Source organism: Streptosporangium pseudovulgare (assembly GCF_014648055.1).
Taxonomy (GTDB): domain Bacteria; phylum Actinomycetota; class Actinomycetes; order Streptosporangiales; family Streptosporangiaceae; genus Streptosporangium; species Streptosporangium pseudovulgare.
Map to the genome: position 1 here is coordinate 1 of NZ_BMQJ01000023.1, position 55011 is coordinate 55011.

Annotated in this window: 59 protein-coding genes, 2 tRNA genes and 1 pseudogene (1 of these 62 only partly in view); 30 read left to right on the forward strand and 32 right to left on the reverse strand. The window is 70.1% G+C overall.

The annotated features are described in order from the left end of the window. The 5 genes from IEZ10_RS32705 to IEZ10_RS40135 all read right to left on the reverse strand — a co-directional run. A partial coding sequence (locus IEZ10_RS32705; protein ID WP_189250387.1) for a tetratricopeptide repeat protein occupies positions 1-1755 on the reverse strand: 1755 nt, incomplete at its 3' end. A 626-nt stretch (positions 1756-2381) separates the two neighbouring features. Beyond that, positions 2382-3020, reverse strand: coding sequence for a GrpB family protein (locus tag IEZ10_RS32710; protein WP_229811879.1), 639 nt, complete (start codon positions 3018-3020; stop codon positions 2382-2384). Positions 3021-3420: 400 nt separating this feature from the next. Then, positions 3421-4134: a hypothetical protein gene (locus tag IEZ10_RS32715; RefSeq protein WP_189250388.1), complete on the reverse strand. Its 714-nt coding sequence runs from the start codon at positions 4132-4134 to the stop codon at positions 3421-3423. A 384-nt stretch (positions 4135-4518) separates the two neighbouring features. Then, complete coding sequence (locus IEZ10_RS32720) at positions 4519-5745, reverse strand: FAD-dependent monooxygenase (protein ID WP_189250389.1); 1227 nt, start codon at positions 5743-5745, stop codon at positions 4519-4521. A gap of 93 nt (positions 5746-5838) precedes the next feature. Further along, entirely contained in the window at positions 5839-5961 is a 123-nt protein-coding gene (locus tag IEZ10_RS40135) for a hypothetical protein (RefSeq protein WP_268246399.1), read from the reverse strand. A 403-nt stretch (positions 5962-6364) separates the two neighbouring features. Between IEZ10_RS40135 and IEZ10_RS32725 the strand changes: the two genes are divergently transcribed. After that, on the forward strand, positions 6365-6508 hold the full coding sequence (locus tag IEZ10_RS32725; protein ID WP_189250390.1) for a hypothetical protein: 144 nt from the start codon (positions 6365-6367) through the stop codon (positions 6506-6508). Positions 6509-6886: 378 nt separating this feature from the next. On the opposite strand, the gene IEZ10_RS32730 is transcribed toward IEZ10_RS32725, so the two are convergent. The 3 genes from IEZ10_RS32730 to IEZ10_RS32740 all read right to left on the reverse strand — a co-directional run bounded on the left by IEZ10_RS32730 (position 6887) and on the right by IEZ10_RS32740 (position 9975). Then, positions 6887-8473, reverse strand: coding sequence for a serine hydrolase domain-containing protein (locus IEZ10_RS32730; protein ID WP_189250391.1), 1587 nt, complete (start codon positions 8471-8473; stop codon positions 6887-6889). 245 nt (positions 8474-8718) lie between these two features. Next, on the reverse strand, positions 8719-9456 hold the full coding sequence (locus IEZ10_RS32735) for an NIPSNAP family protein (RefSeq protein ID WP_189250392.1): 738 nt from the start codon (positions 9454-9456) through the stop codon (positions 8719-8721). Positions 9457-9546: 90 nt separating this feature from the next. Further along, positions 9547-9975, reverse strand: a complete 429-nt coding sequence (locus IEZ10_RS32740; protein ID WP_189250393.1) for an Rrf2 family transcriptional regulator — start codon at positions 9973-9975, stop codon at positions 9547-9549. 350 nt (positions 9976-10325) lie between these two features. On the opposite strand from IEZ10_RS32740, the gene IEZ10_RS32745 reads away from it, so the two are divergent. Beyond that, positions 10326-10652 (forward strand): hypothetical protein, encoded by a 327-nt coding sequence (locus IEZ10_RS32745; protein ID WP_189250394.1) that lies wholly within the window; start codon positions 10326-10328, stop codon positions 10650-10652. A 313-nt stretch (positions 10653-10965) separates the two neighbouring features. Here IEZ10_RS32745 and IEZ10_RS32750 read toward each other — a convergent pair whose 3' ends face one another. Next, the gene (locus tag IEZ10_RS32750; RefSeq protein ID WP_189250395.1) at positions 10966-11496 is read right to left on the reverse strand and encodes a ricin-type beta-trefoil lectin domain protein; all 531 of its coding nucleotides are present in this window, start codon (positions 11494-11496) and stop codon (positions 10966-10968) included. 472 nt (positions 11497-11968) lie between these two features. Between IEZ10_RS32750 and IEZ10_RS32755 the strand changes: the two genes are divergently transcribed. Both IEZ10_RS32755 and IEZ10_RS32760 read left to right on the forward strand, forming a co-directional pair. Continuing rightward, the gene (locus IEZ10_RS32755) at positions 11969-12628 is read left to right on the forward strand and encodes a class I SAM-dependent methyltransferase (RefSeq protein WP_189250396.1); all 660 of its coding nucleotides are present in this window, start codon (positions 11969-11971) and stop codon (positions 12626-12628) included. A gap of 85 nt (positions 12629-12713) precedes the next feature. After that, positions 12714-12941, forward strand: coding sequence for a hypothetical protein (locus IEZ10_RS32760; protein ID WP_189250397.1), 228 nt, complete (start codon positions 12714-12716; stop codon positions 12939-12941). Positions 12942-12985: 44 nt separating this feature from the next. On the opposite strand, the gene IEZ10_RS32765 is transcribed toward IEZ10_RS32760, so the two are convergent. Then, entirely contained in the window at positions 12986-14632 is a 1647-nt protein-coding gene (locus IEZ10_RS32765) for a translocation/assembly module TamB domain-containing protein (RefSeq protein ID WP_189250398.1), read from the reverse strand. Positions 14633-15262: 630 nt separating this feature from the next. On the opposite strand from IEZ10_RS32765, the gene IEZ10_RS40140 reads away from it, so the two are divergent. From IEZ10_RS40140 to ptsP, 9 genes are all read left to right on the forward strand, one after another. Beyond that, positions 15263-15610, forward strand: a complete 348-nt coding sequence (locus tag IEZ10_RS40140; protein ID WP_268246401.1) for an OmpA family protein — start codon at positions 15263-15265, stop codon at positions 15608-15610. Positions 15611-16110: 500 nt separating this feature from the next. Further along, positions 16111-16872 carry a DeoR/GlpR family DNA-binding transcription regulator gene (locus IEZ10_RS32775; RefSeq protein WP_189250399.1) on the forward strand — a complete coding sequence of 254 codons (762 nt, stop codon included), beginning with the start codon at positions 16111-16113 and terminating at the stop codon, positions 16870-16872. Beyond that, positions 16869-17810 (forward strand): 1-phosphofructokinase, encoded by a 942-nt coding sequence (pfkB, locus tag IEZ10_RS32780; RefSeq protein ID WP_189250400.1) that lies wholly within the window; start codon positions 16869-16871, stop codon positions 17808-17810. The genes IEZ10_RS32775 and pfkB overlap by 4 nt, the downstream gene beginning before the upstream one ends. 113 nt (positions 17811-17923) lie before the next feature. Beyond that, positions 17924-19129, forward strand: coding sequence for a mannitol-specific PTS transporter subunit IIC (gene mtlA / locus IEZ10_RS32785; protein WP_189250401.1), 1206 nt, complete (start codon positions 17924-17926; stop codon positions 19127-19129). A gap of 3 nt (positions 19130-19132) precedes the next feature. After that, entirely contained in the window at positions 19133-19441 is a 309-nt protein-coding gene (locus tag IEZ10_RS32790; RefSeq protein WP_189250402.1) for a PTS sugar transporter subunit IIBC family protein, read from the forward strand. Continuing rightward, a complete protein-coding gene (locus IEZ10_RS32795) occupies positions 19434-19886 on the forward strand; it encodes a PTS mannitol transporter subunit IIA (RefSeq protein ID WP_179821208.1) in 453 nt (150 codons plus the stop codon). The genes IEZ10_RS32790 and IEZ10_RS32795 overlap by 8 nt, the downstream gene beginning before the upstream one ends. After that, positions 19883-20920 carry a zinc-dependent dehydrogenase gene (locus tag IEZ10_RS32800; RefSeq protein ID WP_189250403.1) on the forward strand — a complete coding sequence of 346 codons (1038 nt, stop codon included), beginning with the start codon at positions 19883-19885 and terminating at the stop codon, positions 20918-20920. Before IEZ10_RS32795 ends, IEZ10_RS32800 begins: the two co-directional genes overlap by 4 nt. A 110-nt stretch (positions 20921-21030) precedes the next feature. Next, positions 21031-21315 carry an HPr family phosphocarrier protein gene (locus IEZ10_RS32805; protein ID WP_189250404.1) on the forward strand — a complete coding sequence of 95 codons (285 nt, stop codon included), beginning with the start codon at positions 21031-21033 and terminating at the stop codon, positions 21313-21315. A 151-nt stretch (positions 21316-21466) separates the two neighbouring features. After that, positions 21467-23134 carry a phosphoenolpyruvate--protein phosphotransferase gene (ptsP, locus tag IEZ10_RS32810; RefSeq protein WP_229811880.1) on the forward strand — a complete coding sequence of 556 codons (1668 nt, stop codon included), beginning with the start codon at positions 21467-21469 and terminating at the stop codon, positions 23132-23134. A gap of 86 nt (positions 23135-23220) precedes the next feature. Here ptsP and IEZ10_RS32815 read toward each other — a convergent pair whose 3' ends face one another. Both IEZ10_RS32815 and IEZ10_RS32820 read right to left on the reverse strand, forming a co-directional pair. Further along, positions 23221-23538, reverse strand: a complete 318-nt coding sequence (locus tag IEZ10_RS32815; RefSeq protein WP_189250406.1) for a hypothetical protein — start codon at positions 23536-23538, stop codon at positions 23221-23223. A 178-nt stretch (positions 23539-23716) separates the two neighbouring features. After that, a complete protein-coding gene (locus IEZ10_RS32820; RefSeq protein WP_189250407.1) occupies positions 23717-24295 on the reverse strand; it encodes a hypothetical protein in 579 nt (192 codons plus the stop codon). A 411-nt stretch (positions 24296-24706) separates the two neighbouring features. On the opposite strand from IEZ10_RS32820, the gene IEZ10_RS32825 reads away from it, so the two are divergent. Beyond that, a complete protein-coding gene (locus IEZ10_RS32825) occupies positions 24707-25657 on the forward strand; it encodes a hypothetical protein (protein ID WP_189250408.1) in 951 nt (316 codons plus the stop codon). 84 nt (positions 25658-25741) lie between these two features. Here the strand turns inward: IEZ10_RS32825 and IEZ10_RS32830 are convergent, their stop codons facing one another. Further along, entirely contained in the window at positions 25742-26224 is a 483-nt protein-coding gene (locus IEZ10_RS32830) for a hypothetical protein (RefSeq protein ID WP_229811881.1), read from the reverse strand. 807 nt (positions 26225-27031) lie between these two features. On the opposite strand from IEZ10_RS32830, the gene IEZ10_RS32835 reads away from it, so the two are divergent. Then, a complete protein-coding gene (locus IEZ10_RS32835) occupies positions 27032-28423 on the forward strand; it encodes a hypothetical protein (RefSeq protein WP_189250409.1) in 1392 nt (463 codons plus the stop codon). A 101-nt stretch (positions 28424-28524) separates the two neighbouring features. Here IEZ10_RS32835 and IEZ10_RS32840 read toward each other — a convergent pair whose 3' ends face one another. The 3 genes from IEZ10_RS32840 to IEZ10_RS32850 all read right to left on the reverse strand — a co-directional run bounded on the left by IEZ10_RS32840 (position 28525) and on the right by IEZ10_RS32850 (position 30455). Next, on the reverse strand, positions 28525-28911 hold the full coding sequence (locus tag IEZ10_RS32840; protein WP_179821193.1) for a hypothetical protein: 387 nt from the start codon (positions 28909-28911) through the stop codon (positions 28525-28527). Positions 28912-28913: 2 nt separating this feature from the next. After that, on the reverse strand, positions 28914-29336 hold the full coding sequence (locus IEZ10_RS32845; protein WP_189250410.1) for a hypothetical protein: 423 nt from the start codon (positions 29334-29336) through the stop codon (positions 28914-28916). A gap of 105 nt (positions 29337-29441) precedes the next feature. After that, on the reverse strand, positions 29442-30455 hold the full coding sequence (locus tag IEZ10_RS32850) for a hypothetical protein (RefSeq protein WP_189250411.1): 1014 nt from the start codon (positions 30453-30455) through the stop codon (positions 29442-29444). 205 nt (positions 30456-30660) lie between these two features. Here IEZ10_RS32850 and IEZ10_RS32855 point away from each other — a divergent pair, with 205 nt between their 5' ends. Together IEZ10_RS32855 and IEZ10_RS32860 are read left to right on the forward strand one after the other, a co-directional pair. Beyond that, a complete protein-coding gene (locus IEZ10_RS32855; protein WP_189250412.1) occupies positions 30661-31242 on the forward strand; it encodes a cadmium resistance transporter in 582 nt (193 codons plus the stop codon). A 52-nt stretch (positions 31243-31294) separates the two neighbouring features. Continuing rightward, entirely contained in the window at positions 31295-32164 is an 870-nt protein-coding gene (locus IEZ10_RS32860) for a PrsW family glutamic-type intramembrane protease (RefSeq protein WP_189250413.1), read from the forward strand. Positions 32165-32323: 159 nt separating this feature from the next. Here the strand turns inward: IEZ10_RS32860 and IEZ10_RS32865 are convergent, their stop codons facing one another. The 3 genes from IEZ10_RS32865 to IEZ10_RS32875 form a co-directional block, all read right to left on the reverse strand. After that, complete coding sequence (locus tag IEZ10_RS32865; RefSeq protein WP_189250414.1) at positions 32324-33187, reverse strand: NUDIX hydrolase; 864 nt, start codon at positions 33185-33187, stop codon at positions 32324-32326. Positions 33188-33322: 135 nt separating this feature from the next. After that, the gene (locus tag IEZ10_RS32870) at positions 33323-33745 is read right to left on the reverse strand and encodes a MarR family winged helix-turn-helix transcriptional regulator (RefSeq protein WP_229811882.1); all 423 of its coding nucleotides are present in this window, start codon (positions 33743-33745) and stop codon (positions 33323-33325) included. Positions 33746-33931: 186 nt separating this feature from the next. Beyond that, a complete protein-coding gene (locus IEZ10_RS32875; protein ID WP_229811883.1) occupies positions 33932-34765 on the reverse strand; it encodes a M15 family metallopeptidase in 834 nt (277 codons plus the stop codon). Between the two features lie 430 nt (positions 34766-35195). On the opposite strand from IEZ10_RS32875, the gene IEZ10_RS32880 reads away from it, so the two are divergent. After that, positions 35196-36377 (forward strand): ATP-binding protein, encoded by a 1182-nt coding sequence (locus IEZ10_RS32880; protein ID WP_189250415.1) that lies wholly within the window; start codon positions 35196-35198, stop codon positions 36375-36377. 115 nt (positions 36378-36492) lie between these two features. Here IEZ10_RS32880 and IEZ10_RS32885 read toward each other — a convergent pair whose 3' ends face one another. Both IEZ10_RS32885 and IEZ10_RS32890 read right to left on the reverse strand, forming a co-directional pair. Then, positions 36493-37347: a MauE/DoxX family redox-associated membrane protein gene (locus tag IEZ10_RS32885; protein WP_189250416.1), complete on the reverse strand. Its 855-nt coding sequence runs from the start codon at positions 37345-37347 to the stop codon at positions 36493-36495. Positions 37348-37354: 7 nt separating this feature from the next. Continuing rightward, positions 37355-38317, reverse strand: a complete 963-nt coding sequence (locus IEZ10_RS32890; protein WP_229811884.1) for a hypothetical protein — start codon at positions 38315-38317, stop codon at positions 37355-37357. Between the two features lie 285 nt (positions 38318-38602). Here IEZ10_RS32890 and IEZ10_RS32895 point away from each other — a divergent pair, with 285 nt between their 5' ends. Next, on the forward strand, positions 38603-39121 hold the full coding sequence (locus tag IEZ10_RS32895) for a SigE family RNA polymerase sigma factor (protein WP_229811885.1): 519 nt from the start codon (positions 38603-38605) through the stop codon (positions 39119-39121). Between the two features lie 100 nt (positions 39122-39221). Here IEZ10_RS32895 and IEZ10_RS32900 read toward each other — a convergent pair whose 3' ends face one another. Further along, positions 39222-39698, reverse strand: a complete 477-nt coding sequence (locus tag IEZ10_RS32900) for a MarR family winged helix-turn-helix transcriptional regulator (protein WP_229811886.1) — start codon at positions 39696-39698, stop codon at positions 39222-39224. Positions 39699-39799: 101 nt separating this feature from the next. On the opposite strand from IEZ10_RS32900, the gene IEZ10_RS32905 reads away from it, so the two are divergent. Both IEZ10_RS32905 and IEZ10_RS32910 read left to right on the forward strand, forming a co-directional pair. Beyond that, positions 39800-40360, forward strand: a complete 561-nt coding sequence (locus IEZ10_RS32905; RefSeq protein WP_189250417.1) for a YceI family protein — start codon at positions 39800-39802, stop codon at positions 40358-40360. Between the two features lie 381 nt (positions 40361-40741). Next, positions 40742-40831, forward strand: a tRNA-Ser gene (locus IEZ10_RS32910). 208 nt (positions 40832-41039) lie between these two features. On the opposite strand, the gene IEZ10_RS32915 is transcribed toward IEZ10_RS32910, so the two are convergent. Then, the gene (locus IEZ10_RS32915; RefSeq protein ID WP_189250418.1) at positions 41040-41918 is read right to left on the reverse strand and encodes a sigma-70 family RNA polymerase sigma factor; all 879 of its coding nucleotides are present in this window, start codon (positions 41916-41918) and stop codon (positions 41040-41042) included. An 83-nt stretch (positions 41919-42001) separates the two neighbouring features. On the opposite strand from IEZ10_RS32915, the gene IEZ10_RS32920 reads away from it, so the two are divergent. After that, entirely contained in the window at positions 42002-42451 is a 450-nt protein-coding gene (locus tag IEZ10_RS32920) for a carboxymuconolactone decarboxylase family protein (RefSeq protein WP_189250419.1), read from the forward strand. 13 nt (positions 42452-42464) lie between these two features. Here IEZ10_RS32920 and IEZ10_RS32925 read toward each other — a convergent pair whose 3' ends face one another. The 3 genes from IEZ10_RS32925 to IEZ10_RS32935 all read right to left on the reverse strand — a co-directional run bounded on the left by IEZ10_RS32925 (position 42465) and on the right by IEZ10_RS32935 (position 45827). Continuing rightward, the gene (locus tag IEZ10_RS32925) at positions 42465-42761 is read right to left on the reverse strand and encodes a hypothetical protein (RefSeq protein ID WP_189250420.1); all 297 of its coding nucleotides are present in this window, start codon (positions 42759-42761) and stop codon (positions 42465-42467) included. A 158-nt stretch (positions 42762-42919) separates the two neighbouring features. Then, complete coding sequence (locus IEZ10_RS32930; RefSeq protein WP_189250421.1) at positions 42920-43273, reverse strand: hypothetical protein; 354 nt, start codon at positions 43271-43273, stop codon at positions 42920-42922. Positions 43274-44747: 1474 nt separating this feature from the next. Then, the gene (locus tag IEZ10_RS32935) at positions 44748-45827 is read right to left on the reverse strand and encodes a hypothetical protein (RefSeq protein WP_189250422.1); all 1080 of its coding nucleotides are present in this window, start codon (positions 45825-45827) and stop codon (positions 44748-44750) included. A gap of 522 nt (positions 45828-46349) precedes the next feature. On the opposite strand from IEZ10_RS32935, the gene IEZ10_RS32940 reads away from it, so the two are divergent. The 3 genes from IEZ10_RS32940 to IEZ10_RS32950 are packed head-to-tail and all read left to right on the forward strand — an operon-like array spanning position 46350 to position 48776. Next, a complete protein-coding gene (locus IEZ10_RS32940; RefSeq protein ID WP_189250423.1) occupies positions 46350-46859 on the forward strand; it encodes a SigE family RNA polymerase sigma factor in 510 nt (169 codons plus the stop codon). Beyond that, on the forward strand, positions 46859-48301 hold the full coding sequence (locus IEZ10_RS32945) for a hypothetical protein (protein WP_189250424.1): 1443 nt from the start codon (positions 46859-46861) through the stop codon (positions 48299-48301). Before IEZ10_RS32940 ends, IEZ10_RS32945 begins: the two co-directional genes overlap by 1 nt. Before the next feature lie 10 nt (positions 48302-48311). Next, positions 48312-48776, forward strand: a complete 465-nt coding sequence (locus IEZ10_RS32950) for a MaoC family dehydratase (protein ID WP_189250425.1) — start codon at positions 48312-48314, stop codon at positions 48774-48776. A gap of 86 nt (positions 48777-48862) precedes the next feature. On the opposite strand, the gene IEZ10_RS32955 is transcribed toward IEZ10_RS32950, so the two are convergent. Together IEZ10_RS32955 and IEZ10_RS32960 are read right to left on the reverse strand one after the other, a co-directional pair. After that, positions 48863-49498 (reverse strand): response regulator, encoded by a 636-nt coding sequence (locus tag IEZ10_RS32955; RefSeq protein WP_189250426.1) that lies wholly within the window; start codon positions 49496-49498, stop codon positions 48863-48865. A gap of 127 nt (positions 49499-49625) precedes the next feature. Continuing rightward, positions 49626-50810: a sensor histidine kinase gene (locus tag IEZ10_RS32960; RefSeq protein ID WP_189250427.1), complete on the reverse strand. Its 1185-nt coding sequence runs from the start codon at positions 50808-50810 to the stop codon at positions 49626-49628. A gap of 132 nt (positions 50811-50942) precedes the next feature. On the opposite strand from IEZ10_RS32960, the gene IEZ10_RS32965 reads away from it, so the two are divergent. Then, entirely contained in the window at positions 50943-51701 is a 759-nt protein-coding gene (locus tag IEZ10_RS32965) for a hypothetical protein (RefSeq protein WP_229811887.1), read from the forward strand. Next, positions 51692-51764 (forward strand) — tRNA-Arg (locus IEZ10_RS32970). Before IEZ10_RS32965 ends, IEZ10_RS32970 begins: the two co-directional genes overlap by 10 nt. 103 nt (positions 51765-51867) lie before the next feature. On the opposite strand, the gene IEZ10_RS32975 is transcribed toward IEZ10_RS32970, so the two are convergent. Together IEZ10_RS32975 and IEZ10_RS32980 are read right to left on the reverse strand one after the other, a co-directional pair. Next, a complete protein-coding gene (locus tag IEZ10_RS32975) occupies positions 51868-52305 on the reverse strand; it encodes a tyrosine-type recombinase/integrase (RefSeq protein WP_189250428.1) in 438 nt (145 codons plus the stop codon). Positions 52306-52380: 75 nt separating this feature from the next. Then, on the reverse strand, positions 52381-52596 hold the full coding sequence (locus IEZ10_RS32980; protein WP_189250429.1) for a hypothetical protein: 216 nt from the start codon (positions 52594-52596) through the stop codon (positions 52381-52383). A 153-nt stretch (positions 52597-52749) separates the two neighbouring features. On the opposite strand from IEZ10_RS32980, the gene IEZ10_RS32985 reads away from it, so the two are divergent. The 3 genes and pseudogenes from IEZ10_RS32985 (at position 52750) to IEZ10_RS32995 (ending at position 54444) form a co-directional block, all read left to right on the forward strand. Further along, positions 52750-53490, forward strand: a complete 741-nt coding sequence (locus IEZ10_RS32985) for a phospholipase D-like domain-containing protein (RefSeq protein WP_189250430.1) — start codon at positions 52750-52752, stop codon at positions 53488-53490. 3 nt (positions 53491-53493) lie between these two features. Then, positions 53494-53969 (forward strand): annotated as a pseudogene (locus tag IEZ10_RS32990) (NUDIX hydrolase). Positions 53970-54057: 88 nt separating this feature from the next. Then, positions 54058-54444: a nuclear transport factor 2 family protein gene (locus tag IEZ10_RS32995; RefSeq protein WP_189250431.1), complete on the forward strand. Its 387-nt coding sequence runs from the start codon at positions 54058-54060 to the stop codon at positions 54442-54444. A gap of 2 nt (positions 54445-54446) precedes the next feature. Here IEZ10_RS32995 and IEZ10_RS33000 read toward each other — a convergent pair whose 3' ends face one another. Both IEZ10_RS33000 and IEZ10_RS33005 read right to left on the reverse strand, forming a co-directional pair. Beyond that, positions 54447-54593, reverse strand: a complete 147-nt coding sequence (locus IEZ10_RS33000) for a hypothetical protein (protein WP_189250432.1) — start codon at positions 54591-54593, stop codon at positions 54447-54449. Positions 54594-54692: 99 nt separating this feature from the next. Next, on the reverse strand, positions 54693-55011 hold the 3' portion of the coding sequence (locus IEZ10_RS33005) for a hypothetical protein (protein WP_189250433.1). It continues 194 nt past the right edge of the window; the window shows 319 of its 513 coding nt (coding positions 195-513); its start codon lies beyond the right edge, outside the window; it ends in the stop codon at positions 54693-54695.

Genomic DNA, 55011 nt, shown 5'->3' on the forward strand with positions numbered 1-55011 from the left:
GATGCGGATGCTGTCGGTGAGGGTCTGCTCGTACAAGGCAATGGCGCGGGTGAGGTCTCCGGCCGAGCGGTAGGCGTAGGCGAGGTTGTTGCGGCTGGTCAGGGTGTCGGGGTGCTCCTCACCGAGGATGCGGATGCAGTCGGTGAGATTCTGCTCGTGCAAGGGGATGGCGCGGGTCAGGTCTCCAACCGCTATCAGATAGCGCCCCGCCAGGCCCTGCAAGGACAGCACTCGGACCGCAATCTCCACGGTGGATACAAGTTCCTGAGCGGTGATGTGCTGGTGTAAAGCGGCGGTCTGCTCGATGAACGCCTCACGGTCGCCCCGATCCCACACCACCCGCTCCAACGATGGACCACACGCTCGCACCCATTCGGCTACCGCGCCCAGCACCTCATCCAGCCGGCCCTTCTTCCGCGCCGCATCACGGATCACCGTCTGAATGAAGCGGTGCATGCTCACCGAGGAGCCGTCCACGCTCACCACGATCAGTGAGGCATCCGCCAGCACCCCGATCGCCGTATCCACCCGCACTGCCCCATCCCCACCCACCTTCCCGGTCAAGACGGGGTAGGCGGTGAGGCGATGCAGCCACGAGCGCGGGACTCCGGCCGGTGACAGCACCGCCAGTACCTCCAGCAGTCCCCGCTCCACCCGCACCCGCGCTCCGGAGCCGAGCTGCGCCAGCGACAGCAGCACCGCCTGGGAGGCCCCGTGCGGATATCCCTCACCCGGGATGGTCGGCAGCATCTGCTTCAGCGAGACCGAACGCAGTCGCCGCACATAGGTGGCGTAGTCCAGATGCTGGCTGCGGATCACCCAGGCCGCCTGCGCCAACGCCAGCGGCAACCGTTCCACCTCCTGGGCCAGCAGTAATGCCCCCTGCTCGTCCGTCCGGCCGGAACGTTCCTGCAAGAACGCCACCGCCTCATCCACGGTGAACACCTCCACAGGCACCGCCACCCCCAGCGCCTGGACCTGCCGCCGGTTGCTGGAGATCACCACCTGCACACTTCCCAGCGCCGGCAACAAACCGGCCGCCACTTCGGTGCCGGTCAGGTTGTCCAGCACCAGCAGGCACGGCCCGCTCTGGCGAGACAACCACTGCTTGAGCCGCCGCGCCCCCTGCTCGGCATCCTCCCCGGCCACCGCGATCCCCACCGCCGCGGCCACGGCGTCCAACCCGGCCAGCAACTGGTCATCGGTCTCGGCATTAACCCACGCCACCAGCGGCCACCCCTCCTCGGCCCGCCGCCGCGCATAGGCCGCCGCGATCTGGGTCTTGCCCACCCCCCGCGCGCCGGTCAACGCGCACACCACCACCGCCCGCCCCGACCCGGCCGCCTCCTCCAACTCCCGCATCAACCCCTCCCGCGGCTGAAAGGCCATCGGCCGACGCGGAATGTCCCCCACCACCACCGAGGACGCAGCAGAATCCGGCGCCTGGTCCTGCTCGGATGCGGCGACAGGGCCTGGCAGCGACAGCGCACCGGAAGGAGACACCGCGATCTCCACCCGGACCGGAGCAGCAGGCGTCTCCGCCGACGTCGTAGCCGCCTCCACCGGGGCCGTGCTCCCCTCGTGGGGGGAGACCTTGCGTGTCACCCATAGCCCCACCCCGACACAGGTCATCGCTGCGGTGAACCAGCCGACCTGAGCCCACCACGGGCCTTCTACCTGATTGGTGGCCACTCCGGCGGCTACCGTCGCAACCACACCCGTCCCCGTCAGGCCCCAGCGCTTGCCCCGGCTCACCGTCATATCCCCAGCTAACCGCGCCTCACGCGCAAGCACCGGCATGAAGAGGACACGGCAACCAAACTGCGATCAACCAACTTGGATCTGCCCAATGAAGGAGATCCGATCCGTCTCGGATGCCGTGTCCGACGGGACGGGAAGCGAAGGGAAAGCGGCGGGGAGTTACGGGGAACGCGATTAGTTTCGTGAGCTGTTTCTTCGCAGGTCGAGCGCGATCGACACGCGTCTTTGCGAGCAGGTGATCCGCCAGGCTTTTGGGAGCCACCTTGGGAGCCACTCGGGTGGTCGATCATGAACTGATCCGAACAGCCTTGAGCGACTGGAGCCCTGGCAAGCAGCAGGGTGAACGGCTCTGAACGATCCCGGATGTCGTTCGGGGACCTTGTAAACAGAAGGCGAGTGATGGCGCCCTGGCTGTACAGCCACGAGTACAGCCAAGGGGACGAACGACGGCGGAACCCGGCGAACGACCACGGACACCCGGCCGCCAGGTCGAAGCCCCGGACTTTGATCGAATCGGCTTCTTTTAATCCGTAGGTTCGGGGTTCAAGCCCCGTGGTGCCCTACCGGCCAACCGCTTCTCTCTGATCTCGTTCGGCGAGCTCTTACAGTTCTTGGGCCGGTTACGGAGTCCACTGAGTGGAGTGAGCCCAGGCTTCTGCGTGTTCCGTGATTTCGGCGATGATCGGGCTCTTGGCCGCCGCGTAGGCGTTCATGTCGGGCCAGTCGTGAGCGGCGAGTCGCTGTTTGAGTTCCCCGTAGAGTTCGCGGTCGGCGGTGTCGTGGCGCAGCCAGTCACGAAAGAGGAGATGGCGGCGTTCCCAGTCGCTGTCTGTGGTGCAGACGTGCACATGGACGGCGAGGTCCTGGGTGCGCACCATGCGGTGGCCGAACTGGCGGACGCGCAGGTGATAGCCGGCGGCGACGAGTTGTGGAAGGTAGGCGTCCTCGTCGTCGGCGTTGGGCACACTCAGGTCGATGTCGACGATCGATTTGGCCGCCAGCCCGGGGACCGCGGTTGAGCCGATGTGGTCTACACGGCGGGCCAGCGGGCCCAGAGCGACGATGATGCGCTCTCGCTCCTGCGCGAAGCGCCTTGGCCACGCCTCGTCGTACGAGACGACTTTGATGTCGCGCCTCTCCTGTCCGCCGATCAACTCGATGTCTTCCGCCATGATGGGCATCATTCCATCAGGGCGACGTCGCTTGATCACGCTTCTTCCAGCCGGGACGGTCAGCCGGTGAGGGCGCAGATTGATCACTGCTTGGATCTTCGACCTCACCTGTCGTGACGTGCAATATGCGTGCAATGATCATGGTGGCGAGAGCGGTGCGGAGATATCGCGTCGCAGGTCAGGAGCCGTGCCACGCCAGGAACGGTCATGGGCTGTAAAACCGTCGGCATTCTGGTTCTCGGAGCCAACACGCCGTCCGACCCCGGACCGAGCTGGACTGATCTGAACAGACGGATTGTCCGTGACCTGCGCGGCGAACCGGTCTGAACGTCATTGGAGATATTACGGGGGCCTACGGATCAGAAGACCAATCGGAGTTCAGGGCGATTTAGAACCACTCAAGGCGGACCGTGCATGCTCTCTGACCCGTGCTTTCTGGTGCCAGATGAGCTCTCCGTGAGCCGCTTCTTGGAAACCGGCGGGTGACTCAAAGGGGCTGACGCGGGAGAAACACTTCCGAGGGTGAGGGAGCCGACGGCAGCTCACTCCGGCTGATGAGGAGGAAGAGTGTTCGAAGCAGCCCGACTACCAGAACCGGAATCCCGATGATCCAGCAGCGCAAGCCCGCCCAGATGCCCGCATTGACCTGCTCGCCGTTGCCCTGGATCTCGGGCGCGAGACTTGAGGCGACCACCGGAAGCGCGAGCAGTGCGATACCTGCGAGGATGAGCGCCGCGCTGGATGCGATCGACTGCCCCTGCCGGTAGGGGCGAGCCGCCAGCAGGGTCAGGACCACGGCACATACGACGGCAGGCAGCGCCACCTTGCCCGCCCAGTGCAGCAACATCGTCGTCCCGTACCACCGCTCATCCGAAAGCGGCTCCGCGAAGTAGAGCACAGAATCCGGTGCGCCTTGGAGGTCCCGGAGTGTGCCCAGCAGGCCGCCACCGATGAATGCGCTGATGAACACAGCCCATCGCCACCCGGTCCGGAAACCCTTGGCCGAAACGATGACAACGGCGACGGCGGCGAGCATGCCGAGCACCACGCCCTTGCTGGCCCCGTTGGCAAACGGTATCCACTTGTTCCATGGGTAGTTCCCGACCGTGATGGCCGTCCACGCGCCGATGGCGCCCCAGGCCACGACCCCGATGGCGATCGCGACGCATAACAGATCCCTGACACGCTCACGTTCGGTCACGCCTTGGCCTCCTTCATCTACGACACGCGTACGGATCACTCTGTCGGTGACTTCGAGATGCTGCAATGCGTGCTGTGGCAGCCCTTGTGATCGTCGGCTGTTGCGGGACATACGCGGGATGATCTTCGATGGTTGAGGTCCAGGGAGAGGCTTTCACCCTGGTGAGAGGCAGTGTCCCCGCCGGGAACACGGCCCTCTTGAAACCGCTAGGGCCGGCGCCGGTCCTCGCGGGTTCGAATCCCACGCTCTCCGCTCACCACGCGAAACGGCGCCTGACCAGAGGTTTCCCTCGGGTCGGGCGCCGTTGGTCGTTTCGGGGATGTGCAGCGGGATGCCACTGTGAGCGCCTCTCGGCCGGTGGTCGCGTTTTCGGCCCGGGGCGGGTCAGCGCGTGATCATCTCGTCCGGTCGTCCCGGCGTGTGTGGTCCGGGGTCCGGCCGGCGTCCGCGGTTGCGTAGCGACCTGAGTTGCTCGGCCGCCTGGCCGAGCCGGTAGTACAGCCGTGGTGGGACGTGCGGGAGGAGCGGGGAGTGCCGCTTGCTGAGCAGTTCGATCAGTTGCTCCGGTGGAAGGCCGACGTAGCGCGGGAGGCTCTCATACCATCGGGCGCTGTAGCGGGCCGCTCTCAGGGAGAGGCGGATCGCGGCTTGGCGTTCCCGATCGTAGCGGGCGAGGGCGGTCTGGAGCTGTGTCTCTCCGTGTAGTGCGTTGACCAGGAAGGCGGCGTCTCCCAGTGCGAGGGCGGTGCCGGCGCCGATGGAGTAGTGGGTGGTGTGCGCGGCGTCTCCGAGCAGGACGAGGTTGTCGTGGTACCACGTCCGGGTGGTCAGGGTGCGGAAGTTCAGCCAGTATGTGCCGTCTTCGGTGTGTGTCTGGGCGATCAGTGGGTGTCCATCCAGGGTGTCGGCGAAGAGTTTCTCCAGAAGGGCCAGGCTGTCGGCTTTGTTCGCCTGGTGGAGTCCGAGTCCTCTCCAGGTGGTGGGGGAGCATTCGATGACGCAGGTGCTGTGGTCCTTGCTGAATCCGTAGCCGTAGCACCAGATCCAGCCGTGCGCGGTCTCCACGAAGCTGAAGGTGAAGGAGCGGAAGACCTTGGTGGTGCCGAGCCAGGCGTAGACGTTGCGTCCGACCGTGATCTCGGGGCCGAAGTGGTCGGTGTGGCGTTCGCGCAGCAGGCTGTTGACGCCATCGCCGGCGACGACGAGGTCGGCGTCGGCGAGTTCGTCCTTGTCGGTGATCTCGTGTTCGAACTCGATGTGCACGCCGAGGGAGCGGGCGCGTTCGGTGAGGATGCCGAGCAGTTGATGCCGGCCGATGCCGAAGCCTTCGTCCCAGTCTTCCACTGCCACCGTCGCCACCGTGGCGCGGTCGTGGACGTGCATCTCCCATCTGTCCCAGTGGATTGAGTTCTCCTGGATGGCGCGTGCGGATTCGGGGTCGGCGCCATGAAGGTCGTTGAGTAGTTCGCCCCAGTAGGTCACGCCCCAGCCGTACGTCGAACCGGCTGGGTTCCGCTCGTGGACGGTGATGTCGTGGGAGGGGTCCACCCGTTTCATCAGGATCGAGAAGTACAGGCTGGCGGGTCCGCCACCAACACAGGCGATCTTCACAACAACTCCTGCTGTTACTTATTGTAATCAATTAGCATCATAGAGTAGCAGATGGTGATTTCTTCCCAGGTCATCACGCCAGGCGTCGAGCCGTCAGGGCGTGGGCGCGTCCCGGCGGCCGCGGAGCTCCGGCACGAGCGGCTCGTCCGGCCCGATGCGTTCCGGGAAGATCCGGATCTCCCGCATGGAGATCGGTTCCGGGCTGAAACGCTTCACCCGAACGGGGTACGGCTCCCGCCCCGGTGGGAGGCGGAAGCCGTACCCCGTTGAGGGCGCCGTGACCGGTTCACGCTGATCACGGTTCCGTCAGGGGAGGCGTCGCGCCGAGATCCCACCGGCCGTCGATTCCGATCAGGCGCACGGCGGCGAGGTATGCGGCGAGGTATGCGGCGAGCAGGCTCCCGGCGTCCGGTGACGACGGCCACGCTGCGCGCCCCGGTGTGGTTCACTCCCAGTCCGACGTCGAAGTAGACGTTCGGGTACACCTGGGCGAGGAAGCCGGCGCTGCGGTGGAGGGGTGACGCAACAGCGGGTCAACGCTCTCTGAGCCGACTGGAACTGTCAGCCTCGCACGCCATGATCAGCTCGCATGCGCCAGCACGTGCCCTCAAGGAGTGCCATGGCGGGGATCATCAAGACATTTCTCGACTCGCGCAAGATAGAGCGGTACCTGGTGGGGGTCGTGGACGTCGAAGCGGAGTGGGATCTTTTCGGGCCCGAGAGGGACGACGTCGTTCCCTGGTCCATCGCGCTTGTACTGTGACCATGTTCTCGTCAAGTACGAACTCTGGGACGGCGAGCCACCTGCCATGGACTGGGATGAGAGCTGGGCGGGGGCCGTTCACCTCCCCCTCGGGAAGGATCCACGCGATCAGTTGCCGCTCCGGAGAACTGGATTGTTACGAAGAGTTCGAGCTGGGCCCCCGGGCCGCCGGTGGCAGTTCAGGGTCCACAGGAAGCTCCCCGGGCATGAGGACTTCACAGTGGACATCGTCGGCTTCTCCCTGTTCAAGGTGCAGTTCCGGCCGTCTGCGGAGGCTCCTGCCCTCTTCTGAGAAGGCATCATCTCCGCACGGCGACAGGCCCGGCTCCGTGATCCGGAGTCCGGGCCTTTCCACCTTGGGCGGTGTTCGCGAGCGGATCAGGCCTGCGGCAAGGAAGGCTCTTCCTTGATCGCTTGCCGCACGAGAGGTGATCGCTTCCCACGGTCCGGCGAGCCGTCCCGTCCGTGTCTGCCGGAAAAGAGGTCGAATGACCCGTTGCTGCGTACACGAAGGTTACGGACGCGGACGAGGTGCACGAAGCGGGAGACGATGACGGCGGCGGCGGCGAGTGCGGCGGTGGCGGCCCAGGCGTACAGCGCGAGCCACACGTATGTGATCTGCTCCAGCGTGCCCGCCCTGTGCATGGCGAAGCCGATAAGGTCCGCGAGGCCGAAGAAGAACACGATCGGTGCCGAGTACGGAATCAGCCTCACGAGCGGGCGCCAGGCGGCCAGGCCCTCGCGGCGGCGGGCCCAGCGGCGGGCACGGCGGACTCCCAGGGCGCCGAGTCCGAGGTTGAGCACACTCAGGCCGGCCAGCCAGGGGTCCGCGGTCATGGTGAAGGGCGCCGCGCCGGCGTCGGGGCGGCCCTCAATGATGTCGATCAGGCCGTTGGTGATGAGAAGCGCGTCGTCGCCGGAGATCATCCCTGTGTTGGTGACCACGGCGATGCCGTACCGGCTCGCGGGCAGGAGTGTCTGTGCGGAGTTGTGGGTGAGCAGCCAGCCGGTGTGCTGGAGCTGGGGCGCTCCACCAGAGGTCTTCCCGGTGTACCAGCCCATGCCGTACGTGCTGCCGGCCACGCCGGAGGCGGTCTGGGCGGTCTTCAGGGTTTTCTCGGGCAGGGCAGAGCCGGCGCCGTTCTGCGCAATCAGCCACTTGGCCAGATCGTCGGCGGTGCTGACCACGCCGAAGGCGCCGTTGAGGAACCACTTCGGATGGGAACGCTCGATGACGCGGTCATAGGCTCGTATGTAACCCGCGCCTTGGCCGGGGAGTTCACCGGTGGTGTTCACGGTCGTGGTGGACGTCATGCCGAGCGGGCGGAACACGGCGGCGTTCATGTAGTCGGCGAACGGCACTCCGGCCACCACCTCGGTGAGCCGCGCCGCGACGGCGTAGTTGGGGTTGTGGTAGGCCATCTTGGTGCCGGGTTCGGTGGCGAGCGGAGCGGTTCGCAACATCGCGACAGCGTCCTTGAGGGTGTCCGGTGCGGGGAGCGTCAGTTCCGGGAAGCTCATGTCGCTCATCCCCGAGGTCTGCTGGAGCAACTGCCGCACCGTGATCTTGGCGGCGCGCGGGTCGGCCATGGCGAACTCGGAGAGATATGTCCGCACAGGAGCGTCCAGGTTGATCTTGCGTTCGTCGCTGAGGCGAAGGACCGCCAGGGCCGTGAACGACTTGGAGACCGAGGCGAGCGGCATCGGAGTGGCTTTGGTGATCGTCTCGTGGTCGGCTGTGTGACCGTAACCTGCCGTATGCACGACCCGGTCGCCCTTGGTGACGGCAACGATGGCACCGGGTAGCCCGGTCCGCTCGACATAGTCGCGCATGTAGTCGTCGATCGTGCTCGCACTCAGGTCTCCGGGCCGCGGGGACGCTGCGGAGGCATGCGCCGTCGTCGTTCCCAAGGCCAGCAGCACACCAGCCAGTCCGGCCATCGCCGCGGCCTTCCGCATCCTCATCGGGTTCCTTCCGAGCTTCCTGTTCACTGGGAACCCAAAGGTAGAAGTCCGTGCGGGCGGCGCACAGGACACGATCGTCTAGCCCGCACCCTGACTTTCGTCAGGGGGACATGGATCTCTTTGTCTCGGCATCGCACCCGCACATGTCGCCGATGGCGGGACCCAGGGCGGGCTCGCAGAGTGGCTGCACCGGTCCGGCCTGCCGGCGGCCTTCGGCCGGCAGGCCGGACCGCCCGCCTTGGAGCTCACCGCAACAGTGACCGCTCGGTGGGCGCGAGTCGCAGTCGTTGCGACGTCCTCACCCACCGCTCCGAAAGGGCGGGCAGCACCTCCTCGGACCAGCGTCCCGAGCGCTGCAGGGAATCCAGGTGCTCGTCGAGCCGACCTTCGTCGGCGAACCGTGCGAACCACACGAAGACCTCTTCGCCGGTCCGCACCGGCAGCGCCGGGAAGGTGTTCGGGGCGTGCTCCGATCGCAGATACGCCAGTGGCTCGCCGCCGGCCTCGGCGAGCACGGGCCGGACCCGCCGCTCGAAGAACTCGATGAACGCGGTGTCGAACGGGCCGATGCCGTGCCAGATCGTGGCGAGGACGAGCGACGACGGGAACACCGACGGCTCGCCGGGGGCCGGCCGGGCGTCCACCGGCGCCGGGAAGCCGCCCCGCGCCGAGGCCGGTCGCAGCAGCAGCACGTCATCAGAGTCGATCATCGTTGCGTTCGCCTCGTCGCGGTGCGCCCGCCAGATCGGCCCGCCATAAAAGCTCCCCAGCGCCTTCGCGCGGCGCGGCATGTCTTCGAAGCCGCGGAGCCATACGAACCGGTCGGGGTCGTCCAGGTCGCGGAACTGCCCCAGGACGGTCATGCCCGTCGCTTCCTGGGTTTCGACGAACTCCCGGTCGAACAGGTCGATCAGCACGTCGCGCTGTCCCGGGTGCAACGTGTACTGCCGTAGTTCGACGATCGGACACCGTACGGCTTCCATCGGATCCACTCCTCGTTCAATGATGTAACAAGTTTTGTTACAATAACGGCCGTGCTGTGATGCGGCGAGATTCGACCGCCGTACCGGCGACTAGTTCGTCACCGTTTCGCGGAGCATGTCGGCGATGGAGGTGTCCGCCAGCTCCCGCCGGATGGCCTGCTCGACCCGGCCGTAGGTCTGGGTGAGGGCGGGCCGGATGCCTCGGCCGACCGGACACTCCAGATTGGGCTCGGTGTGGTGCAGACCGAACGGCTGCTCCCCCCCGACCGCGTCGTACACCTGGAGCAGGGTGATCTCCTCGGGTGCACGGGCCAGACTCCAGCCTGCGCCGGCGCCGTGGCGGACCTCCACCAGACCGGCTCGCCGCAGGTCGCCGAGGCTGCGCCGGATGATCACGGGGTTGGTGTTGACGCTGGCCGCGACCTGGTCCGAGGTCAGCACCTCCTGGCCACGGCGATGCGCCAGCGCCAGCCACGTCAGCGCATGCGTCGCGATGGTCAACCGACTGTTCGCCGCCATCACCCCTCCTTGCCGTAACATTTTCTGTTACAGATGTGCGGCGGTCAAGCCACGTCGACGGGCCGTTGTCGAAGGGATGCGGGGACGCGGGTGGCGACATCGCGGCCCCCATGCAGCCCGGCGATCACCACCGGGTGGTCGCCTCTCCGTCGAGGCCGGGGCGACCGGTGAGCCGGGATTCGTTCCCCGCCCCGGCTCACCGAGTAGCGTGGCTGGTCATCGCGTGCCATGCGAGGCGGCTCCGATCCTCCTCGGAGACCGACAGGAGCATGAGAAAGAGCGGGACGATGCCTGAATACGGGAGTGACGGACGTGTCCCGCGCAGGGGAGGGGCGAAGGGCGGCCTCCGAGTGCCCGTCCTGGTGAACCTCGGACTCGGCGTGCCCGCGAGCGTGCCGCTCTATCTGGCGTGGTGGTTGCTGACCGAATACATGCCGATGGACTGCAGGACGCCGGAAGACCTCGTCAAGCCTGGGCTCACCAACTGCAACTACACGATCCTCGATCACTCCCACCCTGTCATGTTTCTCCTGGCGGTGACCGGTGTGTTCACAGTGGCCTTGGTGGTCGTGATCGATGTGATCCTCCCGCTCCGGCGCGGGCGAAGGCCGGCGGCATGGCTCGGTGCGGCCGTGCTCATCCCCGTTCCGTTCGCGGTGTGCCTGGCGCTGGCCTGACGACTGGACCACGCCGAGTCCCGTGGAGGCCGTGGGCGCCGCTTCCGGCCGGCGGCGGGTGCGGACCCGGTACGGCGGGACTTCGGGATGCCCGCCGTACCGGGTCCGCACCCGCCGACCGGAAGCCACGCCGCCGCCACACCGGTGCGGCATGACGATCGCCGTGCCGCGGCCGGACACCACGCGGGAGCGGCGGCGATCGACGGCCCGGGACCCGGTTCCTCGGTCCTGGTCCATCGGGGAACCGGGTCGCCGTCCTGCCTGCCGCCGATGCCCCGCGGTGCGCAGGGAGGGCGCCGGGTGCGGCCAGGAATCAGGAGAGGGTGTCCTTGACCACGATCTGGCCGTCCTCGATCACGAAGGTCTGGTTGGCGTTGGGCACACACTGCCACAGGTAGACCTGCGTGCCGTTGGTGCGGCCGTTGGTGACGTCCAGGCATACGCGGTTGCCTGAGTTGAGGGTGGACTTGAGGATGATCAGGCCCTTCTGGACGACCCAGAGCTGGTTGGCGTTCCCCAGGCATTGCCACTGGTACACGCGGGTACCGTTGGCGCGGTTGTTGGAGGCGTCCAGGCACATCTCCCGGCCCCTGCCGATGGTGTCCTCCACCTTGATGAGGCCGTCCTGGAAGACGAACTTCTGGTTGGCGTTGTCGTCCTGGCACTGCCACAGGTACATCTGGGTGCCGTTGCCACGGTTGTTGCTGACGTCGACGCACGCCGGGGGGCCGACCAGGGCCGTACGGCCGGCGTGCCGGTGAGCGGAGGCCGCGGCGGGCAGGACGGTGACCGCACCCACCGCGGCGGAGATGACGGCGACGGCCAACGGACGGCGAGCAAGCATGGTTGCCTCCCGAGAGAGTTGATCGAGACGCCAGCACCATGTCACTACCGTTCGTCATTGATCAATCACCGAACGCGTGCGTCCTGTCGTGCGGTGGAACGTGGGGTTGTCGGCGAGGCGGCGTCCACCGGGAGGGTTCACGGCTTCGCCAAGATCCGGAACGTGCTCGGAATGATCTCGTCCGCGAATGATCAAGAACATCGGGATGAGCAGGTCTGAGTCCTGTTTGGGCAAGAGAAACCTTGCACTTCCCCTCCGATGGCCCTTCGTCCTCCTCATGGGCCGAATGACCCGGATGCGCCCGCCGATTCAAGGGCGCCCGGGGCCTCCGTCCACGGTCGGCTTCGCTGATCCCTGACATGGCGAACCCGTTCTGAGGATCGGCGACTGCGAGGAGGGCAGAGGCGGACCGGGGGACGGGTCGCGTGCCGTCCGCCGTGCCCGTTGCGTGATCCCTGTGTATGAATGAGTCATGACCGCGCGATATGACGGCCAGGCCGAGTGGTACGACGGCTACATCGGGCCCGGTGCCGGCGCCAACGCCGCCTGGATCGTCGATCTCCTCGGCCCCGGGGGCGGTCTGTGCCTGGACATCGGTTGCGGTACCGGCCTGTACCTCGAAGCCATCCGGTCCACCGGCCGCACCGTCGTCGGCCTGGACCGCTCGGCCGACCAGCTGCGTCTCGCCCGTGGCAGGGACGGAGCTCCACTCCTGCAGGGTGACGCCACGAGGCTTCCGTTCGCCGCGGGCGCCTTCGCCACGGTCACCGCGCTGTGGGTCTCCACCGATGTCGGTGACTTCGCCGGCCTGGTGCGGGAGGCCGCCCGCGTGCTGCGGCCGGGCGGGATGCTGCTGTTCTACGGCGTGCACCCGTGCTTCAACGGTCCTCACATCGAGCCGCGTCCGGACGGGGCAGTGGTCATCCACCCCACGTACCGGATCACGGGCCGGCACAGGCGTTCGCCGTGGTGGCGCGAGGGCGGCCTCCGGGACAGGGTGGGCATGAGCCACGTGCCACTGCCCGACCTGATCAACGCGTTCGTCGACGCGGGGCTGACCATCGACCGGGTGACCGAGCCGCGCGAGGACCCCGTTCCCTACGCCCTGGCGGTCAGGGCGTTCAGGGCTTGACGCGATCGACAGCCGGTCGGGCGTCGGCGTCCGTCACACGGCCGATCCACTGGACGGGAAGTCGTGTCGACTCTACGTTCCGATCATGCGGACATACGCCGAGAAGATCTTCGATGAACCCAACTTCCTGGACACCTCCGACGAGGCCGAGGGCGAGGCGGAGACCGTCAGCCGCTATGTCGCCGCCACCCTCACCCGCAGCGGAGATCAGTGGATCGCTGTCGCCCGTGACCTTCCCGGCGGAGCCATCGTCCGAGCCGAGGGCGCGACCTGGAGAGAGGCCAGGAAGAACATCGCCCGACGCGTCCTCTGACCGACCGGCCGTGGGTGTTCCGCACCGTCGCCCCCCGAGCAGGGTCAGTTGCGCGTGAGGACGCGGGTGACGCCCGCGACGACGGCCGTGGCGAACAGCCAGCCGAGCAGGACCATCGCGGACGCCACCCACTGTGCCAGTCCCTGGTGCTTGAAGGCGCTTTCCTGGCCGAGGTTGACGATCGGCAACAGCACGTCGGCGGCGTACAGCACCGGCTGGTAGTGCGGGTGCTCGTCCGCCTTGATCGGCTCTGGGCGGTGGTAGGTGAAGAACACGCTTCCCGCGGCCAGCAGCGCCAGTACCCACGCGGCGGCCCGCCCCGGCCGGTAGCCGTAGCCGACCATCCCGTCGAGCAGGTATCCGAAGATCCTGGCGTACCAGGGACGCGAGGCGCGGTAGCGACGCTGCTTGGCCAGCAGGACCCGCCGCGCCTCCTCATCGTGCCCCTGGCGGCGGTAGTAGGCCGCCAGCTGCTCATACGGCTGCGCCCGGTACTCCTTCCCACCTCGGCGCAGCCACTCCAGCCGCTCGCGGGAGGGCAGGTCCGGCTCCAGATCGTCGTACACCAGCTCGTTCAGATCCAGATCGGCCGACCAGCAGCCAGGGTCGTCGTACAGCGTCCCCACCCGCGCGCCGGCGAGATCGACCTCTCCATCGGCGGTGAATCCCGTTCTCAGCCACAACGACCGGGCCTCGACATCCACGCAACTCAGCGCTGTCCCGCCGGGGTTGGTCAGCCGCGCCCCGTTGAAGCCGAGTTGCCCGGAGATGCGGGCGCTGGGGAGGCGGATTCCTCCTTCCGCCTGAAACTCCTCCTGGCAGAACATGTTCCCCTCGACGACCAGCCCATCGGCGCTGAGGACCACTCCGTTGGGGTTGGTCAGCCGTGCCCCGTTGAAGACGAGCTGTCCGGAGACGCGGGCACCCAGGAGGCGGATCTCTCCCTCCGCCTGAAACCCCTCCTCGCAGAACATGCCTCCCTCGATGACCATCCGGTCGGCGTTGAGCGCTGTTTTGCCGGGGTTGGTCAGCCGTGCTCCGTCGAAGTTGAGCTGGCCGCCAATGCGGGCGTCCAGGAGGCGGATCTCTCCTTCCGCATGAAACCCCTTTCGGCAGAACACGCCTCCCTCGGCGACCAGCCCATCGGCGTTGAGTGCCGCTCCGCTGGAGTTGGTCAGCCGTGCCCTGTTGAGGCTGAGCCGGCCGGAGATGCGGGCATCGGTCAGGGCGGCGCGCTGCATGCGGCACGCGTTCAGCCAGAGGTGTCCTTCGATTCTCGTGTCATTCGCATTCAGGCCGGGGAGCACGCTGCGGGTCAAGCTCACCGTACGAGTCGCCGCCTCATCCAGGCATACCGGCTCCTCGAACCAACATCCCTCCAGCGAAAGGGGAAAATTCACTTCCGCGTGGGCCAAGGCCAGTTCACCGGTCACGCGTGCCCCTCGCAGGCGGACCGCCGCCACCCGCCCGGGAGCCGCCTGCTCGTCCGACAGCAGCAGCGCCGCGATGACCGTGGCTCGCACCCGCCGCTCATCGCTCCATTCGCCGCCCTGCTGCGGATCGTCCTTCTCCGGATCGCCTGTCCTCAGATCGGCCTCATCGCCCCGTGCAAACGCCTCGCACAGCCGACGCTCGGCCTGTGACAGCTCCCCGAGCCCCCATTCGACGGCAAAAGATGCCCCATCAGACATGAACTGATTATCATCAGACCCATCTGTCCTGCACTATAAAAACCCGGTTTTTCCAAAGGGAGAATTCTCGCGTGGACGGCTCGGTCTCCCCTGGGTCCGCAGCCGAGCCTTGTACGCGCCGTTCACACCTCTACGAGTAGACCGTCCTGGGAGCCGCCTTGGGAGCGGGACAGAGCCCATCGCCGCCGGGTCCGAAAGCCCTTGGCCGAGACGATGACAACGGCGGTGGCGGCGAGCATGCCGGGCACCACGCCGACCGTCCGCAGATCTGCATGTTGTCCCATTTGGGAGACGAAGAGAATATTGTCTGATTTATTCAATGCGAGGAAATGGTTTCGGTAGATATGAGAAATCTTTCCTATTGTGTCCAGTTGCAGGGGTCGCCGATATCAAGATGGAAAAGATCAATCATTTTATTGACATGTACTATTTGTCTGAATAGGGTGCTATCCCTGTGAAGTCAAGCCGGAAGATCGAGCTGCCGTTCGCGGCCACGCTGTTCACAGCCGGATGCTCTTTACTGCCGGGTTCCGGCGTCTCCGCTTCCGGCGACAGCGGAGGCGGTCCACGGACACCCGCTTCCTCCGCTGAGCCGACGCCGACCGCCGGATCACACTGGCCGCCGACGTACTGTTCGCCTTCGACAAGGCGGACCTGTCGGCCAAGGCGCGTTCCCGCATCGAGCAGGTCGCGGGAATCCTGAAGGAGCGCGCACCGGGCAAACGAATCGGCATCGACGGTTACACCGACGCCAAGGGCTCGGACGCCTACAACGCCGAGCTGTCGCGCAGGCGCGCCGAGACGGTTCGGGTCGCGCTGGCTCCGCTGCTGGAGGGCAGCGGCGTGATCCTGACGGCGGCCGGTCACGGCGCGGCCGAGCCGGTCGCTCCGAACACGGTGACGGTGGACGGCGAAGTGGTGGACAACCCCAAGGGCCGTGCCCGCAACCGGCGTGTGGAGATCACGATCCCGCGCTGAGCCGGCACCCGGCATGCTGCGGCGATCGCAGCCCCGCTCAGGCGTTACAGGGCCATGAGGCGGCAGGCGGCGCTCCCGCGTGCCACCGGAAACCTGACGGCTGATCACAGGAAACGGCGACCGGCCCAGGTCGTGAGCCCCGGCCGGGCGCCGTCGGCCGTTTCGGTGGCGTCCGGCCGTACGCCGTCATGGGCGGCTCCCGGCTTCCGGCTTCCGGCTCCCGGCTCCCGGTTCTCGACTCCCGGCTCCCGGATCCCGATCCCGACCCCGATCTTCGGCCCCGGTTCTCGGCTCCAGTCCCGCTTTGATCTTCGGCCCTTGGCCCTCAGCCCCTGCCCTCGGTCCTCGGCCGACGGGTGCGGAAGGTCCCGTTGACGGCGGACGCCACCGCCTCGACGTGCCCGCCGGCAGGGGGCGTCGAAGAGTCACACCCTTGTTTTCCAACACATACGGGTGTAAATAAAGATGAAACCAAACCGAAACGGCGGTGAATCAACACCATGTACGCCGAGGAGCGGCAGCAGGAGATCCTGCGGCGCGCCCGGGAGGCCGGGCGGGCGGACGTGATGGCGCTGGCGGAGGAGTTCGCCGTCACCACCGAGACCATCCGCCGTGACCTGACCGCGCTGGAGCGGGCGGGCGTGCTGCGGCGGGTGCACGGCGGCGCCATCCCCGTGGAGCGGCTGGGCTTCGAGCCCGCCCTGGCCACCAGGGACGAGGTGATGACCGCCGAGAAGGAGCGCATCGCCAAGGCCGCCCTCGCCGAGCTCCCGGAGGACGGCGCGGTCATCCTCGACGCGGGGACGACCACCGCGCGGCTGGTCCAGATCCTGCCGCCCGACCGGGAGCTCACGGTCATCGTCAACTCCCCGCCCCTGGCGACCGCGCTGGCCGTACGGCCCGGCCTGAATGTGATCATGCTGGGCGGTCGGGTGCGTGGGCGGACGCTGGCCACCGTCGACGACTGGGCCCTGCGCCCGCTCGCCGACCTGCACGTGGACGTGGCGTTCATGGCGGCCAACGGCTGCTCGGTGTCCAAGGGCCTCACCACCCCCGACCCGGCCGAGGCCGCGATCAAACGGGCGATGATCGGCGCGGCGCAGCGGAGCGTGCTGCTCGCCGACCACACCAAGTTCACCAACACCTACCTGGCCCGTTTCGCCACGCTGTCCGAGATCGACCTCGTGATCAGCGACACCGGCCTGGACACCGCGACGGCGGCCGAGATCGCGGCGGCCGGTCCCGAGGTGGTGCGTGCATGATCGTGACGCTGACCCTCAACCCCAGCCTGGACCGGACGATCGACATCGGGTCGCTCGACCGCGGCGCCGTCATCCGCTCCGCGGCCACCCATCTCGACCCGGGCGGCAAGGGGGTGAACGTCTCCCGCGCGCTGCTGGCCAACGCCGTCCGCTCCCGCGCGGTCGTTCCCTACGGCGGCGAGGAGGGCAGGCGGCTCATCTCCCTGCTGTCGGCGGAGGGCATCGACATGGTGACCGTACCGGTCACCGGGCCGACCCGCTCCAACGTCGCGCTGGCCGAGCCCGACGGCACGGTCACGAAGATCAACGAGCCGGGCACGGCCCTGTCCGCGGCCGAGCTGGACGCCCTCGCCGATGCGGTGCTCGGCGCGGCGGGCTCCGCGGACTGGGTGGTCGCCTCCGGCAGCCTCCCGCCCGAGGTGCCGGCCGACGTCTACGCCCGCCTGTGCCGCCGTTTCGCCCACGCGGGCATCCTCGTCGCGGTCGACACCAGCGGGCCCGCCCTGAGGGAGGCCCTGGAAGCGGGGCCCGCGCTGGTCAAGCCCAACCGGGAGGAGCTCGCCGAGGCGACCGGCCGGGCCATCACGACGCTCGGCGACGCGATCGAGGCCGCATCGACGCTGCGCTCCCGGGGCGCGGGCACGGTCCTGGCCAGCCTCGGGCCCGACGGCGCGGTCCTCCTCGAAGGCGACCAGGTCTGGTACGGCGAGGGCCCGGTCGCCGAACCCCGCAGCACCGTCGGGGCCGGCGACGCCATGCTGGCCGGGTTCCTCGCCGCCGGAGCGCGGGGCGAGGCCGCGCTGGTCGAGGCGCTGGCCTGGGCGACGGCCGCCGTGGGGTTGCCCGGCAGCCGGATGCCCGGTCCGGCCGACATCCGCCGCGACCACGTCCGCACCTTCACGGCCGATCCCGCCCTGCCGCTGCGGTCCGGGGGCTGACAACGGCCGATCCCGCCCTGCCGCTGTGGTCCGGGGGCTGACAGCGGCGCACCACCACCCCCCTGACCGGCGGGCCCGACGCGCCGCCGGTCACCCCGGAAGGAGCACACCGGATGAGCACCGACTACACACCCACCGTCCAGGGGACCGGGGTGAGAGCCACGATCCAGCGCTTCGGCGGGCACCTCGCCGGAATGATCATGCCCAACATCGGAGCCTTCATCGCCTGGGGTCTGATCACCGCGCTGTTCATCCCCACCGGCTGGCTGCCCAACGAGACCCTGGCGGCCCTCGTCGAACCGATGGTCAAGGTCCTGATCCCGGTCCTGATCGGCTACACCGGCGGGCGGATGGTCCACGGCCAGCGCGGCGCCGTGGTGGGCGCGGTCGCCACCATGGGCGTGGTCGTCGGCGCAGAGGTGCCGATGTTCCTCGGCGCGATGATCATCGGTCCGCTCGCCGCCTACCTGATCAAACTGGTGGACGGTTTCACCCAGGACCGGACGAAGGCCGGCTTCGAGATGCTGGTGGACAACTTCACCGCGGGCATCGTCGGCGGCGCCATGGCGATACTGGGCGTCCTGGGCATCGGCCCGGTCATCCAGACGGTGACCAGGGCGGCGGGCGAGGCGGTCGCCTGGCTCGTGGGCAACAACCTGCTCCCGCTGGCCTCGGTCCTGATCGAGCCCGCCAAGGTGCTGTTCCTCAACAACGCCATCAACCACGGCGTGCTCAGCCCGCTGGGTGTGGCCGAGGCCGCCGAGCACGGCAAGTCCATCCTGTTCATGCTGGAGAGCAACCCCGGCCCCGGCCTCGGCCTGCTGCTCGCCTTCCTGTTCTTCGGCCCCCGGGCGCTGCGCCCCAGCACCCCCGCCGCGATGATCATCCACTTCTTCGGCGGCATCCACGAGATCTACTTCCCGTACGTCCTCATGAAGCCGCGCCTGATCCTCGCCGTCATCGCCGGCGGCGCCGCGGGGGTCTTCGCCTTCATCGTCACCGGCGCCGGCCTGGTGGCTCCGCCGTCCCCCGGCAGCGTCTTCGCCTACTTCGCGGTGACCCCCAGGGGCGGCTGGTTCGCCTCCGCCGCCGGGATCGTCGTCGCCACGGCCGTGTCCTTCGCGGTCGCGGCGGTGCTGCTGGGCTTCGGCCGGGGCGAGAAGGACACGGACACGGACGCGACCGCGGTCACCCGTACGGACACGGACACAGACCCGGACCCGGACGCGGCCGTGGCCACCCGTACGGCCCCGGACGCGGACGTGAAGGACCCGGAGGAGACCGTTCCCGCCACCTCACCCGCCAGCAAGGAGGCATGATCCATGGCCGGCATCGACGGCAAGGACATCCGCAAGATCGTTGTGGCCTGCGACGCGGGCATGGGCAGCAGCGTCATGCTCGCCACCCAGGTCCGCCGCCAGCTCAAGGGGGCGGGGGTGGAGGTGGTGCACACCCCGGTCAACTCCATTCCCGGCGACGCCGACGTGGTGCTCTGCCACGCGGGACTGGCCGACCGTGCGAGGGCCGCGGCCCCGGGCACCGTACTGGTCCCCTTCCAGGTCTTCATCGGCGACCCCGCCGTGACGCGGCTCGTCGACACCATCAAGAAGGGCGGGACCGTCGGTGGCTGAGACCGCGCCCCTTCCCCTCGACCCGCGCGCCGTACGGCTCACCGCCTCGGCGGCCGACCGGGACGACGCGATCCTGCAGTGCGGCCGGGCGCTGATGGAGGTCGGCGCGGTCGAGTCCCCCTATCTCGACGCCATGCTGGAGCGCGAGCGCGCGGTCTCGACCTACATGGGCGAGGGGGTCGCCATCCCGCACGGCACCCTGAAGGCCAAGGAGGTCGTCAGGCACGACGCCCTCTGCGTGCTGCGCTTCCCGGACGGCGTCGACTGGGACGGCGAGCGGGTGACGGTGTGCGTCGGCATCGCCGCCCGAGGCGACGGCCACCTGCGGCTGCTCTCCGCGCTGGCCCGGATCCTGATGGACCCCGAGCGCGCCCGTGCGCTCCGCGAGGCGGAGGAGGTCGCCGAGGTGCTGCGCCTGCTGGAACCGATCGAGGAGGAAGAATGAAGGTCGCCCGTTTCCACGCCCCCGGTGACATCCGGGTCGAGGACGCCGACGAACCCGTCGCCGGGCCCGGAGAGCTCAGGATCCGCGTGCGGAACTGCTCGACCTGCGGCACCGACGCCAAGATCCTCAAATACGGGCACCACCACATCAGGCCGCCGAGGGTCATGGGCCACGAGATCGCCGGGGAGGTGGTCGACGGGGCGGGCGGCTGGGCGCCGGGCGACCGGGTACAGGTGATCGCCGCCATCCCCTGCGGCCGGTGCGGCGAGTGCCTCCGGGGACGGATGACGGTCTGCCCGAACCAGGAGTCGATGGGCTACCACTACGACGGCGGCTTCGCGGAGTACATGGTGGTGCCCGAGAAGGTCCTGGCCGTGGACGGCGTCAACCGCATCCCCGACGGTGTCGGCTTCGCCGAGGCGTCGGTGGCCGAACCTCTCGCCTGCGTGCTCAACGGACAGGAACTGGCCCGGGTCGGCGAGGGCGACGACGTGGTGGTCATGGGGTCGGGCCCCATCGGCTGCCTCCACGTACGGCTGGCCCGCTCGCGCGGAGCCGCCCGGGTGTTCCTCGTCGACGTCAACGCCGGACGGCTGGAGGCGGCGGCGTCACTGGTACGGCCGGACGCCGCCGTGCACAGCGGGGAGGACTCCGGGGACGTGGTGGACCAGGTGCTCAAGCTGACCGAGGGCCGGGGCGCCGATGTCGTCATCACCGCCGCGGCCTCCGGCGCGGCCCAGGAGCAGGCGCTGCGGATGGCGGCCCGCCAGGGACGGATCAGCTTCTTCGGCGGCCTGCCCAAGGACGATCCGATCATCCGGTGCGACTCCAACCTGGTGCACTACCGGGAGCTGACCATCGTCGGCGCCAACGGGTCCAGCCCGGCGCACAACGCCCAGGCCCTGCGGCTGATCGCCGACGGGCGGGTCCCCGTCGCCGACCTGATCACGCATCGGCTGCCGCTCCCGGAGGTCCTCGACGGGATCGGCATCGTCAGCCGCGGCGAGGCCATCAAGGTCACCGTCGAGCCCTGACCGGCCCCGGCCCCGGCTCCGGTTTGGGCCCGCACCACCATCACCGGCCCCGGCTCCGGCTTGGGCCCGCACCACCATTCCCGCCCCCCGCCAGAGAGGAAGTCCGGACAGTGCCGGAAAGGACAGTCGTCATCGCCTCGCGCACGGGTCTGCACGCCCGGCCCGCCAAACTCTTCGTCCAGGCCGCGGCGGCGCAGGGGGTGCCGGTGCGGATCCGGCTCGGCGCGGGCAGGTCCGTCCCCGCCAACAGCATGCTCGCCGTGATGGCGCTCGGGGCGGAACACGGTGCCGAGGTCGTGCTGGAGGCCGAGGGGCCGGGCGCGGACGCCGCGCTCGACTCCCTGGCCGGGCTCCTCTCCCGCGACCTCGACGCCGAGGAGACGCCGGATGTCTGAGCCGACGGCCGCGCCCGTACCCGTACCTGAGACGGCGCCGTCCCCCGGAAACACGACCGGGACCGGTACGGCGCCCGAGATCGGGACAAACCCCGGAACAGCGGCCGGGACCGGTACTGCGGCGCCGGGCGGGCCGGTGATCAGTACGGCGGTGACAGGCGGGCCGGTCACCGGGACGCTGCGCGGGCTGGGCGTCGGTCCCGGACGGGCCGCGGGCCGGGCCTTCCGGATGGCGGGCCCGCCCCCGCTCCCCACCCCGGTCCGGGGCGGCGACCCCGACCGGGAGCGCCGGGAGGCTCTGCGCGCGCTGGCGGCCGTCGCCTCGGAGCTGGAGGCCCGGTCCGTGGCCGCGTCCGACCCGGCAGCGAGCGCGATCCTGGAGGCGCAGTCGTTCATCGCCGCGGATCCGGGCCTGCTGGAGTCGGTGGAGGGGAACGTCGCGGCGGGGATGGACGCCGCCCACGCCGTCGACGCCGCCTGCGCCGGTTACCGGGAGGCGCTGCTGGCGGCCGGCGGCCTGATCGCCGAGCGCGCCGCCGACCTCGACGACATCCGGAACCGGGCCGTCGCCGAGGTGCTGGGCCTGCCCGTGCCGGGCGTCCCCGATCCCGGCCACCCGTTCGTCCTCGTCGCCGACGACCTCGCCCCCGCCGACACGGCGGGGCTCGACACCGGCACCGTGCTCGCCCTGGTCACCGAGCGGGGCGGGCCGACCAGCCACACCGCGATCCTCGCCCGCGCGCTCGGCCTGCCCGCCGTGGTCTCCTGCCCGGGCGCCACGCGCATCGGCGAGGGAACCTGGGTGTCGGTCGACGGCACCACCGGGGAGGTCCGCACCGGCATCGGGGAGGAGGAGGCCGCCGAGATCCGGCGGCGCGCCACCGCCGACCGCCTCCGGCGGGCCACGAGCGGCGGCCCCGGCCGGACCGCCGACGGCCACCCGGTCGAGCTCCTGCTCAACATCGGTTCCGCCGCCGACCTGAGGCCGGAGGTGGAGGCCGAGGGGGTGGGACTCTTCCGCACCGAGTTCCTCTTTCTCGACCGCAGGGAGGCCCCGGGCTTCGACGAGCAGGTCGCGGCGTACGAGGAGGTCTTCCGGGCCTTCCCGGACGGGAAGGTCGTCGTCCGCACGCTCGACGCGGGGTCGGACAAGCCGCTGCCGTTCCTCGGGGCGGGCCGGGAGCCCAACCCCGCGCTGGGCGTGCGGGGGCTGCGTGTCGCGCGCGGGCGGCCCGCCGTACTCGACACCCAGCTCGACGCGATCGCCGAGGCGGCCCGGCGGAGCGACGCGGAACCGTGGGTGATGGCGCCGATGGTCTCCACGGTGGCCGAGGCGGATGACTTCGCCGCGCGGGCGCGGGCGCGGGGGATCACCCGCGTCGGTGCGATGATCGAGGTTCCGGCCGCCGCGCTCCGGGCGGACCGCCTGCTGGAGCGGCTCGACTTCCTCAGCATCGGCACCAACGACCTCAGCCAGTACGCCTTCGCCGCGGACCGCCAGCACGGCGAGCTCGCCGACCTGCTCGATCCCTGGCAGCCGGGGCTCCTGCGGCTGGTCTCCGAGTGCGCGCGGGCCGGGCGGGCGGCGGGCAAGCCCGTCGGGGTGTGCGGGGAGGCCGCGGCCGACCCCCTCCTGGCCCCCGTGCTGGTCGGGCTGGGCGTCACCAGCCTGTCCATGTCGGCGCCGAGCGTCGCGCCGGTCCGGGACGCGCTGGCCCTCCGCTCCCTGGAGCGCTGCCGGAACGACGCCCGGACCGCCCTGGAGGCCGATGATCCCGCGAGGGCCCGGCGGGCGGTCGCCGCGGGCGGACCACGGTGACGGTGGACGGACCGCCCTGTGCCGCCGGTGGACGGGTCTCCCGATGAGCATCGAGCACCGCGGTTCCTTCCACCGGGGGCCATGGGCTACAGGGTCCGGTCCGCCGGGAGCATCAGCCATATCCCCGTGACGAAAACCCCGATCCCCACGAGGACCACCGCGACCGAGAGCTCGTACGACACTTCCGTCAGTCCCATGCTCAGCCCGATGGCGAACGAGAAGACCGACATCAGCAGTTGCCCCCACCCGTAACGGCGAGGGTCGGGGCCGGCGTGCCGGCGGAAGAGCAGGCGGGGAAGCCGGCCGGTCACCAGCGAGTGGACCCCCAATGTGGCGTTGAGGCATCCGGCTCCCAGCAGGATCCACTGTGTCGCGCCAAGGCCCATCGAGATCAGCTCCTCCACCGTTGATCCCGACGATACGGGCAGGCGCCCTGGTCGTCACCTCACCGGCGGGAACAGGGCGCGGTCCGGACTCCGCCACACCCGCCCGCCCGGATCCGGCGGTGTGCGGCGGGCCGTACGGCCGCCCCGGCTCGGCGGATCAGTCCGCGGAAGGTGGTTCCGGGGCGGGCGGAAGTGTTCAGCCTTCGAGCGTGACCAGGGAGTACCGGTAGGAGGTGGAGCCGTTCTCGTCACCGGTGTGCGAGCGGCCGGTCATGACCCGGCCGGCGCCCGCCTCCGAGTAGCAGTTGCTCTCCTTCGCGCAGCTGCTCGTCACCGGGGAGGTGAGCCGCAGCTGCCTGCCCTGCCAGTAGATCGCGGCGGTGCGGTACTTCGTGATGCCGTTCTCGTCGCCGGTGTGCCACCTGCCGGCGATGGCCTGGTCGGGCGGGGCGACGAAGTTCGACTGCTTCTCCTTCTGGCCGGTGTTCCAGTCCCCGAGCAACACCTGGGCCTGCTCGCCGTTGACCAGGATCCAGCTGCAGTAGTAGGTGGTGGGGCCGTTCTCGTCACCGGTGTGCATGCGGCCGGTCAGCACCTGGTTGGTCGGGCAGGTGAAGGGGATGCCACGCCATTCCTGCACGGTCTCGGTGTACGAGCGCTCGACGCGGATCGTCACCTCCGCGGTGGCGGCCGCCGCTGCGGGGACCGCGGGAAGCACGGTCAGGGCGGTCAGCGCGGCCGCCGCCATCGCGGTGGGCAGAACCTTCTTGGGCATCTCATGTCCTCTTGCTCGGTGGTCTGTCGTCGTTCGGCGCACGACGGAGGGCGCCCGGGTCCCCACGGTCCGCGCCATCGCCGCGGGACGTGGGAACCCGGCATGCGCGATCGGCGGTGCGCCATCCCCGTTCCCGCCACCGATTCAGCCCCCCGTGCCGCCCGCGAGCGCCGGAAAGGGCCGTCGCGGACGGGTCACATGGTGTCCGGCGCCGCATCGCCGGGTCGTCCCCCCGCAGGGGGACAGCGGGTCCGCCGTGGGAGTTACCTCCGGCATTCCGATGAACGGTCACCCGAAGGATCTTTCGGACTTCTCTGCCGATATCAATGGGATGAAAAGGGCTCGGCGCTGTCAACCGGACGTCCTCATGCCTCGTCTCTCCTGTGCCCCTCTGTCACGACAGGAGATGTCTTGCGCATCCGTCCCGCTCTTTCGGCCGTCGCCGTGGCCGGCGGCCTGGTCCTGCTCTGCCCACCGGCGCACGCCGCGGCCTCCGCGGCGCGGCAGACGGTCTCCGAAGTACGACAGGCCGCCTCCGGGGTACGGCAGGCCGCGGTCCTGGCCACCGACGTCGTCTCATACCAGTGCGAAGTGACTCCCAGCGGTGAGAAGCAGGACGTCAGGGTCAGGGTCGAGATGGAGATGCCGTCCGACGCCAGGGTGGATGTGCAGACGACCATCCGGTGGCGCGGAACCTACGCCGACGAAACCGGCGTGCTGAGGGTGCCCGCCGTGGGGTTGCCCGCCGGGACCAGGCTGTACGCGTACGCCTCCATCAGCGGGATCGAGAATTTCACCTCCGCCACCGGGACGGATGACCTCGCCACGCTCAGGGCGGGCCAGGTCCTCCAGCTGCCGGAGGGGTGGGTCTCCCTGAGGACCACTCCGAGGAACGCGGGCACCGCGACGGTGAAGCCGGCCACCATCAACTTCGGTACCGATTCCGACAAACAGCTGATTCACTGCAAGGTCCTGAACGCCGATGCCCTGAAGACCTACTCCCTCCCCGTCGCTTCAGGGAACGGGCAGCCGGCCGACCCGACGTCGACTCCGGACCCGACCGATTCCACCCCGGTCTCCCCGACCCCGGATCCGACGCCCGAACCGACCCCCACCGTCACGGTGACCACGGTCGACCAGTCGGCGGACTCCGACCCGGAGACCCCGGAACCGGCGGTCGTGACCGAGGAGGCGGTGGAGCCGGTCGGAGGGGTGAACGAGACCCCGTTCGGAGCGGCCGCGACCGGAGGGGGCGGTGAGGCCGGCCCCGACGCGCGGACGTTCGTGGTGGCCGGTTTCCTGCTGACCCTCACCGCGGGCATCGGACTGCGGTCGCGCCGCCGAGGTGTCCTCGACGGGTGACCCGCTCCGGCGCCGGTCCCCGTCCGCGGTGCGCGAGCCGTGGCGCGCCGGCCGTCCCGGAGCATACGGCTCCGCCGTCCGGCGTCACCGCCGCGGCGGCTCATCCGGGGCGGATGCCGCCAGGCGGTCGGCGAGGCGGTCGAGGCCCCGCCTGATCATCTGGCCGTAGCCGTCGTCGCCGAGTGCGCCCACGGCGGCGCGGCCGCGAGCGAGGTGGTCGCGGGCACGGCCGAGGTCGCCGAGCCGGTGGTAGGCGTCGGCCAGGTTGAGATGCAGGGAAGGGTAGAGGCCACTCGCGGATCCGATGACACCGGCCTGCCGCGCCCGTTCGTCGGTGATCAGGTCCGCGGCCTCCAGGGCGCGCAGATCCCAGAGCAGTTCCTCGCGCACGTCGTCCTGGACGTCGGCCATCGAGTGGGCGAGGGCGCATCGGTGCATGGGATCACCGCTCGCGCCGATCTCGTCCCACAGGTCGGAGAACAGCAGGCGGGCCGCTTCGCGCTCACCTCGGTGGCCCAGCTCGATCCCCTGACCGATCCTGGCCATCACCGCGTCGGATCCGGTCACGCGGCACCTCGTCTTCCTCGCCGTCTCCCCGGTGGGCGGCGTCGCCCGGACATCATGCCAGCGGTCCGGCGCGGCGAGCTGTCGCAGGGAATCCCCGAAGCCTTCACCGGCGTCCACCGCAGCCGCTCCGTGGAGGAACGGCGCAGAGAACAGTGAGAAAAAGGAAGTTCAGAAAATGTCAGCGGAAACTATCAAGATCTTTTACTGTTGCCGTTGGCGAAAGGCGGGACGGTGAAGGACTTATCCGGATTCAAGGAGTTCGTTGGTGACCAGGGACCAGGGTTGGCGCGCACCGCCTACCTGCTCTGCGGTGATCCGGATGGCGCCCGTCGGCTGGCCGTACGGGCTCTCGTCAGGGTCGCGGGATCGTGGCCGCAACTGCGCTGGCAGGGTCCGGTCGAATCCGCGTTCACTCGCCTTTTCCAGGATTTCCTGAGCACCTCGGCAAAGCCGTACCCGGGTGGAAGCGGGACGCGTGACACGCTGGGTGCGCTCACCCCAAGACATCGCGCGGCGATCGTGGCGCGTTTCCATACGGCGACGTCCGAGTGGCAGGCGGCCCGGCTGATCGAATGGGATCCCGGAACGCTCTCCATGGAGATCGCCGCCGCGCTCTCCGAACTCCGGCCTCGCCTCCCGGAGTTCATGGCCTCGTCACCGTCGGCACCGGCTTCCGAGCAGGCTTCACCGACGGCTTCCGCTCATGTTCCGCCGCCGGTGGCCGGTCCGGCTCAGGAGCAAGAGCCGGAGCCTGAGCAAGAGCGGGAGTCTGGGCCGGGGTCCGGGCCATGGGCGGCGCCGGAGCCGATGCCCGCGTCGCAGACCGGATCATGGGCCCCGCCGGAGCCCGACCGGCCCGGACCGTCCGAGCCGCCCGACCGGTCCGAGTGGCCGACGTACTCCACGGTGACGCCGGGCGAGGACGACGTGCTGCGGCACGCGCTGTCGGAGCTGGCGGGCGAACTGCCCGACGTCGTGCTGACCTGGCGGGTCGAGAAGGGCATGCGGCTGCGCCGCACCAGGCGGCGGACGCTGGTCACCGTCGGGGTCATCGCCGCGGTCACCGCGGTCGTCCTGCCCATCGGCCGGGTCGCCGACACCCTGGCCGAGCGGGTCCGGCAAGCCCAGCAGGTTCAGGAGATGCTGGACGGGACGGGTGCGGACCCCTACGAGTACGACGAAAACGACGTGTTCGACGAGTACGGGCACCCCGGCGAGGATCCGTCCGAGCCACCGTCGCCGAAGGCGCTCTCCGGCGGGTTCGGCGAACCGGTGCACTACGCCTACCCGGGACAGTGCGTGTCCCGGCAAGCGGGCAGGAACGCCCCTTGCGCGCAGTGGCGGGTGGTCACCGCCTCCGGGAAGGAACGGAGGGTCCCGGACGCCGCCAACGACTTCGCGCCCAGCGGGGGACGGTGGCCGCTCGCCGTCAGCCGGGACGGGCGGCGGCTCGCCTACCTCAGCACGAAGCGGAAGCGGTTCGTGGTCCACGACCTGCGCGCCGGCACGAAGCAGACCATCGATGTCGGATCGGACCCGGCCGCAAAGGGGTACGGTGCCACGATCACCCCCTCCGCGAACGGCAGGTGGTTCGCGGTGAGCTTCGCCAACCGGCGGGGCGTGGCCGAAGCAGCGGTGCTCGACACCCGAACCGGCCGGACACGCCGCCTGCACGAGAGCTGTTGCGTCCTGGGCGTGCGCGACGACGGCGGGACGGTGCTGGCCCGAACCCGGAACGCCACCCGCGTGCCGGGACACACGTCGCTGACCAGCGTGGTCGTACAGCCGGCGACGGGAAAGGCGTCCCCCGGCTTCCGGTTGGACCCGGACCTGATCGAGGCGGGGACGGCCCTGTCCCGGGACGGCCGTTCCATCGCGCTGCTGACCAGGCCGTCCTCCGAGGCGGAAGACCACCCCGGGTTCCTCGTGACGATGGATGTCGGGACGGGACGGATCCTGCACAGGACAAGGCCGGAGTTGTACGAGGGCGATGTGGTGGAGAGCGTCGAGGGCTGGTACGACTCCGGTTCGGCGTTGGTGAAGGTGCGGCACTACTACGAGACCGACGAGGAGGAGTTCGAGGACGAGTACGTGGAACGGCTGTACACGGTGGAGGTCGCTTCCGGCGACGCCACGGAGCTCGACCTGACGGGAGAGCAGAGGATCCCCTACGACGCGGTCCTGGGGAAGGTCGGCTGAGGTACGACGGCCCGCCGTGACGGCGCGGTGGCACGGCGGAGGGGTGCCGGTGGCGCCGGTGCCGTGCCGTACCCGCCTCAGGGGCGGGGGATCGATGCGCCTCAGGGCAGGGGGTCGATCGCGATGTGCTGGTCGTACTGGGAGAGCTCCCCGCCGCGGTCGGTCAGGATGGGCCACTTGGTGTTCCGGGCGCACCAGACGGCGTGCCCGGCGGTGATGTCCCGCGAACCGTCGAGGATCTCCGCGATGTCGCCCACCTTCCCGTAGGTGAAGTCGTCGACCACCACGCCGGGTGTCGTGACCAGCTCGAACAGCTCGACCTGGGTGGATATCGGGGAGATCGACAGCACGGCCGCGAGGCTGGTGGCGGGGATGCATATCCCGCCGCCGCGGAACAGGCACATGGCGGCGATGCTCCGCGAGTACTCGGTCTTCGCCACCGCGATGTCGATCAGGGCGCTGACGTCGAGGACGCGTCCAGGCAGCATGATCAGCTCCTCCGTACTCGCCGGATACCGATCTGTCCCCACTCGGTCTCGGTCAGCTGCTCGACACCGAGGGCGTCGGCGGCCCGGTCGAGATCATCGCGGTGGAGGTTCCAGCGCTGCATCAGCGTGATCACCTGCGGCTTGTTGCCGATCTCGCGCTGCAGGGCGGCGTTGACCACGTCTGAGATCCTGCTGCCGGTCGTCCGTGCTTTATGTGAAAGCGCCTCATAGGCTGCTTTGTCCAGCTCTATCGTGATAGAGGTGTCGGGGTCTGGGGGAATTACTCTTTGTTGCACCTTTCTGTGGTGAAGATGTGCCAGCCACAGGGGAACGGGCTGCGACTCCTGCATGGTTACATCCTGGTCGTCGGGTTTTGGCGTATCGGGGCTTTTGCCGTTTCGCCAGTCCGGTAGGGGATGGGCCATACATCTGACATTAGCTGTGAAATCTCCTGATGGCAGCACTCTCCTTCCGGCCCGTTGGCCGGCCGCCACGACAAAAGGGACAGAGCCGGACGCCCCGGCAGGGTGTCAGGATTCCTGCGCGGGCGGCGCGGAGGTGGGATCGGATGACGGCGCGGCCGGATCCCGCTCCGGGTCCCGAACGGAGCCCGCCGGTGACGAAGAGGGGTCAGGCGCCGGGGTGAAGACGTCCGGAGTGACGCCGGACGCCGGGGTGGACGTGGCCGGGTCCGAGGTCGGGCCGGTTCGCCCACTGGACGGATCCGCCGGATCCGGGAAGGGGCCCTTCGAGGAAGGGCCGGGTGAGGGGCCCGCCGGGTCCGAAGAGGGGCCGTTCGAGGAAGGTCCGGAAGAAGGGTCCGCCGGATTCGAGGAAGGGTCGGCGGACGGATCCGCCGGGTCCGGGGAGGGACCGGACGCGGGGCCCGAAGACGGGCCCGCCGGATCCGGTACGGCGGCGCCGCACAGTCCCGCGCCCCGCCGCTCCTGCGCCATCTGGTCGGCCGTCTTCGTCCGGTACTCCTCCAGCTCCTCCGGTGACGGCGCGTACCGCCACGAGCCCTCCTCGAAGCGGAACCCGAAGCCCGTCGCGGTGCCGGACCGGATCGCCTGGACCGTGGCGTCGTCGCCGTGGACCGTGACGGAGGCGATGGTGAACGCGGCGCCGCCGGACGGCAGGCCGGTGGACGAGGGATCGGCGGAGGGGCCGGCGGCGGAGGGATCGGCGGGCGAGGCGCCGGTGGACGTGGCGTCGTCCGTGAGCTGCGGGCACAGCTGGAACAGCCGGATGTAGTCCTCGCGGCTGATCAGCCCCTTGGCATCGGTGCTCCACAGATCCCAGAAGTCGCCGTAGGAGCCGCTGGAATAGGCGTCGAGAACGGGCTGGACGCTCCGGCGGACCTCCTCCTCGGAGTGCGCGGCCCCACCGGTGGCCGAGGCGCTCCGCATCGGGGCGGGCGGGTCGAGCACCGTCACCAGGGTGACGACGGCGCCGATGACCAGGCCGACCGCCAGGAGCGCGATCACCGCCAGTCCCCGGGCCGTCTCGTCCGAGGGCCGGCCGTACCGCGGCGGGTAGCCCACGTGAGATCTCCGGAGGGGCGGGGAAAGCGGACGGACGTGATCGTAACGCCCGGCGCCCGCGGCTGACCATGGGCGCTCACCGGCTCCTTTGTTTCCCACTCCTGCCCGGAAACAGCTCTCCCGTCCCGGTCATCCGTCCCGGAAACCGGGTGAAAACCGGCGAACGGGCCAGCGGGCGGACCGCGGCGGGCTGGATAATGCGCCGGTGGGTGAGACGATCGGCACGGCCGCGGCCGTCTTCGCGGGGACCAACATCGACGACATCGTCATCCTGACGGTGCTGTTCCTGACGTCCCGGGCGGGAGGCGCGCTCCGTCCCCGGCACATCGTCGCGGGCCAGTACGCCGGCATCGCCGCGCTGGTCGCGGTCTCCGCGGTGGCGGCGCTCGGTCTCGCCGTGGTGCCCGACCGGTGGGTGGGGCTGCTCGGGCTGGTGCCGTTCGGCATGGGGGTCCGGGGGTTCGCCGGGTTGTTCGGGAAGGGCGGTGACGACGGCGAGCCCGAGCCGATCGCCTCCGGCCCGTTCGCGGTCGCCGGGGTGACCGTCGCCAACGGCGCCGACAACATCTCGGTCTACGCCCCGCTGTTCCGGACGATCGGGCCGGGCGCCGTCGCCGTCACCGTCGCCGTGTTCGCGGTCCTGGTGGCGGTCTGGTGCGCGGCGGCGTCGTGGCTCGGGTCGCACCGGAGGGTCATCGCCCTGGTGGAGCGGTCGGGCAGGTGGCTCGTGCCGGTGGTCTTCATGGTGATCGGCGCGGTCATCGTGGCACAGTCCATAATTCCCTAAAAATGGACTAATCATCCGAATTTAGGACATTCCTCTCGGGGAATTACTTCACATGCGACAGCATTTGCGGTTCTACCGGCACCGTTGGTTCAAGGTGTGGCTCGCCATGACGGCCCTGTCGGCCGCGCTCATCATCATGATGGAAGCGGTCGGCAACCACGCGGTCAGGCCCGCCGCCTTTTTCTACGGCGCCGCCGCGGGACCGATGGCCCTTCTCGTCGCCGTCCACGACCGGACCGGAATCGGCACCAGCGTCCCGGGAGTCACGCTGGTGGGAATGTTCCTGTTCGGGGGAGGCGTCGCCCTGCTGCTCGGCGGATACTTCGACTCCCTTCTGATCCCCGACGGCGCGAGCCTGGACATCCTGCGGGTCGGCTGGATCGAGGAGCCGGCCAAGCTCGTCCCGATCCTCGCGCTCGCACTCACCGGCCGCCACCTCACCAAGGCGGCCGGGGTGGCGCTGGGCCTGTCGTGCGCGACCGGCTTCGCCGTCATGGAGTCCATGTCCTACGCCTGGAAGAACGTCGACAAGGACAGCGCCGTCGGGGCGGGCATGGTGCTGTTCACCCGCGGGCTCACCACCCCCTTCGGGCACCTCGTCTGGACCGGGATGGTGTGCGCGATCGCCTTCGAGGTCTGGCACCTCGCGGGGCGGGTCGTCGTCACGGTCACCATCGTCTGCGCGTTCACGGTCGCCGCGACGCTGCACTCGATCAACGACGGCCTGCTCGTCCTCGACGTCCCGGTGTCCGTCCGGCTGCTCTTCCCGGTCGTGGCGGCGGTGAGCTACTGGCTGTTCCACCGGGCCACCGGCGATCTGTCGCCGCGGGTGCCGGGCGGCGCCGCGGCGCTCGCCGTACGGATCACGGCGCCGCCCGGCCTGCAGCCTCCGGCCGGGGCGCCACCGGGCCGGCCCGCCTGACCGCGCCACCGGCGTCCGGCCGCGCCGTACACCGGGCGGAACGTCGCGGGTCCCGTCGCGCCGTACGCCGGTCGGAGCATCGTGGGTCCCGTCCCGTCGCGCCGTACGCCGGTCGGAGCGCCGGCGCGTCCGGCCGCGCCGTGCCGGCTCAGAGCCTGCTCAGAGCCGGGACAGCAGCCACCGGGGGCCGGTGACCAGGGCGCCCTCCGCGGTGACGCGCTCGCGCAGCCCCCGGTCGGCGGTGACGACCAGGACGCGCTGCCAGCCGGGAACCTCCCGTACGGCCCGCACGATGGCGTCGTCGCCGCTCCCCGGGGCGGCGACGACCGAGACCCCGGGAACGGGCGCGACGCCGCGGGCGGCTCCCTCGACGACCATGGTGAAGCGGGGGAACCACCGCTCCAGGGCGGGCAGGGGCGAGGGCACGTCCCGCACGCCGCACGTGCCGAGCGTGGCGACCTCCGAGACCAGCCTGGCGGCGGCCCCGGCGCGGTCCCTCCACCAGCCGTGCTCGGCGCGGGCGCCGACGATGTTGGCGACGTCGAGGACGACCGTGAGCGGGGCGAGCGCCCGGCTGATCACGGGCCAGGTCGCGGCGAAGCCGGGATGCAGGTTCCCGGCGGGGATCGTCTCGGGGGTGAACCAGCGCAGCGCGACGCTCTCGCTGTCGGCGGGGAACGCCTCCAGCAGTCCGGCGGCCTCGGCGATGACGGTCGCGAAGGACCAGGCGCCGTGGTCGTCGAGGTATATGCCCTGGACGCGGAGGTCGCCGCCGTCCAGGCCGGCCTCCTCGCGAGCCTCGCGGAGCGCGCCCCGGACGGGATCCTCGTGGCTGTCGAGGGCTCCGCCGGGCAGCGCCCAGGTGCCGCCCTGGTGGCTCCACGCGGCGCGCTTCTGCATCAGGATCCGGGGCATCCCGTCGTCGTCGTGATGGACGGCGAGCAGGCCGGCCGCGTGGTGCAGGCCCCAGTGACGGTGGCCGAGGTCGCACCGGGCCCATCCGTCGCCGTCACCAGCAGCCATGGCTCCCATGATGCCCCAGGTGAGGGGGTGCTCACCGCGCCGGTCCGGGACCGGGGCCGGGTCACCCGGGACGTGTCAGGGTGCGGGCCGGGCCGGCCGGACGGCGTCACGCGAACCGTACGGCCACGCGCGGCGTCACACGGGTTGTACGGCGTCGCGCAGGGCGGCGACCGTGAGGCCGAGCCCGTCGGCGGAGGCCCGGTCGAGTGCGGCGGTCAGCGTCTCCACGTACGTGCCGCTCGCCATCTCCTTGCGTGACCGGCCCTCCTCGGTGATCACCGTGTAGACCCCGCGCCTGTCCTTGGCGCACAGGCTGCGCCGGGTGAACCCGACGGCCTCCAGCCGTCCGACGAGCCGGGTGACCGAGCTCTGGTTCAACCCGAGCAGGTCGGCCAGCTCCTGCATGCGCAGCTCGCCGTCGTGCGCGGTGGACAGGTGGCACAGCGCCCGGTACTCGGACAGGCCCAGTCCGTGGCGCTGGAGCGCGGTGGACAGCTCGTGCTCCACCCGCGCGTGCAGCCGCACCACTCCGATCCACATGTCGTCGTCGATCATCATGGGGCGGCTCCCTCCTCGGTGTTGACGCCCACCCTACATGTATGCACAGAATATGCATGCACAAGCAAATATGCGAGGAGGCGAGTACGGCACGGCCCGGATCCGCCTGCTCATCGCGGCCGTCTCCGAGGCGGCCCTCGCGTCGGCGACCAGCGCCACCGGGGGCCCCACCCGGCTGGGACCGTCTCAGCCGCCGCCCTTGCTGAAGTGCTGGAGGTCCTTGGGGCCGCTCCAGTAACCGCCCCACTCCCAGCCGAGCTTCTGGAACGCCTTGACCACCTTGTCACCCGGGTTGATCACCCCGGGCTCGTCCAGTGGGCGCTTGGCGAACTTACGGGCGTTCTTGTGCGCCACCGAGCCGTTCGCGTACACGTAGGGGTTCTCGCGCGGGTTGAGGTCGATGGCCCTGCCGTAGGCGTGCTGGGACCAGTTGCTAGACCCGGTCGCCGCGCGGCAGTTGAAGGCCGAGGTGTTGCCGGCGTCGATCGAGTCGTAGTCGTCGCCCTTGTAGACGTCGACGGGCACCATCTTGTAGATCGGCCACCGCCAGCCGTACAGGCGCTTGAAGACCGTGACGACGTCGTCCGTGACGCTCTTGTTCACCACGAGCCTGCCGGTGTGCGGCTTGCCGTCGAAGCCCCAGTGGGTCATCGTGACCATCCGCAGGTCGCCGACCGGGACCGGGCAGCCGGGCCGCCAGGAGTAGGGGAGCTGGTCGCGGGCCACCTTCGAGACCTTCGCCGAGAACTCCGGCGGACCGGTCGGGCTCGGGCTCGCCGCGGGGCTCTCGCTCGCCTGGGCGCTCTCGCCCGGGGTCGCGCTCGAAGCCGGGGTCGGGGTCGCGGCGACCCGCTCGGGCGTGGTGGACGGCGACCCTGACGTCGGGGAACCCGACGGCGGCGGCGCGTCGGACACGCCGCACGAGGCCGCCAGGAGGCAGCCGGCGGCCACGGTGACGGCCGCCCGGACTCGGATGGCGCCCGTCGCCCGGGCGCGGACGGCGGGCCGGGTGGTTGGCATCTGATCGCCCCCGTATCGAGGTTGAGACGGCGAGGTTCCCGATGTAGCCAGCCTGCTACAAGAGATGAGCGGCCGCCGTGGCGGGGTCCGGTCACGGGACTTCGGGCGAGTTCGCCGTGCTTGCGGCGGAGTCCGGTTCCGGGTGTCCGGGCGGGCCGCCGTACTTCTTGGCCGAGCCTTTCCGTGGAAAACCTCGTTCCTGTGTTCGAAGGGACGCTACAGTCGGAGGCACTGGATCGAACACGGGTTCGGACGGCCGCTCGGGTGGCCTCCGCCCAGGTGGGAGGGGTGCGTCATGGCCATGCTCGCGACGCCGCCGGTGATCCGCACCCCGATCCGGCGGCCCGTCGTCCGCCGCCGCGCGACACGCCGTAACGCTTTCTACGGAAATCTACGTCGGCCGCTATATCCCGTCATAAAGTCCGAGAGCGTGGACCCCGTGCGCAATCCCTACGCCCCCGGTGCGGGGCAGCGCCCCCCAGAGCTCGCCGGGCGCGACCGTGAGCTGCAGCAGTTCGAGATCGTCCTGGAGCGGGTGGCCCGCGGCCGCCCGGAGCGCAGCATGGTCATCACCGGCCTGCGCGGCGTCGGCAAGACCGTCCTCCTCAACACCTTCAAGTCGATGGCCATGCAGCGGCTGTGGGGCACCGGGAAGATCGAGGCCCGGCCCGACCAGTCGATCAGGCGCCCGGTGGCCGCCGCCCTGCACCTGGCGATCCGGGAGCTGGCGCCCCGGCACCGCGCTCCCGAGCGCATCGAGGAGTTCCTCGGTGTGCTCAAGGCGTTCGCGATGCGCGACCCGACCGCGGCCAAGGGCACCTCGCACTGGTCGCCCGGGATCGACGTGCCCGCCGCCCGCGGCCGGGCCGACTCCGGTGACCTGGAGATCGACCTCACCGAGCTGTTCGTCGACGCCGCCGGGGTCGCCACCGACCTGGGCGTCGGCATCGCCCTGCTCATCGACGAGATGCAGGACGTCCAGTCGCCGGACGTCTCGGCGCTCTGCGTGGCCTGCCACGAGCTCTCCCAGAGCGGCGGTCCGCTGATCGTGGTCGGCGCCGGCCTGCCGCACCTGCCCAGCGTGCTGTCGGCCAGCAAGAGTTACTCCGAGCGGCTCTTCCGCTACGCCCGGATCGACCGGCTCGACCGTCAGGCGGCCGACCAGGCGCTCATCGCCCCCGCCGAGGAGGAGGGGGTGGAGTTCACCCAGGAGGCGCTCGACGCCCTCTACGAGGCGGCCGACGGCTACCCCTACTTCGTCCAGGCGTACGGCAAGGTCGCCTGGGACGTGGCGCTGCGCAGCCCGATCACCGCCGACGACATCAAGGTCTCCGCGCCGGAGGCCGAGGCGGAGCTCGCGGTCGGCTTCTTCGGCAGCCGGTACGAACGCGCCACTCCCGCCGAGCGCGACTACATGCACGCGATGGCCGCCATCGGCGACGAGCCGGTCGCCACGGCCGAGGTCGCCGAGGGCCTGGGCCGCAAGCCGTCCAGCCTCTCGCCCGCCCGCGACAGCCTCATCAAGAAGGGCCTGATCTACAGCGCCGAGCGCGGCCTGATCGCCTTCACCGTGCCACATTTCGGAAAGTTCCTGCGTTCCCAGCCCGTCTGAACATGTGTTCGATATACTGAAGGCGGGTCCTAGACCCCTATACGGCTCTCTAGTGGGGAAGCTAGAGAGCCGTATAGACCTCCATCGACCGCGCCCTAGAGAAATCTAGGGTTCTCTAGCCGCGAGCCGATACGGGGATAGATTCCGTCAGAGTGCCGGCGTCGACCGGCTGCCCGGCGGCGTCCACCAGCGCCACCCGCACCGCCGGGTGCCGCCCGCTCAGATAGACCGCGAAGACCACGTCCACCGGCTCGTCCGTACGGCTGCGCCCCGGATAGACGAAGAACCGCCAGCACAGCTCCCGCCAGCTGTCGACCGGTTCGCCGGAGGCCAGCAGCCGCTCGTGGGCCCGCCAGACCGGGCTGGCCCGCAGCCGGTGGAGCGCCTGCTCCGGGGGCATCGGCCGCTGCTCGCAGGGGGCCCGGTGCCGGATCCGGGCCGCCGCCTCCTCGATCTCGGGAGACAGCGCGGCCAGCACCACCAGCCCCCCGGCCGCGGCCAGTGCGTCCGGCCACGTCATGGCGGTCAGCAGTGACCAGCCGGAGACCGGCGGGGCCCAGACGGTCCCGGCGGCCATGGCCGTCAGCACCGTCGTCCGGCCCAGCGAGCGCAGCCCCACCGGCGCGGCACTGACCTCGCCGAAACAGCCGCATCCCACGTCGGGGCGCTGCCGCCGCAGTTCCCACAGGACGTAGGTGGACATCGCGAAGAACCCGGCCGTCGCCCAGCGGAACGCCGGATGCCCGCTCGCCAGCAGGCCGGCCAGCAGGGCCGCCTCCCCGGCCGCGCAGACGAGCATGGCGGACGCCCGCCAGCGGTCGGGCACCAGCACCGCCGGCCCGAGCCTGCCCAGCGCGCCCGGCTCGGCGTCACCCCTGGCCGTCCACACCTTGGCGAGCGCGCCCGCCGCCAGCAGAACGCACAGCACCGGCAGCTGCGCCACGGCGATCATCGTCAGCGTCCACGTCATCACGGCGTCACCCCGGTCCGATCCGCGCGTTGAAGCACCCCTTGGTCAGGTCGCCGCCGAGCTCCACGAAGGAGGTGGCCGACAGCTCCACGATCCGGCCGCGCGGCGAGGTGCCGCACTCCAGGCACCGGTCGCAGAACCTCCCGGCCATGCAGCCGCACGCCGCCAGCGGCAGGGTCGAGGTACGGCCGGCGCACACGTTGCGCACGGTGAGCGTCGAGCCCAGCGCCAGGTAGGGCAGCCCGGTGCACGACACCCCGGCGTCCTGGCAGTCGGCGTCGGAACGCTCCAGCATGGGATAGGCCGCGCCCCGCTCGGCGTAGTCGAAGGCGTCCGACCAGGTGGCGGTGCCGGAGATCCGCGACTGCGTGCCGCCGTAGCCGGGCGGCGGCTTGGGCACCGCCGTCCACCGGTAGGGCGGCTGCGAGGTCGCCGGCAGCCGGGCCTTGGCCACGCCGTCCTCCCGCACGCCGATGGCGTCGAAGAGATAGCCCGGCTCGAACTTCGGGTGCCGGACACGGAGCCGGCCGGAGGCGCCGTAGGGCACGACGATCGTGCGGTGTCCGCGGTGCGGCCCGCAGTACAGCTCCACGGTCTGGTCCCGGCCCTCGGCTCCGATGGACCGGATCACCCCGGTGATCCGGGTGATGTCCGCCCAGATCCGGTCCACGACCCGGCCGGACCGCAACGCCCTGATGATGACGTTGGCGCCCCGTGGCAGGTCCGCCGGGGCGACGTTCTCGCCGCGCCAGGCGGTCGCCCACGGCGCGATGACGAGCCGCTCGTGGCGTCCTTCGGGGGTCTCGATGAGGATCAGGTGCGGGCTGACGTCCAGGAGCTCGCCGGTGACCGCCTGGAAGGCACCGCCCTCGTCATGGGCGGGACCCGGCTCGTCGAGGCTCCGGCCAAGCGCCGCCGCCGCCAGGATCCGGCGGCGGTCAACGCTGCGGTACGGCATCGGCACTCCCATGCTCCGGTGATGTCTCCGGAGCTAGCCTCACACGACCGCCGGTGACCGGACGCCGACTTCGGCCACCGGAGCCGACAGGACTCCGACGAGGTATCAAAATTCCCATCCTCGATGCAATGCGTTACCCCCCGTAACGGGGCGAAACCGAGCACGGCGCACGGGTGCGCCACAGTTCCCGCCGGGCTCGATTTTTGCCGTTGACCGTATGAAATATGGGTTCCGGTTCAGCCGGATCGGGGGCCGGGGCTGCGATTCTGGCGACTACAGCACCCTGACCGCAGGCTGGTGATCGCGGTGACCGGCGGGAACCACGAGGAGTTCCGCGAGTACGTCGTTGCTCGCGGTCCCGCGCTGCTGCGCGCCGCCCGTCACCTGACCGGCCACCACAGCGACGCCGAGGACCTGCTCCAGGCGGCCCTCGCCCAGACCTACCTGGCCTGGGACCGCATCCAGGACCGCGCCGCCCTGGACGGCTACGTGCGGCGGGCGATGGTCAACATCAACATCTCCTGGTGGCGTCGGCGCAAGCTGGAGGAGTACCCGTCGGAGGACGTCCCCGAGCCGGCCCTCGCGGGCGTCCGCGCGCCGCTGCCCGAACGGGTGGAGCAGGCCCTCGACCGGCTGCCGACCCGGATGCGTGCGGCGATCATGCTGCGCTACTACGAGGACATGACCGAACCGGAGATCGCCGAGACCCTGGGGATCAGCATCGGCACGGTGAAGAGCACGGTCTCGCGCGCGATGGCCAAGCTCCGCGGCGACCTCACGATCCCCGAGCAGCGCCGGTTCGGGCCGCGGTCCTGACGTCGCGGACGGCGCCGGCGGCTTCGCCGTACGGCCGGAGCGTGTACGGCCTGTACGGCTCCGCCGGGGACCGTGCGGGGAGGTCCGTGCGGTGGGGCGGTTATCTGGTGTGGTCCTCCACGCCCGCCGTGGCGCAGGGCCGTACGGCGTCGCGGATGACCCTGAGCGCGTCCAGGAAGGCGTCGAGTCGGGCAGGGGGCAGGAGGCCGGTGAACCAGGTCTCGATGTCGTCCAGGTGTCGCGGGACGACGGTGGCGAGCCGTTCCGCGCCCGCGTCGGTGATCGCGGCGTAGGAGGCCCGGCGGTCCTCCGGGCACGCCTGCCGGGCGACCAGGCCGTCACGTTCCAACCGGTCGACGACCCTGGTCATGCCGCTGGTGGAGAGGCTCGTCTGGGCCGCGAGGTCGCTCATGCGCAGGCGTCCGCCGGGTGAGCGGGCCAGCCGGAGGAGTGTCTCGAAGTCGATGTCCGACAGCCCCGCCGCCGCGAAGGTCGACCGGGTCTTCGCCGCCAGTCCGCCGTAGACCTCGGCGAGGAGGCCCATGGCGGTGAGGCGGGAGTCGTCAAAGGGGATCACTCCCTCACTGTATCCGACGGTAGTTGACGCAGTGAATATTCCTCCTATACAAATATGCTGAAGCAAACATCCGCGCAGCAAGAGTCATTCGGGAGTAGATCATGAGCACTCGGACCTGGGAAGGGCTGCAGCTCCCCGCGGCCGGCACCTTCGTCCTCGACGCCGCGCACACCCGTGTCGGCTTCGTCGTGAAGCACATGATGGTCAGCAAGACCCGGGGCAACTTCACCGACTTCGCCGGCAAGGTCATTGTCGCCGAGAACCCCCTGGAGTCGTCGGCCGAGCTCACGATCCAGGCCGCGAGCATCAACACCGGCAACGCCGACCGCGACGGCCACCTGCGCAGCGGTGACTTCCTGGAGGCCGAGAAGTACCCCGAGGTCACCTTCCGCAGCACCCGGGTGGCCGGCCACTCCGGCGACGAGTTCACCCTCGTCGGCGACCTCACGATCCGCGACGTCACCAAGGAGGTCGAGCTCACCGTCGAGTACGGCGGCGCCGGCACCAACCCGTGGGGCCAGGCCGTGTGGGGCTTCTCCATCTCGACCGAGATCGACCGCGAGGAGTTCGGCCTCACCTGGAACCAGGCCCTGGAGACCGGCGGCGTCCTGATCGGCCGGAAGGTCAAGATCGAGATCGAGGGCGAGGCCAACCCGGCCTGACCCGCCCGGGCGGGACGCCCGATCCCGCCCGCCGGGCTTCTCCCGGGGAGGGGAGCCGCGTCCGTCGGGCCCCTCCGAGGAGGGGCGCGCCGCGCCCACCCTCCGGGACGCCTCGTTCCGCCGAGCGAATCCCCAAGCCCGTGACCGCGCTGAGCTGGGAATTCATTCTTCTGTCCACAGCTGTGGATCAAGTTTTCCACAGCTGTGGACGACCTCGTCGACATGCCTTCCGCCGGAACTCCGGCGGCTCCCCTTTCACGGATATTTCGCGGATCCTTCGCGGATCTTTCGCGGACCCGAGCCTTTCCGGAGGCTCGCCCGCCAACCGCTTTGCCGCACTGCCTGATGGCCGGTACGCTGTTCTGAGCCACACGGCAACCAGGAGGCTTCGCCTAGTCAGGTCTATGGCGCCGCACTGCTAATGCGGTTTGGGTCTACAGCCCATCCGGGGTTCAAATCCCCGAGCCTCCGCAGGTAAAGGCCCCTCTCGTGACATCCACGAGAGGGGCCTTCGCGCATGTACGGGGCCGGCGGACGTCGGTGGGCCGTTCGATGGGTCACGTCGGTGCCGTCGCTCCGGATCCACAGGACGGCTCCGCGCAGACGAAGGAGCCCCCATCGCCGCGACCTCATGCGGTCCCGCCACCCGCCCGCCCGTGGTGACCGTCTCGGCGGTGACTCACTCCGGATCCGGCAGATTCATCGACGCGAGCCTGGCCGGATCGGCCACGGCCATGATGTCGGTGATCCGGTCGTCGACGACGGTGAACGCGATGACCGACAGGGGGGCGCCGTCCTCGCGCCAGGTCACCATCCCGGGAAGGCCGTTGACGAGCACCGTCCGCCCGCGCGCGGTCGACCGCTGACGCAGCCGCGCGCCGGCGGCGACCTCGGTGGCGCCGAGGACGACGACCACACCGCCGGGGGTGTCGACGGTCAGCCTCACCTCGGGGTCGAGCACGCGCAGCAACGCCTCGAAGTCGCCGTTGTGAGCCGCCGCCAGGAATGCCTGGACCACCTCGCGCTGCTTCCGCCCGGCGGCTGCCGGGCGCCCGGTTCCCCGTACCTTCCTGCGGGCGCGGCTGGCGAGCATCTTGGCGGCGTCGGCGGACTTTCCGAGGATCCGGCCGATCTCGTCGAACGGCACCGCGAACAGGTCGTGCAGTACGAACGCCAGCCGCTCGCTCGGCCGGAGCGACTCCAGGACGACCAGGAGCGCGAGCCCGACCGAGTCGGCCAGCGCCACGTCCTCCTCCGGCGCGGGACCGTCGTCGGCCGTCACGACGAGTCCGGGCAACCGGTCGTCGTAGGACGCCTCAGAGCGGGCCTGGCGCGATCGCAGGATGTCGAGACTGATCCGGCCGACCACCGTGGTCAGCCAGCCGGTGAGGTTGTGGGTGGTCGCCGTGTCCTGCCGGCGGAGCCGTAGCCAGGCCTCCTGGACCACGTCCTCGGCGTCGGCGTGCGATCCGAGCATGCGGTGGGCGACCGCGCGCAACCGGTCGCGCTGGGCCTCGAACGCCTCGTCCACCGAGTCCGCCGGGTCGATGCCGGACATGTTGTTACCTCCCTCGGATCCACTCCGTCATAGGGGATGACGGGCCCGGACGGGCACAGGTAACCGATGAAGGAGCAAGGCCGATGGAAGCACGCATGAAGAGCCGGGCGAACGCCGACGTGATGACGGCGATCCAGCACCTCCACAAGGCGATCCACGCCGGTGGCGTCGACCCGCTCGTGCTTGATCTGGTCCACCTGCGGATCAGCCAGATCAACGGCTGCAGCCCGTGCGTCTTCGCCGGGGTCGCGTCGGCCAAGAATCACGGAGAGACCGACGAGCGACTGCACAACGTGGTCGCCTGGCGCGAGACGCCCTTCTTCACCGAGACGGAGCGGGCGGCGCTCGCACTGGCCGAGGCCGCCACCCGGATCCAGGACGGCGCGCCGGGCGTGACCGACGAGATCTGGGACGCCGCCGCCGCGCACTTCAACGAGGAGCAGCTGGCCGCGATCAACCTGGAGATCGCGCTGACCAATTTCTTCAATCGGATCAACCGCACGATCCGGGAGCAGGCCGGCAAGACCTGGTGAGCCGGGCGGGACGTCACCCATCCGGAGCCCGCGGCTCCCGAACCGGCGGACGGACGGAGAGCCTGTTCCGGCGCCGGTACTCGGTGAAGATCGCGGAAAGACAGTTGATCCAGCCGAGCATCAACGCGGTGGCGTTGACGTCCTGCCAGTCGGAGATGGTGCTCGGCGGCCATAGGCCGTTCTCATGCAACCACAGCACGAGAGCGCCGACCGGGAAGCCCCCGATGGCGCCCGCCAGGAAGCCGCGAAGACCCGTCCGCCAGAGAGAGGTGTGCTCACCGCGCATGGTCCAGCCCTTCGCAGCCGTCAAAGGATCTGAACCGATCTCATGCCGGCGGTGACGGCCGGACCCGGGCCGTTTCCGGGAGACCGGACCCCTCCGCTTTCACCGCCGGCCCACCGGGTCGGGCCGGACCGTGGGGGCCGGAAGCCCGCGAGACGCTCCCGGTCCCCACGGAACGGACTCTGCTAGCAGGGCGCGATGGCGACGGTCACGCAGCAGACCGTCGCGGCACTCGCCATCGGGACGGCGGCCTCCCGGCACGTGATGGCCGAAGGACGCCAGGCGCCGGAACGCCCCTTGATGACGGCCGCACCGGTCGTGCCGGTCGTTCCGGAGTAGATGGCCGTGCCGGTCGTGCCGGGGTAGGCGGTCGTGCCGGGGTAGGTGGCCGTACCGGTCGTGCCCGAGTAGACGGCTGTGCCGAAGGAACCCGTCGCGCCGGCCTGGCCGAAGGAACCGCCGCCGGTGTGCAGGCAGGTGGCGCTGGGGTACTCGATGAACCCGACGGCGCCGTATCCGCAGACCGGGCTGATGGACATCGGGAATGACCGTGGACGCTCGGCGAGCCACACGACGCCTTCCGGGACGCCCGTCATCTGGCAGTAAGCGGCGGATATGGAGCTGGTGAGGTTCGGCGTGCAGCCCGCGTCCGGTACTCCCGGGGGAGCATCGAGCCCGACAGGCCCCCGCGGTCCCGCAGGCCCCGCAGGTCCGGCTGGACCCCGAGGCCCGGCGGGTCCCTGAGGCCCGGGAGGACCTGCGGGTCCCCGTGGTCCTTGCCCTGGACCGAGAGCGGCCGGTACGCCGGCGGGCCCGACCGGACCGGCTGGTCCCTGCGGTCCGGCGGGTCCGGCAGGCCCGGTGAGCCCGGTGAGTCCAACCGGTCCAGCGGGTCCAGCGGGTCCGGCAGGCCCGGCGGGCCCCGCGGATCCTTTAAGTCCGGCAGGTCCGGCAGGTCCGGCAGGTCCGGCAGGTCCGGGCGGTCCGGGCGGTCCGGGCGGTCCAGGGGGGCCGACGATCGACTCTCCGGGTCTGCCGTCCAGGCCCCGTGGGCCCACCGGACCTGCCGGGCCCCGGAAGCCGCGCGGTCCACGGCATCCGCGGTGACCCCCGCACCCGAATCCTCTCCGGCACCCCCGGCAGCCCCTGGGGCAGGCGCAGACGCGTGGCCCCGCGGAGACGTGCCGGACGTGCGGGACGATGCCCTTCTCGGCGTTGTCGGATATCGGAGGGCCTCCGTAGGCGTTCGCGGGTGCCTGGTTCGACGCCACCGTGAGGACGCCCGCCGTCGCGGCGAGAGCCAGACCCATGAGACGCCCGCGAGGGGAGGAAACCGGCATACGCCTTTTCTTCTGAGAAAATCCTCTATTTTCCATGCCGTTCCAATTCTGGAGGGGTGTATCTCTCAGTGCCACAACGGGCGGCACTGTTCGGCAGATACCCAGAAAATAGGTGTAAGCCATATTGGAACGGTTCGGCGAGGGTAAACAAAGCTTCAGGCGGTCTGTCGGTAATCTGCACCGGTCCACCACTCCGCTGCTCTTTTCCTGATATTTCCAGGAAAAGAGCAGGGATTTCTGTCGACTGATGTCCGGCGGCCGCGCCGATCTGACGACATCACTGCAATTCCGGTGTATAACCCGCTGGTCACTGTTTTCAGAAATTACACGGGTTATGGGGGAAGAGTCGTATATTCCAGTGTTCACTGCTGTACGGCGGCGCTGAGGTCCGCCCGGTGGATGCCTCCACCGGGCGGACCCCCGGGCCGGCCCGACCCCCGGGCCGGCCCGACCCCCGGGCCGGCCCGACCCCCGGGCCGGCCCGACCCTGCCTTCACCGGACACGCGGCGCGGGCCCCGGGGCCTCACGGCCGTACAGCCCGGGACCGAGCGCGGACGGGCACAGACCCGGCACCGAGCGCGGACGGCCACAGACCCGGGGCCGAGTACAGGCGTCCGCGGACCCGGGGCCGGGCCGTACGAGCGAGGACCCGGCGCCGGGCGGCGGTGTCGCTCAGTCCGGCGGGGTCAGGTCGATGAACGGGATGCAGTTCTCCGGCCACCGGGGGTTTCCCGGCGTCCCCGGGGTGGGCTGCACGACACACGAGGTGTAGGCGAGTTTGCCGTTCGTGTTCCGCACCGTCAGGTGGATGTCGTTCCCCAGGCTCGCCATGGCGAGGCCGACCACGCCGCCCGGATAGCCGGGCACGGACGAGAGGTCGAACCAGCGAGGGGTCGTCCGCGGGTCCCGGATCAGCAACGCCCCGTCGCTCCGGGGGGCGCCCACGAAGGCGATGCTGCCCTGGAACGTCATGGCGACGCTCGCGCTCAGTCCCTGAGGCCCGATCCGGCCCGGCGGGCCGGGGACACCGGGCGGGCCCTGGGGCCCGGGCGGACCCTGGAGGCTCGGTCGTCCCGGAGGTCTGGGCGGGACGGGCTGCCCCTGGGATCCTCCCGATCTCATCGCCGCGCGCCGGCACCTGCCGTCCCTGAAGACGTATCCCTTCCGACCGCGGCAGATCTCTCTGGCGAAGGCCGCCCCGCCGCCGGGGAACGGCCGCGCGGCGGCCTGGCCCGAGCCGTGGGCCGCGGTCTCCGAAGCCTCCGTCGAATCCCCGTCGGCCTCCGCCCGGTCCCCGGCGAGCTCGGTGAGGTAGTCCAGGGCGAGGTCCTGGGCTCCCTCGGTCGTGACGACCGCCGTGTCCCCGGCCGTGCTTCCCGCGTCCCGGGTCATGACGGTTTCCATGTCCCCGGCCGTGCTCTCCGCGCCCCCGGTCGTGATGGTTCTCATGACCTGGGCCAACGCGGCTTCCGCGTCCCTGTCCGTGCCGGTTTCCGTGTCCCCGGGCGTCCAGGAGCCGTCGCCCGAGACCGTACCGGTTCCCATGACCCCGGCCGCTCCGTCGGCTCCGGTGAAGCCGGTCACCCCGGCGGATTCGGTGTCTCCGGCGTCCTCGGTGATGACGGTTCCCGTGCCGCGGGCCGTCCGGTGAACCGTGGTGGTCCCGGCGTCCCCCGTCGTGACGGCCCGGCTCGTTCCGGTCGCGGCCTGCGCCGGAGTGGGGAGCGGAGTCGCCAGTTGAAGAACGGTCACCGCCGCCGCGACGGCCCAGGCCCGGGCCCGGGCATGACCGCCGTATCCGTTCTCCGGGCCGTATCTGCTGTTACTCGATATCATTTCATCCCATGTCGTTCGTGGCGTATCGGAAATCAGGTCCGTTCCGGGCCGCGAGAGCGGCGCTGGTCAGGAGATACCCGACGGCAGGCACGACAGGGTGTTGATTCAGATGATGAACGTTAAACGCGTGTCACATCGGCAGGAAAAGCCGCCCGGCCTCCCCGTCCGTCATCGCGCAATGGGGAACCGAGTGGCCTTTCCATGCTGACACCGCTCTTCGGAACGTTCAGCCGTTGATCGCCTTTTCGGGATTTCTTCTTCCGTTCCCGCGTTCCCGTGATGTTCGCAGAACAACCCGAACCGGGTACGAAGCCATGCCCGGTTCGGATCCTCCCGACGGCACGCGGAGGGCCGCGGACGCCGACGCGGAGGCGAGGGCCGGAACGCGGAGGCGGCGGATGCCGACGCGGGGACGTGGCCCGGACGCGGAGGCGGCGGATGCAACAGATACGGCCCCCGGAACGTCCCTGGGACGTGGAGTTCACCGATTTCGTCGCCGCGCGGGCCGACGCGCTGTACCGGTACGGCTACGTGCTGACCGGCAACGCCGAGGACGCGGCGGACCTGACGCAGGAGGCGCTGATGCGTCTGGGCGACGCCTGGCCGAGGGTCAGGAAACGCGACGATCCGGAAGGGTACGTCCGCACGATCATGGCCCGCCTGCACATCAGCGTCTGGCGGCGGCTGCGCAGGGAGCGGCTGGTCGCGGCGGTCCCCGAGCGGGCCTACGACGACCGCGCGGGGGACGATGCCGGCCTGTGGAACGAGCTGAAGGGGCTGCCGCCCAGACAGCGGGCCGTACTGGTCCTGCGGTACTACGAGGACCTCTCCGACAAGGAGATCGCCGAGATCCTCGGCGTCTCGCGCGGCACGGTGCGCAGCCAGGCGGCCCGTGCGCTGGACAAACTCAGGGTGCGGGTCGCCGCTCTCGAAACGGGGCGAGTGTGATGAGGGACAGGGACGAAACCGATCTGGTTCGCGCGCTGCGCGGAGCGGCCGGCGGCGCGCCCGAGCCGGCCGGGGACATGCTCACGGCGATCGGCGATCGGCGCAGGCGCCGGAGCCACAGGCGGGCGCGGTCGATGCTCGCCGCGGCGGCCGTGCTGGTGGTGATCGGCGGCGGTACGGCGGTGGCCAGGGATGTCCTCCCCAGCGGGGGCGGGGAAGGCGTCTCGGTCACCGGCGTGGCGGCCGATCCGTCCTCTCCCGCCGCGGACCCCTCCGAGGGGACCGGGAAGACGCCGGAGATGTCCGTGGACCCCGTCGCCGAGGTCTGGCCCAAGGCGGTGTCCACCATCCCGGCCAAGGCCGCGGACGGTTGGAAGTATCGGCCGATCACCGGACTGAGTGCCACGGAGCTGTTGCTCACCGCCGAGTCGTCGTTCGAGAAGGCGGGCCGGCTGGAGGTCTACGACACCGCGGCGCGCAAGAGCACCGTGCTCGCGGAGATGCCCGCCCCGCCGGGCGTGAAGGGCTACTTCGCGCAGGATGTCGAGGTGGGGGCCGACTCCATCGTGTGGTGGGGGAAGACCCCCAACAACCGTGACGAGTGGGCCGACTTCTGGGTCGTCCCCCGGACCGGCGGCACGGCACGGCGGGTCGGCGAGGTCACGGGCGCTCGGGCCCGCGTGGAGCGGATCGGCGTCACCGCGGACTCCGTGTTCTGGTCGGTGCGGGCCGGCGGGGTCTACCGCATGCCGCTGGCCGGCGGGTCCCCGGAGTACGTCGCCGGTACGGACGGCCTACACCTGTTGTACTGGCCTTGGGCGTTCGACGTCGCCAATGGGCGTGAGGGCGAGGACTGGGACAGGAACCAGACCAAGCTCTTCAACCTGGAGACAGGGCAGACGGTAGCGGTGAACGCCCCGGATGGCGCCCGCGGGCTGCGCTGCGGTCCGGTCTGGTGCTTCGGCGCGAGCGGTGACGAGAGCATCGTGCAGCGGACGGACGGCTCGGACCGCAGGGCCCTGCCGGGCCTGTCCGGCAGGATGGAGTACACGCCCCTCGCCGGCAGGTTCGGGTTCTTCAGCCTCTCCGGGGTCACGGGCCGCGACGCGGCAGGGGAGGAGATCGAGGACGCCCACGCGCCATTGGCCGCGGTGTACGACCCGATCACCGGCCGTACGGCGGGCGTCGGCAAGCGGGACCCGTCCGGCGGCGGGGGCATCGGCACCGGGACCTCCTCCTCGCCCACCTCGATCATCTACTGGGACGAGGACCGGCGTCAGGTGGAGGAGTGCAAGGTGGAGGACGCGTCGTCCGCCCCCCGCTCCGCGCCGTCGGGTGCTCCGCTCCCGACCGGGAAGGTCACGGTCTGCTCGACGACCGAGAAGGGCGGCGGCAAGGAGTTCACGGTCGTGAACCTTCTCGCCGTGTCCCCGACGGAATAACGTTCTGCCCATGAGGATCTTCAGTAACGTCATGGAGCTCAAGGCCGCTCGCGGCGAGCACCTGGGACACACCGAGTGGCGGCCGGTCACCCAGGAACGGGTCGACGGGTTCGCCGACGCGACCGACGACCACCAGTGGATCCACGTGGACCCCGAACGGGCCAAGGACGGCCCGTTCGGGACCACCATCGCCCACGGCTACCTCAGCCTGGCGCTGCTGCCGTCGTTCATGGCGGAGCTGGTGCGGGTGGACGGCCTGGCGATGGGGATCAACTACGGGCTCGACAAGGTCCGCTTCCCCGCGCCGGTCCCGGTCGGGGCGCGGATCCGGGCCGGAGCCGAGCTCCTCGACGTCAAGGGGACCCCGGCGGGCTACCTGGCGAAGGTCCGCATGACCGTCGAGGTCGAGGGCGGGAAGAGACCCGCCTGCGTCGCGGAGACCCTCTCCCTCTACGTCCCCGCCGAGAGCGACTGAGCCCCTGCGCCTTCGGGAGCCGCCGGCCCGGACGGACCTCGACGTCCGCGAGGTCACGGCGGTCCCGAGTTCCGGCCCGGGGTCTCTCACGCCTCCGGCGGGAGTCCCCGGGCCAGGATCGCCGCCTGGACGCGGCTGCGCAGCCCCAGCTTGCCCAGCAGCCGGCTGACGTGGGTCTTCGTGGTCGCCTCCGCCATGTCCAGCTCGGCGGAGATCTCGGCGTTCGACAGGCCCCGCCCGATGCACGTCAGCACCTGGCGCTCGCGCGGGGTCAGGTTCCCCAGGTCGTACGGCTCGCGCTCCGGCACGGCCGTGGCGAAGGCTGAGATCAGCCGCCGGGTGACCGCGGGCGAGATGAGCCCGTCGCCCCGGGCCACCACCCGCACCGCGTCCACCAGCGCGTCGGCGTCGGTGTTCTTCAGCAGGAAGCCGGCGGCCCCGGCGCGCAGCGCCCCGAAGACGTACTCGTCGATGTCGAACGTGGTCAGGATCAGCACGTCGGCGACCCCGCTCAGCTCGCGCGTCGCCGAGACGCCGTCCAGCTTCGGCATCCGGATGTCCATCAGCACCACGTCGGGCCGCAGCTCGCGTGCCATCGCGACGGCCTGCTCGCCGTCCGCGGCCTGCCCGACCACCTCGATGTCGCCGTGGCCGTCGAGGATCAGGACGATCCCCGCGCGGACCGCCGCGTGGTCGTCGGCGACCAGGACCCGGATGGTCATGCGAACTCCTCGGTGCCGCGGGCGACGGCGATCGTACGGGGGCGGGTCCGGATGCTTCCAGCGCGGGTCCGGCTCCGGGTTCGGGTGCTTCCGGCGGGTGGACGGACCCGGTCGCCGGGCGGCGCGCTCACGCGAGCCCTTCGGTGGGCAGCAGGGCGCGGACCCGCCAGCCGTCGCCGTACGGCCCGGCATCGAGCTCGCCGCCGACGAGGGCGACCCGTTCCCGCATGCCGATGATCCCCGCGCCCGCGCCCGCGCCCGCGCCCATGACCGCGTCCATGCCCGTACTCGCGCCCGTGTCCGCGCCGAGATGCCGGCGGCCGGCATCGCCGAGAGGATTGTCCACGGTCAGCGTGACCGCGCCCGGCCGGTATCCGACCACCACGTCGGCGGCCTTCCCGCCGTGCTTCAGCACGTTGGTGAGCGACTCCTGGATGATCCGGTAGCCGGCGAGGTCCACCGGCGCGGGCAGTTCGCGGGCCTCGCCGTCCACCTGGAACCGTACCTCCAGGCCCGCCTCCCGGGCCCGCTCGGCCAGCTCGCCGGCCTCGGCCACCCGGCGCCGGACGGCCTCGGCCTCCTCGTCGTCCCGCCGGAGCAGACCGATCATGGCGCGCATCTCGGTCATGCCCTGGAGGCTGTTCTCCCGGATGGACCCCAGCACCGTCCGCACGGTGTCCCCGTCCAGGTCGGCGCGGGAGAGTACGGCGGTGGACTGGATGGCGATCGCGCTGAAGTGGTTGGCGATCATGTCGTGCAGCTCCCTGGCCATCCTCGCCCGCTCGGCCTGCACGGCCGCCGTCCGGTCCAGCTCGGCGAGCCGCGCCACCTGCTCGGCCCTGGCCCGCTCGGCCGCCGCCTGTTCCTCCAGCTGCCTGATGATCATTCCGGTGATGACGGGGGTGGTCCCGACGAGGGCGCACTGGACCAGGATCACCGCGGCCATCTCCACCTCGCGCATGAGGATGCCGGCCGTCACTCCCGCGACGACGGCGAAGACCGAGGTGATGCCGAGCATCCACCTGCCCAGGACGCGGGGGCCGTACCTGACGGCCGCGTAGAAGTTGTCGGTGACCACGATGACGGTGCCCAGGGAGAACCCCATGGCGAAGTCACCGGCGAAGGCCACCACCCCGAGGCCGAGCGCGAGCAGCGGCCTGCTCCGCCGTACCGCGACCCCCAGGCAGGTGATCGCCAGCGGGACGGCGAACAGCGGGGCGGGCGCCCAGCGATGCTGGTAGATGCCGACGGCGAGCAGGGCGACACCGCCGAGGAACGATGCCACGGCCCACAGCACGTCCTCCCGTTTCATGCCCCCATCTCACCATCCCGGCAGCGCACCGGACATACGCGTACGGGGCGGCTTGGCCGTACATACAAGGATGTACGGTAGTTCGTCACCAGCGACGATGTCCCGCGGGCGGGGAGCGGCGATGCTGGAAGCATGATTCTGGCCGTCATCATCGGATGCGAGATCGGGTTCTGGGTCCTCCTCGGACTGGGCCTCACGCGTTACCTGTGGCGCATGCGGCGGCTCAGCACGGCCCTGCTGGTCGCGGTCCCGCTGCTCGACGTGGTCCTGCTGGCCGCCTCCGTCATCGACATGCGCGGCGGCGCCACCGCCGACTGGCGCCACGGCCTGGCCGCCGCCTACCTCGCCTACTCGATCGTCTTCGGCCACCGGACCGTGAAGTGGGCCGACGCCAGGTTCGCCCACCGCTTCGCCGGAGGCCCCGAGCCGTGGAAGCCGCCCGCCGGAGGCATGGCCCGGGCCCGCTATGAGTGGATCATGTGGTTCAAAATCGTCCTCGCATGCGGCATCGCCTACGGCCTGCTGCTCGGCCTGGCCTGGATCGTCGGAGACCCCTCACGGACCGCCGCCCTGAACGACTTCACGCTCAGCCTGCCCAAGATCATGCTGATCGCCCTGATCTGGCCGGTGAGCTACACCCTCTTCCCGAAGAAGGTGAAGGAGAACCGGCGGGAGGCGGACGTCCCGGCGGGGGTGAACGGGGACCGGCCGGGAGGCGGAAAGGGCCCGTGGGGCGGTTCACGGGGTCGGCCGGGACGCTCCGGAGGTGCTTCAGAGGTGCTTCAGAGGCGCTTCGGAGGCGCTTCGGAGGCGCTTCGGGGAAGAGCGAACAACTGGTTCGAGGTACTCCTCGGAACCCGCTATAGTTACTTACGCAGCGAGCGGCCGTAGCTCAATGGATAGAGCATCTGACTACGGATCAGAAGGTTAGGGGTTCGAGTCCTCTCGGCCGCGCAGATGCAAGAAGGCCTCTGAGTAGGGATTATCCGCTCAGAGGCCTTCTGGTTTTCTTGATCGTATCGGCGCCTTGCTAACACCCTTGCTAACAGCGGGCCCCTCACTGTCCGTTGACGGCCTTGGCGAAGACATCGGCCGCGGAGGTTTCCGCCGCCCGGATCACATGGGCGTAGACCCGGAGCGTGATGGACGGATCGGCGTGACCGAGACGGGCCGCGACGACGTGAACCGGGACACCGGCCAGGAGAAGCGTCGTGGCGTGAACGTGCCGAAGGTCGTGAAGCCGGGCGTGCGGAAGCGGCTCTTTGGGCTTCGGCCCGGTTTTCGGGTCGTTGTGGCGGCGGATCGTCGTCGCGACGAGCGAGCTGACCGTGTCGGGGTGGATCGGCTCGCCCCAGCCGGTGGTGAACACGTGATCGCTCGTACCTTTCCACTCCTGTCCGACCGCCGGCTTGTCGGCGGCCTGCCTGCCCCGCTGCGCCTTCAGGACTTTCACCGTCCCGTCGTCGAGTGCGCCGGTCCTCTTGGCGCATCCCAACTAGGACGACCAGGTAGCCGACGACGACCACCGCGCCCAGCACCAGGCCGACGATCAGCGGGGTCATGGTCGCGTTCACGTCCAGATCACCCCCGCCTCGGCGGTGCCGTACGGGCGGTTGGCCGGACGCCGCACCTGACCGCGCCGCCGGTTCGTCCTGCGTCGGGCCACCTGACGGCGAACCCACCGCTCCCGCGCCCGGCACTTGCGGCAGACGAACTGCCCCTCCTCCAGCGCCCCGCCGCACTCGCAGGCGGGCGTCTCGTCGATCGGCCGGCTGTAGTTGATCACTGCTGCCTCTCCTCTTGTCGCTCCCGGTGATGCCTTGCGGTATCGAGAGTGCGACGAAGAGTCAGGACGTGATCACTACAGGATGGGACATGTACAGGACGTCCGGTCTGCGATTGCCACGTCCCCGGACGTCCCGGCTTTCAGACAGGTGAGATGGCGAACGAGCGGTTGCGGGTGGCCCTTCTCGAACATGGCGCCACCGTCCACGCGCCGGCCGAAGCCGTCCAGGTTGACGCCAAGACCGTGGAGCGGTGGATCACCCAGGGCCGCATACCGTACCGAAAGCACAGATTCGCGGTCGCCAAGCTCCTCGGCGTGGAGGAGTCCTATCTGTGGCCGGACGCGCTGACCCCCGCGCAGGCCGCGGCCGTGTCCGAGAGCGAGATCGTCACCGTCTACCCGCACCGCTGGGCCGTCCCCAAGGACACATGGGGACGTCTGTTCTCAGTGGCCCGTGAACAGATCGACGTGCTGGTCTACAGCGGCATCTTCATCGCCCAGGACACCGGCATCATGCGAACCTTCGCCGACAGGGCCGACGCCGGAGTGAAGGTGCGCATCCTGCTCGGCGATCCCGACTGCGCGGAGGTCACCCAGCGCGGCGCGGACGAGGGCGTCAACGACGGCATGGCGGCCCAGATCAGGACGGCGCTCTTCCTCTACCGTTCACCACGCCAGCGCGAGGGCGTGGAGATCCGCCTCCACGACACCATCCTGTACAACTCCATCCGCCGCGCCGACGACCAGCTCCTCGTCAACACTCACGTGTACGGCAAGGCCGCCTACGACGCGCCGGTCATGCATCTGCGCAAGGTCACCGGCGGCGACATGGTCTCGACCTACACCAGCAGCTTCGAGGCCGTCTGGAACCGGGCCACCCCGGTAGAGTCCTGATCCATGACGGCCCGCCGGATCGACTTCTACGACGACCCCGCCGCCCCGCCCCCAACAGCCTTGTCCCCTCGGTCAACGTCATCGTCGTCAACGACGTCGGCGACATCCTGATGATCCGCCGCACCGACAACGACAACTGGGCCGTCCCCGGCGGCGCCATCGACCTCGGCGAGTCCCTGCCCCAGGCCGCGATCCGGGAGACGGTGGAGGAGACCGGCATCACCTGTGAGATCACCGGCCTGGTCGGCACCCACACCGACCCCCGCCACGTGATCCTCTACACCTCCGACGGCGAGGCCCGCCAGGAGTTCTCCATCGTCCTGACCGCCCGTCCCGTCAGCGGCAAGCCCACCCCGAGCGACGAGTCCCGCGAAGTCCGCTGGGTCTCCCGCGACCAGATCGACTCCCTGACCATGGACCGGTCGATGCGTCTGCGGCTCGGCCACTTCCTCGACGGCGCCGGGCCACACATCGGGTGAACACGCTCACGCCGTCGAGCGTCACGACGACCCAAGATGCCTGTGCTTTCATATCCCTGAACGTTCCCTCGTCTTGGAAGGCGGTCTCATGGCCGAGCGCACCCTCACCGATGAGCTGTATGAGGCCGAACGCCGCCTTCAGGCAGCCATGCTCGCAGGAGACGTCGAGGAACTCGATCGGCTACTCGACGAGCGGCTTGTCTTCACCGGCCCGCCGGACGGCGCGTGCCACCCGCAGGCCAAGCAACTCGACCTGGACAACCACCGCTCACGCCGACAGGCCATGACCAAGCTCGTCGAGGAAGACCTGACCGTGGTCGTCGCGGACGCCACCGGCGTCACCTGCTTCCTCGGCACGCTGGAGGGCACGTTCGCGGGGGAGCCGTTCGCCATGCGGCTGCGCTACACCCGTACCTGGGTCCACACCGATGAGCACGGCTGGCGCATCCTGGCCGCCCACGCCAGCCCGGCGTAACGTCAGCTCCCCGCGTCCAGGGCGGCCTGCGCGGCGTGCACGGCCGCGGTGATGCACGGAGTCGCCTTGGTGATCGACCGGCTGACCGGATGCTCGGGGCCGTACCGGGAATGGATCTCCAGCAGCCGTGCCTCCGCCTCGACCGGCAAGCCGTCGGGATTGGTGGTGGTTTTGTCGATGTCTAGCGGCGGAATACAGCAACGGGGTCCGCCGAAAGCAGCCTCCCGTGGAAGGCTCCGCCCGTCCGATCAGGCGCCGAAACCGTCGTCCGGGTGTCCCGGAGAGATCTGCGGGCAGTCGTGCGTGTCGAGCCACATGCCGGCGTTCTCCAGGAGCGATTCGGGATCGTCGGTACGGAAGGTGAAGGCGACGCCCAGTGGCCGGGTGCGCAGCTCGGCTCCCCCGGATGATTGCCGGAGTACCGGCTGCCAGAGGCATCCGGCCGCGCCCAGGGCGGCGGTGATCTGCCGGTAGGTCAGGCGTGAGGGTAAGGGCGTGATCGTGTTCGTCATGACGTCGGGTAGTTCGACGACGTCGTGCCAGGTCTGCACGCTGAGCGTCGTGACG

What these genes read in the sequence shown, in the direction of transcription:
- IEZ10_RS32985 (WP_189250430.1), top strand. Translation starts at nt 52,750, where the DNA reads ATGGCGAACGAGCGGTTGCGGGTGGCCCTTCTCGAACATGGCGCCACC.
- IEZ10_RS32875 (WP_229811883.1), bottom strand. Translation starts at nt 34,765, where the DNA reads ATGCCAACCACCCGGCCCGCCGTCCGCGCCCGGGCGACGGGCGCCATC.
- IEZ10_RS32820 (WP_189250407.1), bottom strand. Translation starts at nt 24,295, where the DNA reads ATGCCCAAGAAGGTTCTGCCCACCGCGATGGCGGCGGCCGCGCTGACC.
- IEZ10_RS32860 (WP_189250413.1), top strand. Translation starts at nt 31,295, where the DNA reads ATGCGACAGCATTTGCGGTTCTACCGGCACCGTTGGTTCAAGGTGTGG.
- IEZ10_RS32840 (WP_179821193.1), bottom strand. Translation starts at nt 28,911, where the DNA reads ATGCTGCCTGGACGCGTCCTCGACGTCAGCGCCCTGATCGACATCGCG.
- IEZ10_RS32885 (WP_189250416.1), bottom strand. Translation starts at nt 37,347, where the DNA reads ATGACGTGGACGCTGACGATGATCGCCGTGGCGCAGCTGCCGGTGCTG.
- IEZ10_RS32730 (WP_189250391.1), bottom strand. Translation starts at nt 8,473, where the DNA reads ATGAGGATGCGGAAGGCCGCGGCGATGGCCGGACTGGCTGGTGTGCTG.
- IEZ10_RS32960 (WP_189250427.1), bottom strand. Translation starts at nt 50,810, where the DNA reads ATGAAACGGGAGGACGTGCTGTGGGCCGTGGCATCGTTCCTCGGCGGT.
- IEZ10_RS32865 (WP_189250414.1), bottom strand. Translation starts at nt 33,187, where the DNA reads ATGGCTGCTGGTGACGGCGACGGATGGGCCCGGTGCGACCTCGGCCAC.
- IEZ10_RS32890 (WP_229811884.1), bottom strand. Translation starts at nt 38,317, where the DNA reads ATGGGAGTGCCGATGCCGTACCGCAGCGTTGACCGCCGCCGGATCCTG.
- IEZ10_RS32905 (WP_189250417.1), top strand. Translation starts at nt 39,800, where the DNA reads ATGAGCACTCGGACCTGGGAAGGGCTGCAGCTCCCCGCGGCCGGCACC.
- IEZ10_RS32800 (WP_189250403.1), top strand. Translation starts at nt 19,883, where the DNA reads ATGAAGGTCGCCCGTTTCCACGCCCCCGGTGACATCCGGGTCGAGGAC.
- IEZ10_RS32835 (WP_189250409.1), top strand. Translation starts at nt 27,032, where the DNA reads ATGCCCGCGTCGCAGACCGGATCATGGGCCCCGCCGGAGCCCGACCGG.
- IEZ10_RS32950 (WP_189250425.1), top strand. Translation starts at nt 48,312, where the DNA reads ATGAGGATCTTCAGTAACGTCATGGAGCTCAAGGCCGCTCGCGGCGAG.
- IEZ10_RS32930 (WP_189250421.1), bottom strand. Translation starts at nt 43,273, where the DNA reads ATGTCCATCAGCCCGGTCTGCGGATACGGCGCCGTCGGGTTCATCGAG.
- IEZ10_RS32995 (WP_189250431.1), top strand. Translation starts at nt 54,058, where the DNA reads ATGGCCGAGCGCACCCTCACCGATGAGCTGTATGAGGCCGAACGCCGC.
- IEZ10_RS32775 (WP_189250399.1), top strand. Translation starts at nt 16,111, where the DNA reads ATGTACGCCGAGGAGCGGCAGCAGGAGATCCTGCGGCGCGCCCGGGAG.
- IEZ10_RS32750 (WP_189250395.1), bottom strand. Translation starts at nt 11,496, where the DNA reads ATGCTTGCTCGCCGTCCGTTGGCCGTCGCCGTCATCTCCGCCGCGGTG.
- IEZ10_RS32870 (WP_229811882.1), bottom strand. Translation starts at nt 33,745, where the DNA reads ATGATGATCGACGACGACATGTGGATCGGAGTGGTGCGGCTGCACGCG.
- mtlA (WP_189250401.1), top strand. Translation starts at nt 17,924, where the DNA reads ATGAGCACCGACTACACACCCACCGTCCAGGGGACCGGGGTGAGAGCC.
- IEZ10_RS32755 (WP_189250396.1), top strand. Translation starts at nt 11,969, where the DNA reads ATGACCGCGCGATATGACGGCCAGGCCGAGTGGTACGACGGCTACATC.
- IEZ10_RS32740 (WP_189250393.1), bottom strand. Translation starts at nt 9,975, where the DNA reads ATGGCGGCGAACAGTCGGTTGACCATCGCGACGCATGCGCTGACGTGG.
- IEZ10_RS32915 (WP_189250418.1), bottom strand. Translation starts at nt 41,918, where the DNA reads ATGTCCGGCATCGACCCGGCGGACTCGGTGGACGAGGCGTTCGAGGCC.
- pfkB (WP_189250400.1), top strand. Translation starts at nt 16,869, where the DNA reads ATGATCGTGACGCTGACCCTCAACCCCAGCCTGGACCGGACGATCGAC.
- IEZ10_RS32965 (WP_229811887.1), top strand. Translation starts at nt 50,943, where the DNA reads ATGATTCTGGCCGTCATCATCGGATGCGAGATCGGGTTCTGGGTCCTC.
- IEZ10_RS32790 (WP_189250402.1), top strand. Translation starts at nt 19,133, where the DNA reads ATGGCCGGCATCGACGGCAAGGACATCCGCAAGATCGTTGTGGCCTGC.
- IEZ10_RS32735 (WP_189250392.1), bottom strand. Translation starts at nt 9,456, where the DNA reads ATGGAAGCCGTACGGTGTCCGATCGTCGAACTACGGCAGTACACGTTG.
- IEZ10_RS32845 (WP_189250410.1), bottom strand. Translation starts at nt 29,336, where the DNA reads ATGGCCCATCCCCTACCGGACTGGCGAAACGGCAAAAGCCCCGATACG.
- IEZ10_RS32920 (WP_189250419.1), top strand. Translation starts at nt 42,002, where the DNA reads ATGGAAGCACGCATGAAGAGCCGGGCGAACGCCGACGTGATGACGGCG.
- IEZ10_RS32760 (WP_189250397.1), top strand. Translation starts at nt 12,714, where the DNA reads ATGCGGACATACGCCGAGAAGATCTTCGATGAACCCAACTTCCTGGAC.
- IEZ10_RS32765 (WP_189250398.1), bottom strand. Translation starts at nt 14,632, where the DNA reads ATGTCTGATGGGGCATCTTTTGCCGTCGAATGGGGGCTCGGGGAGCTG.
- IEZ10_RS32725 (WP_189250390.1), top strand. Translation starts at nt 6,365, where the DNA reads ATGGCGGGGATCATCAAGACATTTCTCGACTCGCGCAAGATAGAGCGG.
- IEZ10_RS32955 (WP_189250426.1), bottom strand. Translation starts at nt 49,498, where the DNA reads ATGACCATCCGGGTCCTGGTCGCCGACGACCACGCGGCGGTCCGCGCG.
- IEZ10_RS32940 (WP_189250423.1), top strand. Translation starts at nt 46,350, where the DNA reads ATGCAACAGATACGGCCCCCGGAACGTCCCTGGGACGTGGAGTTCACC.
- IEZ10_RS32945 (WP_189250424.1), top strand. Translation starts at nt 46,859, where the DNA reads ATGAGGGACAGGGACGAAACCGATCTGGTTCGCGCGCTGCGCGGAGCG.